The sequence below is a fragment of the Bacteroides sp. 3_1_23 genome (genome assembly GCF_000162555.1).
Classification (GTDB): Bacteria; Bacteroidota; Bacteroidia; order Bacteroidales; family Bacteroidaceae; genus Bacteroides; species Bacteroides ovatus.
Window position 1 is genome coordinate 964,114 of the sequence record NZ_GG774955.1, and the last position, 45,795, is coordinate 1,009,908.

Annotated in this window: 42 protein-coding genes and 1 pseudogene; 25 read left to right on the plus strand and 18 right to left on the minus strand. The window is 40.9% G+C overall.

Annotated elements, in window-relative coordinates:
* Window positions 1-115 precede the first annotated feature (115 nt).
* Both HMPREF9010_RS03115 and HMPREF9010_RS03110 read left to right on the plus strand, forming a co-directional pair.
* Window positions 116-1,384 (plus strand): putative DNA modification/repair radical SAM protein, encoded by a 1,269-nt coding sequence (locus tag HMPREF9010_RS03115; protein WP_004304808.1) that lies wholly within the window; start codon window positions 116-118, stop codon window positions 1,382-1,384.
* Window positions 1,385-1,541: 157 nt separating this feature from the next.
* Window positions 1,542-2,318: a TIGR03915 family putative DNA repair protein gene (locus tag HMPREF9010_RS03110; protein WP_008651214.1), complete on the plus strand. Its 777-nt coding sequence runs from the start codon at window positions 1,542-1,544 to the stop codon at window positions 2,316-2,318.
* A 32-nt stretch (window positions 2,319-2,350) separates the two neighbouring features.
* Here HMPREF9010_RS03110 and HMPREF9010_RS03105 read toward each other — a convergent pair whose 3' ends face one another.
* A complete protein-coding gene (locus HMPREF9010_RS03105) occupies window positions 2,351-3,019 on the minus strand; it encodes an MgtC/SapB family protein (RefSeq protein ID WP_004325092.1) in 669 nt (222 codons plus the stop codon).
* A 174-nt stretch (window positions 3,020-3,193) separates the two neighbouring features.
* On the opposite strand from HMPREF9010_RS03105, the gene HMPREF9010_RS03100 reads away from it, so the two are divergent.
* Window positions 3,194-3,559 carry a DUF2809 domain-containing protein gene (locus HMPREF9010_RS03100; protein ID WP_032852911.1) on the plus strand — a complete coding sequence of 122 codons (366 nt, stop codon included), beginning with the start codon at window positions 3,194-3,196 and terminating at the stop codon, window positions 3,557-3,559.
* Here the strand turns inward: HMPREF9010_RS03100 and HMPREF9010_RS03095 are convergent.
* The 4 genes from HMPREF9010_RS03095 to HMPREF9010_RS03080 all read right to left on the minus strand — a co-directional run bounded on the left by HMPREF9010_RS03095 (window position 3,554) and on the right by HMPREF9010_RS03080 (window position 6,147).
* On the minus strand, window positions 3,554-3,862 hold the full coding sequence (locus tag HMPREF9010_RS03095) for a HigA family addiction module antitoxin (protein ID WP_008651217.1): 309 nt from the start codon (window positions 3,860-3,862) through the stop codon (window positions 3,554-3,556). The genes HMPREF9010_RS03100 and HMPREF9010_RS03095 overlap by 6 nt on opposite strands.
* Window positions 3,863-3,872: 10 nt before the next feature.
* The gene (locus HMPREF9010_RS03090; RefSeq protein ID WP_008651218.1) at window positions 3,873-4,187 is read right to left on the minus strand and encodes a type II toxin-antitoxin system RelE/ParE family toxin; all 315 of its coding nucleotides are present in this window, start codon (window positions 4,185-4,187) and stop codon (window positions 3,873-3,875) included.
* A 92-nt stretch (window positions 4,188-4,279) separates the two neighbouring features.
* The gene (locus tag HMPREF9010_RS03085) at window positions 4,280-5,128 is read right to left on the minus strand and encodes an ion transporter (RefSeq protein WP_008651219.1); all 849 of its coding nucleotides are present in this window, start codon (window positions 5,126-5,128) and stop codon (window positions 4,280-4,282) included.
* Window positions 5,129-5,166: 38 nt separating this feature from the next.
* A complete protein-coding gene (locus HMPREF9010_RS03080) occupies window positions 5,167-6,147 on the minus strand; it encodes a lytic transglycosylase domain-containing protein (protein WP_008651220.1) in 981 nt (326 codons plus the stop codon).
* A 131-nt stretch (window positions 6,148-6,278) separates the two neighbouring features.
* Here HMPREF9010_RS03080 and HMPREF9010_RS03075 point away from each other — a divergent pair, with 131 nt between their 5' ends.
* From HMPREF9010_RS03075 to HMPREF9010_RS03060, 4 genes are all read left to right on the plus strand, one after another.
* Entirely contained in the window at window positions 6,279-7,592 is a 1,314-nt protein-coding gene (locus HMPREF9010_RS03075; RefSeq protein ID WP_008651226.1) for a TIGR01777 family oxidoreductase, read from the plus strand.
* A gap of 112 nt (window positions 7,593-7,704) precedes the next feature.
* Window positions 7,705-7,971 (plus strand): GNAT family N-acetyltransferase, encoded by a 267-nt coding sequence (locus tag HMPREF9010_RS03070; protein WP_004301973.1) that lies wholly within the window; start codon window positions 7,705-7,707, stop codon window positions 7,969-7,971.
* Between the two features lie 58 nt (window positions 7,972-8,029).
* Window positions 8,030-8,248 carry a hypothetical protein gene (locus tag HMPREF9010_RS03065; protein WP_004301974.1) on the plus strand — a complete coding sequence of 73 codons (219 nt, stop codon included), beginning with the start codon at window positions 8,030-8,032 and terminating at the stop codon, window positions 8,246-8,248.
* Window positions 8,236-8,520: a virulence protein gene (locus tag HMPREF9010_RS03060; protein WP_004301975.1), complete on the plus strand. Its 285-nt coding sequence runs from the start codon at window positions 8,236-8,238 to the stop codon at window positions 8,518-8,520. The genes HMPREF9010_RS03065 and HMPREF9010_RS03060 overlap by 13 nt, the downstream gene beginning before the upstream one ends.
* A 56-nt stretch (window positions 8,521-8,576) precedes the next feature.
* On the opposite strand, the gene HMPREF9010_RS03055 is transcribed toward HMPREF9010_RS03060, so the two are convergent.
* The 3 genes and pseudogenes from HMPREF9010_RS03055 to HMPREF9010_RS03045 form a co-directional block, all read right to left on the minus strand.
* A complete protein-coding gene (locus HMPREF9010_RS03055; protein ID WP_004320675.1) occupies window positions 8,577-8,846 on the minus strand; it encodes a zinc ribbon domain-containing protein in 270 nt (89 codons plus the stop codon).
* 118 nt (window positions 8,847-8,964) lie between these two features.
* The gene (locus tag HMPREF9010_RS03050; protein ID WP_008651230.1) at window positions 8,965-9,696 is read right to left on the minus strand and encodes an SDR family NAD(P)-dependent oxidoreductase; all 732 of its coding nucleotides are present in this window, start codon (window positions 9,694-9,696) and stop codon (window positions 8,965-8,967) included.
* 19 nt (window positions 9,697-9,715) lie between these two features.
* Window positions 9,716-10,014, minus strand: a pseudogene (locus HMPREF9010_RS03045) (nitrous oxide-stimulated promoter family protein).
* A gap of 250 nt (window positions 10,015-10,264) precedes the next feature.
* Between HMPREF9010_RS03045 and HMPREF9010_RS03040 the strand changes: the two are divergent.
* The 3 genes from HMPREF9010_RS03040 to HMPREF9010_RS03030 all read left to right on the plus strand — a co-directional run bounded on the left by HMPREF9010_RS03040 (window position 10,265) and on the right by HMPREF9010_RS03030 (window position 13,552).
* Window positions 10,265-11,770 carry a TrkH family potassium uptake protein gene (locus HMPREF9010_RS03040; RefSeq protein ID WP_004301980.1) on the plus strand — a complete coding sequence of 502 codons (1,506 nt, stop codon included), beginning with the start codon at window positions 10,265-10,267 and terminating at the stop codon, window positions 11,768-11,770.
* Window positions 11,771-11,848: 78 nt separating this feature from the next.
* Complete coding sequence (locus HMPREF9010_RS03035) at window positions 11,849-12,055, plus strand: hypothetical protein (RefSeq protein ID WP_007750505.1); 207 nt, start codon at window positions 11,849-11,851, stop codon at window positions 12,053-12,055.
* A gap of 123 nt (window positions 12,056-12,178) precedes the next feature.
* Window positions 12,179-13,552 (plus strand): MATE family efflux transporter, encoded by a 1,374-nt coding sequence (locus HMPREF9010_RS03030; protein WP_004325098.1) that lies wholly within the window; start codon window positions 12,179-12,181, stop codon window positions 13,550-13,552.
* A gap of 96 nt (window positions 13,553-13,648) precedes the next feature.
* On the opposite strand, the gene HMPREF9010_RS03025 is transcribed toward HMPREF9010_RS03030, so the two are convergent.
* Together HMPREF9010_RS03025 and HMPREF9010_RS03020 are read right to left on the minus strand one after the other, a co-directional pair.
* The gene (locus HMPREF9010_RS03025; protein ID WP_004304818.1) at window positions 13,649-14,632 is read right to left on the minus strand and encodes a fimbrillin family protein; all 984 of its coding nucleotides are present in this window, start codon (window positions 14,630-14,632) and stop codon (window positions 13,649-13,651) included.
* Between the two features lie 71 nt (window positions 14,633-14,703).
* On the minus strand, window positions 14,704-16,542 hold the full coding sequence (locus tag HMPREF9010_RS03020; protein WP_008651244.1) for an RluA family pseudouridine synthase: 1,839 nt from the start codon (window positions 16,540-16,542) through the stop codon (window positions 14,704-14,706).
* A 119-nt stretch (window positions 16,543-16,661) separates the two neighbouring features.
* Here HMPREF9010_RS03020 and HMPREF9010_RS03015 point away from each other — a divergent pair, with 119 nt between their 5' ends.
* Both HMPREF9010_RS03015 and HMPREF9010_RS03010 read left to right on the plus strand, forming a co-directional pair.
* Window positions 16,662-17,189 carry an SGNH/GDSL hydrolase family protein gene (locus HMPREF9010_RS03015; RefSeq protein ID WP_008651245.1) on the plus strand — a complete coding sequence of 176 codons (528 nt, stop codon included), beginning with the start codon at window positions 16,662-16,664 and terminating at the stop codon, window positions 17,187-17,189.
* Window positions 17,190-17,309: 120 nt separating this feature from the next.
* Complete coding sequence (locus tag HMPREF9010_RS03010; RefSeq protein WP_004308264.1) at window positions 17,310-17,774, plus strand: MaoC family dehydratase; 465 nt, start codon at window positions 17,310-17,312, stop codon at window positions 17,772-17,774.
* Between the two features lie 115 nt (window positions 17,775-17,889).
* Here HMPREF9010_RS03010 and HMPREF9010_RS03005 read toward each other — a convergent pair whose 3' ends face one another.
* The gene (locus tag HMPREF9010_RS03005) at window positions 17,890-18,870 is read right to left on the minus strand and encodes a linear amide C-N hydrolase (protein WP_004308262.1); all 981 of its coding nucleotides are present in this window, start codon (window positions 18,868-18,870) and stop codon (window positions 17,890-17,892) included.
* Window positions 18,871-19,028: 158 nt separating this feature from the next.
* Between HMPREF9010_RS03005 and HMPREF9010_RS03000 the strand changes: the two genes are divergently transcribed.
* Window positions 19,029-19,703, plus strand: coding sequence for a MarC family protein (locus HMPREF9010_RS03000; RefSeq protein WP_004304823.1), 675 nt, complete (start codon window positions 19,029-19,031; stop codon window positions 19,701-19,703).
* Window positions 19,704-19,774: 71 nt separating this feature from the next.
* Here the strand turns inward: HMPREF9010_RS03000 and HMPREF9010_RS02995 are convergent, their stop codons facing one another.
* From HMPREF9010_RS02995 to bla, 3 genes are all read right to left on the minus strand, one after another.
* Complete coding sequence (locus tag HMPREF9010_RS02995) at window positions 19,775-20,299, minus strand: hypothetical protein (protein WP_004304824.1); 525 nt, start codon at window positions 20,297-20,299, stop codon at window positions 19,775-19,777.
* 21 nt (window positions 20,300-20,320) lie between these two features.
* Entirely contained in the window at window positions 20,321-21,733 is a 1,413-nt protein-coding gene (locus tag HMPREF9010_RS02990; protein WP_008651251.1) for a GNAT family N-acetyltransferase, read from the minus strand.
* A 71-nt stretch (window positions 21,734-21,804) separates the two neighbouring features.
* The gene (gene bla, locus HMPREF9010_RS02985) at window positions 21,805-22,686 is read right to left on the minus strand and encodes a class A beta-lactamase, subclass A2 (protein ID WP_008651252.1); all 882 of its coding nucleotides are present in this window, start codon (window positions 22,684-22,686) and stop codon (window positions 21,805-21,807) included.
* 286 nt (window positions 22,687-22,972) lie between these two features.
* Here bla and HMPREF9010_RS02980 point away from each other — a divergent pair, with 286 nt between their 5' ends.
* The 5 genes from HMPREF9010_RS02980 (at window position 22,973) to HMPREF9010_RS02960 (ending at window position 31,913) form a co-directional block, all read left to right on the plus strand.
* Entirely contained in the window at window positions 22,973-24,169 is a 1,197-nt protein-coding gene (locus tag HMPREF9010_RS02980; RefSeq protein ID WP_004320669.1) for a hypothetical protein, read from the plus strand.
* Between the two features lie 29 nt (window positions 24,170-24,198).
* The gene (locus HMPREF9010_RS02975) at window positions 24,199-24,750 is read left to right on the plus strand and encodes a condensin complex protein MksE (protein ID WP_032852912.1); all 552 of its coding nucleotides are present in this window, start codon (window positions 24,199-24,201) and stop codon (window positions 24,748-24,750) included.
* Entirely contained in the window at window positions 24,734-28,399 is a 3,666-nt protein-coding gene (locus tag HMPREF9010_RS02970; protein WP_008651254.1) for an ATP-binding protein, read from the plus strand. Before HMPREF9010_RS02975 ends, HMPREF9010_RS02970 begins: the two co-directional genes overlap by 17 nt.
* Window positions 28,396-29,256, plus strand: a complete 861-nt coding sequence (locus HMPREF9010_RS02965) for a hypothetical protein (RefSeq protein ID WP_008651255.1) — start codon at window positions 28,396-28,398, stop codon at window positions 29,254-29,256. Before HMPREF9010_RS02970 ends, HMPREF9010_RS02965 begins: the two co-directional genes overlap by 4 nt.
* Window positions 29,257-29,822: 566 nt before the next feature.
* On the plus strand, window positions 29,823-31,913 hold the full coding sequence (locus tag HMPREF9010_RS02960) for a BT4734/BF3469 family protein (protein ID WP_083792397.1): 2,091 nt from the start codon (window positions 29,823-29,825) through the stop codon (window positions 31,911-31,913).
* A gap of 100 nt (window positions 31,914-32,013) precedes the next feature.
* Here the strand turns inward: HMPREF9010_RS02960 and HMPREF9010_RS02955 are convergent, their stop codons facing one another.
* Window positions 32,014-32,448: a DUF6078 family protein gene (locus tag HMPREF9010_RS02955; RefSeq protein WP_008651257.1), complete on the minus strand. Its 435-nt coding sequence runs from the start codon at window positions 32,446-32,448 to the stop codon at window positions 32,014-32,016.
* 261 nt (window positions 32,449-32,709) lie between these two features.
* Here HMPREF9010_RS02955 and HMPREF9010_RS02950 point away from each other — a divergent pair, with 261 nt between their 5' ends.
* The 3 genes from HMPREF9010_RS02950 to HMPREF9010_RS02940 are packed head-to-tail and all read left to right on the plus strand — an operon-like array spanning window position 32,710 to window position 38,259.
* Window positions 32,710-35,427 carry a DEAD/DEAH box helicase family protein gene (locus HMPREF9010_RS02950; protein ID WP_008021148.1) on the plus strand — a complete coding sequence of 906 codons (2,718 nt, stop codon included), beginning with the start codon at window positions 32,710-32,712 and terminating at the stop codon, window positions 35,425-35,427.
* Between the two features lie 7 nt (window positions 35,428-35,434).
* Window positions 35,435-36,865 (plus strand): class I SAM-dependent DNA methyltransferase, encoded by a 1,431-nt coding sequence (locus HMPREF9010_RS02945; RefSeq protein ID WP_008651258.1) that lies wholly within the window; start codon window positions 35,435-35,437, stop codon window positions 36,863-36,865.
* On the plus strand, window positions 36,865-38,259 hold the full coding sequence (locus HMPREF9010_RS02940) for a restriction endonuclease subunit S (protein WP_008651260.1): 1,395 nt from the start codon (window positions 36,865-36,867) through the stop codon (window positions 38,257-38,259). Before HMPREF9010_RS02945 ends, HMPREF9010_RS02940 begins: the two co-directional genes overlap by 1 nt.
* On the opposite strand, the gene HMPREF9010_RS02935 is transcribed toward HMPREF9010_RS02940, so the two are convergent.
* Complete coding sequence (locus HMPREF9010_RS02935) at window positions 38,254-38,811, minus strand: restriction endonuclease subunit S (RefSeq protein ID WP_008651263.1); 558 nt, start codon at window positions 38,809-38,811, stop codon at window positions 38,254-38,256. The genes HMPREF9010_RS02940 and HMPREF9010_RS02935 overlap by 6 nt on opposite strands.
* On the opposite strand from HMPREF9010_RS02935, the gene HMPREF9010_RS02930 reads away from it, so the two are divergent.
* Entirely contained in the window at window positions 38,788-39,591 is an 804-nt protein-coding gene (locus HMPREF9010_RS02930) for a tyrosine-type recombinase/integrase (protein ID WP_008651262.1), read from the plus strand. The genes HMPREF9010_RS02935 and HMPREF9010_RS02930 overlap by 24 nt on opposite strands.
* A 30-nt stretch (window positions 39,592-39,621) precedes the next feature.
* Here HMPREF9010_RS02930 and HMPREF9010_RS02925 read toward each other — a convergent pair whose 3' ends face one another.
* Window positions 39,622-40,878 (minus strand): restriction endonuclease subunit S, encoded by a 1,257-nt coding sequence (locus HMPREF9010_RS02925; RefSeq protein ID WP_008651265.1) that lies wholly within the window; start codon window positions 40,876-40,878, stop codon window positions 39,622-39,624.
* A gap of 282 nt (window positions 40,879-41,160) precedes the next feature.
* Between HMPREF9010_RS02925 and HMPREF9010_RS0124805 the strand changes: the two genes are divergently transcribed.
* The 3 genes from HMPREF9010_RS0124805 to HMPREF9010_RS02915 all read left to right on the plus strand — a co-directional run bounded on the left by HMPREF9010_RS0124805 (window position 41,161) and on the right by HMPREF9010_RS02915 (window position 45,244).
* The gene (locus HMPREF9010_RS0124805; RefSeq protein ID WP_032852915.1) at window positions 41,161-43,497 is read left to right on the plus strand and encodes an AAA family ATPase; all 2,337 of its coding nucleotides are present in this window, start codon (window positions 41,161-41,163) and stop codon (window positions 43,495-43,497) included.
* Window positions 43,494-44,540 (plus strand): 5-methylcytosine-specific restriction endonuclease system specificity protein McrC, encoded by a 1,047-nt coding sequence (gene mcrC, locus HMPREF9010_RS02920; RefSeq protein ID WP_008651268.1) that lies wholly within the window; start codon window positions 43,494-43,496, stop codon window positions 44,538-44,540. The genes HMPREF9010_RS0124805 and mcrC overlap by 4 nt, the downstream gene beginning before the upstream one ends.
* A 161-nt stretch (window positions 44,541-44,701) precedes the next feature.
* Window positions 44,702-45,244 (plus strand): RNA polymerase sigma-70 factor, encoded by a 543-nt coding sequence (locus tag HMPREF9010_RS02915; RefSeq protein WP_008651269.1) that lies wholly within the window; start codon window positions 44,702-44,704, stop codon window positions 45,242-45,244.
* A 116-nt stretch (window positions 45,245-45,360) separates the two neighbouring features.
* Here HMPREF9010_RS02915 and HMPREF9010_RS0124810 read toward each other — a convergent pair.
* The coding region (locus HMPREF9010_RS0124810; protein WP_008651270.1) for a transposase at window positions 45,361-45,795 on the minus strand (435 nt) is incomplete at its 5' end.

Genomic DNA, 45,795 nt, shown 5'->3' on the forward strand with positions numbered 1-45,795 from the left:
TTTTTGTGGTTCTTTTAAATGATTTATTTGCAATTTGTAGGGGGGCAAACTTTTTTCTTCTATACGCATCTCAAATTAAATCGTATATTTGCGAAAAGAATCAAGATCGGGAATGATGAACGAAAACGTCTTAGCTAAACTGAAGATACTTGCAGAATCTGCCAAGTACGATGTTTCCTGTTCTTCCAGTGGTACGGTGCGTTCCAATAAGCCGGGAACGCTGGGAAACACTGTGGGAGGATGGGGGATATGCCACAGTTTTGCCGAGGACGGTCGATGTATCTCGCTATTGAAAATCATGCTTACCAATTATTGCATTTACGATTGTGCCTATTGCGTCAACCGTCGTAGCAACGATCTTCCCCGCGCTACCTTTTCCGTTTCGGAATTGGTGGAGCTGACGATGGAATTCTACCGTCGTAACTATATCGAAGGGCTGTTTCTTAGCTCCGGAGTGGTCCGTAATCCGGACTATACAATGGAGAGACTTGTGCGTGTAGCCAAAGATTTGCGGCAAGTGTACCGTTTTAACGGTTATATCCATCTCAAGAGTATTCCCGGAGCCAGTCGCGAATTAGTGAATGAAGCCGGATTGTATGCCGATCGTCTTAGCGTCAACGTCGAAATTCCCAAAGAAGAAAATTTGAAACTGCTTGCACCGGAAAAAGACCATAAAAGCGTATTTGCTCCGATGAAATACATTCAACAAGGCGTGTTGGAGAGTAAAGAAGAACGGCAGAAGTTTCGCCACGCACCGCGTTTCGCACCTGCGGGACAAAGTACCCAGGTGATTGTGGGAGCTACCTCCGAATCGGATAAAGATATTCTTTTTCTTTCGTCGGCACTTTATGGGCGCCCCACCATGAAACGTGTCTATTACTCGGGCTACGTTTCCGTGAATACGTATGATAAGCGCCTTCCGGCATTGAAACAGCCGCCTCTGGTACGTGAAAACCGGCTCTATCAGGCTGACTGGTTATTGCGTTTTTATCAATTCAAGGTAGATGAAATTGTGGATGATTCCTATCCGGATCTCGATCTCGAGATAGACCCGAAACTCTCGTGGGCTTTGCGCCATCCCGAACAGTTCCCTGTCGACATTAATAAGGCGGACTACGAAATGTTGCTCCGTGTGCCGGGAGTAGGGGTGAAGTCTGCGAAACTAATTGTTGCTTCCCGTCGTTTTTCGCGGCTGGGATTTTATGAACTGAAGAAGATAGGAGTAGTAATGAAGAAAGCGCAATATTTCATCACTTGCAAAGAACTGCCTCTCCAGATGCAGACGGTGAACGAACTTTCTCCGCAACGGGTACGCAGTCTGTTGTTGCCGAAACCGAAAAAGAAAGTGGATGAGCGGCAGTTGTTGCTTGATTTTGGTGAGTAATAATAATTTACTATTAGACGATTTACTATTTACTATTTAAGTTAGCATTGTAAAATATCATGTATGCATCGGACGTTAATGATTTCAAAAGTGATACCAAGCGTAGATCGTCTAATAGTAACTTAAATAGTAAATTGTGAATTGTCCAATAGTAAATATGTTTAGTGTTTATATTTATGATAAAACCTTTGATGGGCTGCTGACGGCCGTATTCGACGCCTATTTCCGCAAGACCTTTCCCGATGCTTTGCTGTCGGAAGGAGATGCTTTGCCTTTATTTTGTGATGAGCTGCATACGGTAGTGACCGATGAAGAAAAGGCCGGGTGTGTGTGGCGGGGATTGCAGAAGAAAGTTTCCTCTTCTGCTTTGGGTTGCCTCACGCAAAGTTGGCTGTCGGAACTTCCGGAAATAGGAATACTTATTTTTCGATATATCCGTAAAGCAATTGATGCACCCCGCTCTATTGAAACCAACTTTGGTGATCCGGATGTTTTGCAATTAGCGCAAATATGGAAAAAAGTGGATGGCGAACGTGTGCACCTGATGCAGTTTGTCCGTTTCCAGAAAGCTGCCGACGGTACATTCTTTGCCGCTTTCGAACCGCAGTATAATGCGCTCCCGTTGACGGTTCACCATTTCAAAGACCGTTTTGCCGATCAGAAGTGGATTATTTACGACATGAAACGCCGTTACGGATTTTATTATGACTTGCAGGAGGTGACGACTATCTCGTTTGATGATGACAGCCGTGAATCCCATTTGATTACGGGGATGCTGGACGAAAGTCTGATGGACAAGGATGAGAAGCTTTTCCAACAACTTTGGAAGACATATTTCAAGGCCATTTGTATCAAAGAACGCATGAATCCGAGGAAGCACAGGCAGGATATGCCTGTACGTTATTGGAAGTATCTGACGGAAAAGCAAAAGTAGATTTCCATTTTGGGAGAGGAGCGAAAGTCTGACTATTCAATTCGCTGCACCGTTACATCCGGAAATTCCTGTATCAGCGAAAGCAGATGCCCTTCATCATTATTCCGTTTCGACTTGATAACCATCGTAACCTGATAATATTCTGTTTCACCCGTGTGTTGCGTTTCCATCTCGTAAGAGACTATCAGGTAGTCTTTAGAGTTGAATCTGTCCGCTATCTGTTTCAGTATGTCTTTGTTGGGAGTTGAGAAAGAAACCATCGAGCTTTTCATTCCGATGCTTTTAAATAGATAGCTAAGTAGTTCCAGTCCGACGAGGGTCAACACCGTGGCGGCAATACCGATGGTGTACATTCCTGCACCTACCGCCAAGCCGATACCTGCTGTTGCCCAGATTCCTGCGGCGGTAGTCAATCCGCGTACAATCTGTTTTTGAAAGATGATGGTTCCTGCACCGATAAATCCGATACCGCTGACAACCTGTGCCGCCACCCGACTGGGATCGAGTGTGACACTACTTTCTTTTATAATTTCCTGAAATCCGTATTGGGAAACAATCATAATCAAAGCACTACCTAGCGACACGAGAAAATGAGTGCGGTATCCGGCTTCTTTGGCACGGTATTCACGATCCAGTCCAATGATGGTTCCCAGTATTCCGGCGACCAATAAACGGATTATAAAATCCATATTCAACATCATGTGTTCAATCTCCTTTCTGTTTTTTATTGTTTGTGGAAAAATGCTTAGGACCATAAATATACAATTATTTCCCCTTTTTGTATCAATCATTTAGTAATATTTGAACGTATCCAATTCATTTTATCGTATATTCGCAGATTCAAATAAATGTTTAATCCCGCGACCGAGCAAATAATGAAGAAAAGAATTTTTTATATAATCAGCTTTCTGGTGATCTTCTGTATTGAGGTGTTGATAGCTTTGTATGTGCGCGACCGTTTCATACGTCCCTATGTCGGAGATATGCTGGTTGTAGTGCTGGTATATAGCTTTGTACGTATCTTTCTACCGACGGGGATTCCGCGGATGCCGTTTTATGTCTTTCTTTTTGCCTGTTTTGTAGAAGTCTTGCAATACTTCCAGCTGGTGGAAACATTGGGTGTCACGAACCGCGTAGCCCGAATTGTGCTGGGTTCTACGTTCGATTGGGGAGATATTGCCTGCTATGCTGTGGGATGCGTTTTCATTGTCTTATTCGAGCGTATTTGCAAACACTCATAACAGTGAGGCGCACATTTTACGTATTTCGTTGAGTCGGTTTGAAAGGGCTTTCTTTTCACGGGCCAAAGCCATGTTATATCGTGATTGCATATTGATAAGTAACTCTGGATTAATGTCTAGAGCTGCTTCCACCATCAATGCAAAATCACTGGTAATAGGTCTTTTTCCATTCAATATTTCATTAAGCATTGTATAAGGAACCCCAAGAATTTCCGAGAATTTCTTTTGAGAGATTTTGCGGCATTCCAATTCTTCTTTTAACACATCACCTGGGTGTGTAGGTAATCTTTTTATTGTATTCATACTTGATTTTTTATTGGTAATGATTGGTTATGTCAGTTACTATACAAATGGTTAATATAGTTTCAGTACCTTCGGTGCGGGTTCTAAACTCCAGCCGGTAGTGATAGTCTATACGGATGGAAAAATAGTCTGCACGGCCTTGAAGAGCTTCGAAGTTTAGAGAATTAAAGACGAATAAATCTTCTATCCGCGTAGCGGCAATTAAAGTATCGATACGTTTCTGGTACTTTTTGATAACAGCTGCGTCAAAACGATATTTTTTGCTTTTACACTTACCATCCTCATACAACTCCTTTAGATACTCTTTTTCGTACTCTATAATCATATTCCATTTGTTTCTGCAAATATAGTGTTTTATTTATAATTCACGAAAATAGTGAATGTCTTTTTCTTTGCAGAAAAGGGAATAGAGCTTATTCAGTCACTATTTAACGGATGGCCGCAATATTTGCAAAACTCTTCATTATCTTCGTGTCCGGAGCGATGGCAGTTGGGACATTCTTTGTCTCTCCTGCGTTTATACTCTTTCATCATGGAGGCAGATACGATACCTGTGGGTACGGCAATAATCGTGTAACCGATCAGCATGACACAGGCGGAAAGGAATTTTCCGAGGCCGGTGGCGGGAGTAATATCTCCATAACCTACGGTAGTCATGGTGACGATAGCCCAATAGATGCTGTTCGGGATATTGTTGAACTGGGAGTTGGGCTGCGTTCCTTCAATCATATACATTAGCGTTCCGATGGAAGTCACCAGAATGACGACAAACAAGAAGAACACTGCAATCTTCTTACTACTTTCACGCAAGGCAGTGAGCAGCCGTTCCCCCTCATTCAGAAAGTTGAAAAGCTTGAAGACGCGGAACACACGTATCAGGCGGAAGGCACGGATGATGAGTAGATAGCGGGCGCCCGGAAAGAGCAGACCGATGTAAAGAGGCAACGTGGCCAGTAAGTCTACGATACCGAAAAAGCTGAATATGTATTTCCGGGGACGGGGTGAACAGTAGATTCTCGTCAGGTATTCGAAAGTAAAGAAGCCGGTGAAAAGGAATTCCATAATGACGAACGGAGTCGTCAGATAGGTGGGAAGTCCTTTCAGGCTTTCGATGATGACGAGCAATACGCTGACCAGAATACAGGCGATAAGAATCACGTCGAACAATTTCCCGGCAGGGGTGTCCGATTCGAAGATGATGACGTATAACTTTCGTTTCAGTTTCTCGTCATGCAAAAAACGATGGATTCTTTCTTTCAGTTTCATATCAATAGTGTTTGGCCGGAATTAAAGAAAAAGCCTTTTTAGTCGATGACCCACTGTTTATTGTAGGCAACGGTCTTTTGCGGGTTGTAATACATTCCCTCTTGTGTAGGAATATAGAGAATGTATGTCTTTCCGGTCTTGTTTTTCAATGAAGTGTCGCGCAGCCAGGGGTTGGCATCACGAAGTTGGGCATAGGTGATTCCCTGTGATTTTGCGTAGTCGTTCAGATCGTCGATAGAAGTGTTGACGGTTACCTCTTTATAAGGAATAGGCGGATACAGATGTTCCCGTTTCAAGAGGAATCCGTAACGTTGCGGGTTATTGAATATCTCTTTGGCTGCCAGCAGGCGGAACATGTAGCGGGAAGTTTCCTCTACCAGCCATAAGTCCATGGCATGACTTGCCAACTGCTTTTCAAGTTGGGAGGAGATACGTCCCTGTCCGGCGTTATAGGCGGCGGAGACAGCCATCCAGTCGCCATATTTGGCATACGCCTGTTTGAAGTATTTGCAGGCGGCAACGGTTGCTTTTTCAATATGATAGCGTTCGTCTACGTTATCGTTCACTTCCAGCCCGAATTCCCGTCCGGTGGCAGGCATAAATTGCCATAGACCTGCTGCTCCTGCCGGAGAGCGTGCGATGTTATTCAGATTGCTCTCGATGACCATCAGGTATTTGAAGTCATCAGGAATACCGTTTGCTTTCAGTATCGGTTCGATGATGGGGAAGTAACGGTTGGCACGCTTGATTAATAACATGGTGGTGGAGTGCATATAGGTGAAGGCCATCATCTCGCGGTCCATCCGTTCGCGGCGGTCATAGCGCCGGAGGTCGATCGTTTCCCCGTCGAAGGTGACCTGTGTGGGAACAGTAGGCGGAGTGACACAATAAGGCACTTCCGATTTGGCGGAATGTTGTTCGTTCACTTGGCTGCTGCCTGTCAATATTGGGATGGAAGCACCGATGCAAAATACTAATATAAGTGTAAGAATATAGTTGATTTTCATTTGTCTTTTCATTTTATAACCTTTTTGGATGCTTCAATGTTTACGTCTATCTTGCAAAGATAACCTCATTTTGCTTTTTTCAAAGAACTTTTCTTGCATTTTATACGTTTTTCTAATAGAGTTAAAATAAACAACGAATCAAGATGAATATAGCAATGACCGGAGCTACCGGATATATAGGTAAACATCTTTCTAATTATCTTACAGAAAAGGGCGGACATCGGATCATTCCTCTGGGAAGGTCGATGTTTCGCGAAGGTATGTCCGGTTATTTGATTCAGACACTGACCCATTGTGATGTTGTCATCAATCTGGCAGGTGCACCTATCAATAAACGTTGGACACCGGAATATAAACAGGAGCTTTTCAACAGTCGTATTGTTGTAACCAATCGTATTATCCGCGCTTTGAACGCAGTCAAAACGAAACCGAAACTGATGATTTCGGCTTCTGCTGTAGGTTATTATCCTTCGGAAGCGGAGGTGGACGAATATACCCGTACCCGTGGAGAAGGTTTTCTGTCCGATCTTTGCTATGCGTGGGAAAAAGAGGCGAAACACTGTCCCGAACCTACAAGGCTCGTTATTACACGCTTCGGCGTAGTGCTTTCTCCGGACGGGGGAGCGATGCAGCAGATGCTTCGCCCTTTGCAAGCTACCAAGATAGCTACCGCCATCGGTCCCGGTACGCAGGCTTTTCCGTGGATATCGATACGGGATCTTTGCCGTGCAATGGAGTTCTTTATCACTCACGAAGAGACACATGGGGTATATAATCTGGTTGCTCCGCAGCAAATCTCGCAATATGCTTTCACCCATGCGATGGGAAAGGCTTATCGGGCATGGACAACGATGGTAGCTCCGCAACGAATTTTCCGTATCTTATATGGTGAAGCGGCATCTTTCCTGACTGCTGGCCAGAGAGTTCGCCCAACGCGTCTGACGGAGGCGGGATTTCATTTCTCCATTCCCAATGTCGAACGTTTTTTCAGAGGTACAAACCATAGTACGGTTACCTCTCTCGATTTGCACCGGTATATGGGACTTTGGTATGAAATAGCCCGCTACGAGAATCGTTTTGAATACGGACTTGTAGACGTCACGGCTACTTACACGCTCCGTCCCGACGGCATGATTCGTGTGGAGAACCGGGGATGCAAACGTAATTCTCCTTACGACATCTGCAAGACTGCCAACGGACATGCCAAAATACCCGATCCCACACAGCCGGGCAAACTGAAAGTGTCTTTCTTCCTTAGTTTCTATTCTGATTATTATGTCTTGGAACTGGATGAAGAGAATTATAATTATGCCCTGGTAGGCAGCAGTACTGATAAATATCTCTGGATACTAAGCCGTACACCCCAACTGCCGGAAGAAATCAAGAAGAAACTTGTCACCGCTGCCGAGCGTCGTGGATACGATACGAGCCAGTTGAAGTGGATTGAGCAACTCTGATCGCAGGCATATACATATATCAGTTTATGCAATCCGCACCTAATAAATAATATAAGATTGTTTAGCGAAAGTATTTAACGGACGATAAACCAACTTTAAAACAATAGAAATTATGGATTACGAAATTATTCATCAGCCCGAACAAAAATTGTTCAAGACAGAAGTAGACGGTCGCACCGCCTTTGTACAATATCGCCTGATAGGTGATTCTCTTGATATTATCCACACAATTGTGCCACAACCCATTGAAGGGCGGGGGATTGCCGCTGCTTTGGTAAAAGCTGCTTACGCCTATGCATTAGCTAACGGGATGAAGCCGAAAGCAACGTGCTCTTATGCAGTGAAGTGGTTGGAAAGACACCCGGAAATAAATGGTTAAATACTCGCTTTTGATTCGTCGGAAAAGGAAATAATATTATCTTTGTAATTGGAAATCAATGAAGAAAAATAGTGTTATGATAAAAGAAGGTGAAAAGGTAAAAGTGGATCCTAGATTAACGGGACTCGATGAATGGATAGAGGGTACAGTAATTGATATTGAACATAATCCGTTCAAAGGCTTAGTTATAGCGATTCGTGATAAATTTAACCGTATTTTCTTTGGTGAGCAGAAATATTTTATTCCTGTAAATGAGGATAATGTATGTATGCAATAGCCTTTGATATGGTCATTACAGACCTACGTGCCAATTATGGAGAGCCTTATAACAATGCCTATTTTGAAATAAATAAAGTGTTGCGTCAGTATGAGTTTTATAATACGCAGGGTAGTGTATATCTAACAGAGAAAACTGATATGGCAAATCTTTTTCGTGCAATTGACGCATTGAAACGTATTCCTTGGTTTCAGGCGTCAGTTCGTGATCTTCGTGCGTTTCGTGTAGAAGACTGGTCGAACTTTACGGATTTTATAAAAGAAAATAAGTAGATAAGCTTTCAGGTCTGAATATGTATTCATGCCTGAAAGCTCCTTTTATTTCTCAATTACTGTTTCCACCTCTTCAACTGTGGAAAGTACTCCTTCATCGTTTTCCGTGCTTCCTCCACTGTGTATTTCACTTCCGAGTCTTTATTGAACTCATCCAGATAATTCAGATTAAGCTCGATCATCTCGTCCATGGTACACTCTTTCGTGAAATGTCCGTCCGCATAGCAATAGTGGCAATAATCTTCGTTCTTGCTACCGTCCGTTTCTTTTCCAAAAGTTGAGTCGTCTATCGGCATACCGCAACTTTGACAAAATTTTTGTTCCATCTTTTTTTGTTAGATTATAAGTTTATGTTACAAGACAAATGTAAGTAGAAATATTGGAAAAGAAGTAATCCGGTCTTGCTATTTATTCATTTATTTCTTTCCTGGTTTGCTTTTGGTGTTAATTGGTTTTCACGGGCAGCCGTTTCCACATCCAACGGGGAATCATTTTCCAGAAAAAGACCAGTATCCGGTAGCGCCAGTCGATCACTACTATCCGTTGTTTCCGCTCCAGTGACCAGGCGATGTGACGTCCCACTTTCGTTGCATCCATCAATAGCGGATAATGTTTCCCGTCGTTGAGCAAGTCGGTGGCAACAAATCCGGGACGGATATCGGTAAAACGGATATTCAGTTTTTGTAAATATGAAAGTTGTTCGAGAGCATCTATGTAAGTGTTCTGGAAGCGTTTGGTGGCAGAGTAGGCAGGAGCCACTCCAAGTCCTTTCGTTCCCGCGATGGAACTGATGACTGCCAGGTGGCCGCCTCCGCTTTTCCTGAAATAGATGAAAGCGGTATCCACCATGCGGATAAATCCCTCTACATTCGTGTATGCTGTGTTCAGCTCCACCTCCATGTTCAGATTCGTGTTCTGGAAACCGATGCCCGAACTAAGAAGAAACAAATCCATGCCGCCCACCTTGTCGATGAGCATATTCAATTTCTCGCCTGCATCTTCCTGGGTTACGTCCAACGTTTGAATTTGAATCTGATCCGGTGCTGCCCGTTGTAGGTTTTCGAGAGCAGATTGCCGTCTGCCGGCTACTCCGATTTGCCATCCATCCAGTAACAGACATTTTGCAACTTCTTGTCCGATGCCGGAGGTAGCGCCAATGATAATGGCTTTTTTCATTACTGATTTTTTTAGTAAGTTATAGGTTCAATAAATGTCGTATGGCCTGCCAGGGTGCATAAAGCAACATCCTCGGTCCGGAGAAACGCATCACCTGTCGCATTCGTTCGCGCATGACGGGTTTGTAACAATGTACGGTGCATTCTTTGCATGCACTCTTCTTCTCTCCAAACGGACAATGGTCGAGACGTGCGTGGGCATAGCGGAGCAACTCTTCACAGTCGGCACAAAGAATTGTATTTTTTCTTTTTTCCGGCAATAGAGGCGGATCATCAACTCTACCGTTTTCTTTTCGTGCGCAATGCGTGATGCTTTCATCTCTTTCTTTTTTACACTTTGGAATGACAAAGATAGCGAAGATTATGCAGAAATGCAGGCGTATTCTGTTAAAATACACCTTCTTCTTTTTTCTATTTTGAAAAGCACCCTTTCATTTTGGTAGGGTGTTTAGAGATTACTTTTTCAAAATGAAAAAAATATTGCATTGATTACAAGCTAATTATCAGAATCCTTTTCATTTTGGCATACTCTTGGCTGTGAGGGGAACATACAAAATAATTCATGAGTTATGGAAGAGTACATTTCAGATAACAGTCTGTATATTCGGAGTAAGAATAATAGCATGATTAACCGGAAGATGATAGGGCGCGTGCTGGGTATGTTGCTATTCATCGAATTGGGGATGTTCTTACTTTGTGCCGGAGTGTCGGCTGGTTACGGGGAAAGTGATTATAAATACTTTCTTTACACCTGTATCATCAATGCTGTGGTAGGCGGATTGTTACTGCTCTACGGACGGGGAGCGGAGAATAAGATGAGCCGGAGAGACGGATATTGTGTGGTCACTCTTTCATGGGTGTTTTTTACCTTTTTCGGCATGCTTCCTTTTTATTTTAGCGGAAGCATTGATACGATAACCAATGCCTTTTTCGAAACCATGTCCGGGTTTACCACTACAGGAGCTACTATTCTCGATGATATTGAATCCCTTTCCCACGGTATGCTTTTCTGGCGAAGCCTGACGCAGTGGATCGGTGGTTTGGGGATTGTGTTTTTCACGATTGCCATTCTTCCTATCTTTACCACGGGAGGAGTGCAACTCTTCTCTGCTGAATCTACGGGAGTGACGCACGACCGTACCCATCCGAAAATCAATGTCATGGCCAAGTGGTTGTGGACAATTTATCTGGTATTGACAGTTTCGGAAACTGTCTTATTGATGTTTGGGGGCATGAGCTTGTTTGATGCCATTTGCCAGTCGTTTGCCACTACTGCTACGGGCGGATATTCTACCAAGCAGAACAGTATATCTTACTGGAATTCTCCGTATATAGAATATGTGGTGGCTATCTTTATGATTGTTTCCAGTATCAACTTCTCTTTGTTTCTGATGTGTTTGAAAGGAAAAGTCGGTCGTTTATTCAAAGATGAAGAGTTACACTGGTTTCTGGCGTCAGTGGGTATCTTGACTTTTCTTATCACGTTGGCGCTCGTCTTTCAAAATCATTATGACTGGGAACTGGCTTTCCGGAAAGCATTGTTCCAGGTGTCTACGGTGCATACTTCCTGCGGTTTTGCTACGGATGATTATAATATGTGGCCTCCTTTCACGTGGTTACTGTTGTTTATTGCGATGCTTTCGGGAGGGTGTACGGGTTCTACCAGTGGAGGTATCAAGAATATGCGGTTGCTGATTGTGGCGCGTGCCATCCGGAATGAGTTCAAACATCTGCTCCACCCGAATGCCGTGCTTCCCGTACGTATCAATAAGCAGACGGTGTCTTCTTCTATCGTAACTACCGTATTGATTTTCTTTGCTTTTTATCTGGTTCTGATCCTGATTGGGTGGACGGCTCTTTTGTTTTTGGGAGTTGGCTTTTCCGAGTCCGTCAGTACGGTTATTTCGAGTATAGGCAATGTCGGTCCGGGATTGGGAACTTGCGGGCCTGCATATTCGTGGAATTCTTTACCTGATCTGGCAAAGTGGATACTTTCTTTTCTGATGCTGGTGGGACGTCTGGAATTGTTTAGTGTACTCCTGTTGTTTTATCCGGGATTCTGGAAGAATAGATAAACTGTAAATCATGAACGGGCTTCTGAAACATCGTTGGAAGAGTTTGTGGTTGACGGAAACAATCTGTATCTTTGCAGCATGAAAAAGTTATTGTGTCCGCAATGCAAGATTGCAGCTATGTATGTGAAGAATGAACAGGGTGACAGGCTGCTGGTTTATGTGCTCGAAGATGGTGAAGTTGTTCCCAAATATCCGGAAGATTCGATGGAGGGGTTCGATTTGACAGAAGTCTTCTGCCTGGGATGCTCGTGGCATGGTTCACCTAAACGGTTGGTGAAACGATAGACCGGGAGACTCATGCTCTCATACTGATTTTTTTGATTTATGTCAACTAAAAGAGGAACGCAAATCAAGAACTAATTCATTGAATTTTCCGTATCTTTGCATCCGATTTTAGAACATAGACGTATGGCAACTTCTAAAGAAATGACGGCAGGGCCGGCATTACCTCTCATTTTAAAGTTTACGCTGCCGCTTTTACTCGGCAATCTGTTGCAACAAACGTATTCGCTTGTTGATGCTGCAATTGTAGGAAAGTTTTTAGGAATTAACGCGTTAGCTTCTGTTGGAGCCAGCACATCGGTGGTGTTTCTTATTCTCGGGTTCTGCAATGGATGTTGCGGAGGTTTCGGAATACCCGTTGCGCAGAAGTTTGGGGCGCGGGATTACAGTACGATGCGCAGTTATGTGGCCGTTAGTCTGAAACTGGCTGCGGGAATGTCTGTGGTGATTGCTCTTCTCACCTGTATTTTATGTGAGGATATTCTTCGGATCATGCGTACGCCGGAGAATATTTTCGAAGGGGCGTATGCTTATTTGCTTGTCACGTTTATTGGTGTGCCGTGTACTTTCTTCTATAATCTTCTTTCGAGCATTATCCGTGCGTTGGGAGACAGTAAGACGCCTTTTTGGTTTCTGCTGTTTGCGGCTGTTCTGAATATCATTCTTGATTTGTTCTGTATTTTGGTACTTGGCTGGGGAGTGGCGGGAGCTGCTATTGCTACTGTCTTTTCGCAAGGATTGTCGGCTGTTCTTTGCTACATTTATATGTACCGGAAGTTTGAAATATTGCAAGGTACTCCGAAAGAACGCCGGTTCCAGTCGAAACTGGCTAAGACACTGCTTTACATTGGTGTGCCTATGGGATTGCAGTTTTCTATCACGGCTATCGGCAGCATCATGCTTCAGAGTGCGAATAATGCATTGGGAACGGCGTGTGTGGCAGCTTTTACGTCTGCTATGCGCATCAAGATGTTCTTTATCTGCACGTTCGAGAGTCTGGGAATTGCGATGGCTACGTATAGCGGACAGAATTATGGGGCAGGAAAACCGGAGCGTGTCTGGTTGGGAATTAAGGCGAGTGCTTTGATGATGATCGTTTATGCGGCATTTACATTCGTTCTTCTGATGGTGGGAGCCAAATATTTTGCATTGATCTTTGTAGATCCGTCGGAAACGGAAATACTGTTGGATACCGAGTTATTCCTGCATATCTCCTGTATGTTCTTCCCGATGCTTGGTTTGTTGTGCATCTTGCGTTATACCATTCAGGGAGTAGGCTTTACCAATCTTGCCATGTTCTCCGGAGTGGCGGAGATGATTGCTCGTATTCTTGTCAGTCTCTATGCCGTACCGGTATTCGGTTTTATTGCTGTCTGCTACGGTGATCCGATGGCTTGGATAGCGGCAGACTTATTCCTCGTGCCGGCCTTTATCTATGTTTATCGCAGGTTGAAGAAGCAGGTATTTACGAATAGTCAGGTTACGCAAACGGTGGCATGATTGCCGGTTGGTGGTTTGCGTAACCCGACTTGCAGTTTGCATAACCCGGTTTGTGGCTTGCGTAACCTGGTTTGCTTTGATTTTATTTCGGATATTTTAATCTTGTACAGGGTATAGCGGGTTTCCGCTTTCGTCTACCTCTGTCCATTCTTTCACACTGACATTGGCGAATGAGATGGAGTTTTCATTGATAACTGCCCGGAAAAGGTATGAATTTCCGGCTGACAGGAGGTTGTTGGGTGGAGTGAGCGGAGTGGTGTAGGTACGTGAAAAGCTTTCTCCGTTTACCATCAGCTCCAGTGTCAAAGTCATGGGAGAGGAGCTCTTTACGGGTAACATGATATATTGTACGGTGAAGTCGTTGATTCCCATATCGGCTGCTTTGTCATAGCTGACTTCCGAAGTGATGATACCTGTTGACAAATCCATGATTGCGCCCGGTTTCGGTGGGGTGATGGTAGCGGAAAGTATCTTGTTTAAAGTGATATTTTCTCCTCCGGCGATCGCTACAACTACTTGCGTGGCTGCGTGTTGGTAGGTTATGGGGATATTTATCTGTGAACTGGCGATGTCCTGATGAACTGCGTGCCACCAAAGATAATCTACTCCGTTGGATAAAGGTTCGGATAGTCCGTTGGTGAAAGTAGGCGCCGGGCTGGTGGAATTGCATGATACGGCATAAAAGCTATAGATAGCATTGCTCAAATACATTTTATATCCTAGATTTCCTGTCAGTACACCGGGGGAGGAGGTGACATAGTTGCCTTGAGCAACGGGAGCGCCTGTGATATTGTTCGATGTGTTGGCTGTATAGGCACACAACCAGCTTTGAAGTCCTTTTCCCATGGGGGACATGGCTCGTGTGATGTTTCGTCCTTCTACGGAAGCACTGAAAGTAATCAGCGCATTCTCTTTGGCCGGATTACCATTGTTGTCATCATTGCCGGAGCCGGATGAGCCTCCGTTGTTTTCTTCGTCAGGATAGTTGATGTAGATATTGTTTTTGGAGCAGGCTCCCAGTAGCAGCATTGCTAAAGCAGATACGGCTAAATACTTTGTAATGCGGAATTTGATGTCCATAGTCAGGTTCTTTTTGAAAATTAGTAATTACCCCTATATACATTTCAAAAAGAATTTGGTTCATGGCTTAATCATATTTTTTTATGGAAATCGGCCTCTTTCTGTATGCAGAGAATGTCTCCGTATATGGGATGGCGGAACTCTATATATTCGGCATGGAGGTATAGTCTGTCTGCTTTCTTTCCGTAGAGTTCGTCTCCAAGTATGGGGCATCCCAAGCCTTCCGGATGGGCGGCGTGTACTCTTAACTGATGTGTGCGTCCGGTCAATGGATAGAAGACAATCCGGGTGTATTTTCTTGACTCATTGATATTCCTTTCTGATTCATCAATCCTGTTTGATTCGTTGAAAGTGTTTTCAGATTCACTGGTAATTCTTTCAGACTCACTGATGATCTGATATTCTGTAATCGCTTCTTTCCCGTGTTCGCTACTAACCATTTGCCGAGGACGGTCGAGAGGATTCAGACAAAGAGGGAGTTCGATTCTTCCTGTATTTCCTGTTCTTTCTGCTTTTGCTGTTTTTTTCGTTAATACAGTTTCCTTTGCTATTAATATAGCTTTCTCTGCTATTGGCTTTATCTCTTTCTCTGTTTTTATTATCACCCCATCCAACACCGCCACATAGCGTTTCTTAATACTTCTGTTTGCAAATTGTGCCTGTAAATCCCGATGTACCTCTTTTGTTTTGGCAACGAGCAATAATCCTGAAGTAGCCATATCGAGCCGGTGTACAATCATGGGGCCGGTAGCTTCGGGATATTTTTTCTTCAAACGATGATAGACTGAATCTCTGTCCTCTGCTTTTCCCGGAACGGACAACATCCCTGCCGGTTTATTGACTACCAGCAACCATTCATCTTCAAACACGATTTCCAGTTCTTCCTCTTCATGAACAGGATTCAGCAGTGGATTTTCGTCTACCTCCAATCCTTGCAACATGTGTTGCAGGATCGGTTCGCACTTTCCTTTGCAGGAAGGATAATAATATCCGTGATGCCGGATTTCGTTTTTAGGAGAGTCGCCCCACCAGAATTCAGCCATAGCCAATGGCTTTAATTGATGAAGATACGCATATTGCAATAACTTAGGCAAAGCACATTCACCCGCACCGGCAGGAGGAACTTTCTGAACCGTTTGCTCAAAAATAGTATATAAGTCTTTCACCTCTCCTTGGGCGTTTAGCATCCGGAACTGCTCGAATAATTTTCTTTGTAAAGCTGCCGAACGTTCTTTTCGTTCGGTTTTCAGTCGTTCTATTTCAATATCGAAGTGCCTGACTTCCGTTTCGAGCTCTTCCAATCGTTTCTTCCATTCCTTTTCCAGTCGTTTGTATTCCGCCTTTTGGTATTGGCTTTCCCGAATCAGGGAGGCTTGTTCTTCTTCGGAAAGCTCCGGAGATGACTGGCGGCGAATCTCTCTCGCCTCCTTTGCCATTTTAAGCTCCGCTTTTGCTTGATTCAAAACAGCTTTAGCCTGTTCCGTTTCTATCTTCCATTTCTCTTTTGAATTGAGATAAGAACTACTGTTTTCCAATTCACGAATACGGATATTAATGGCAGAAATCTGTTCTTCTTCAATTTTGAAGAATCCCTCCGGTTGTAATAGGTCATAAACAGGAGGAACGAAATAAGGATGCAGATTCTTTCCGCCCAGATTGCCGGAGAAAGCTGCAAGATAACCAATCTGATTTTCTTCGTTGTTTGTTATTCTGTTGTCCGTTTGCACAATCAACACTCCAAACATCTTTCCGGAAGCCAATTCCTCTTGCCATTCTTTCCGGCTTGCAATATATGCTTTCACTTCTTCCGCAGCCAACACACACAATGGATGAGGTGTATAATGGAAAGGATAAGTGAATTTCTCCGGCAACGCAAGGTGAGAAACGGGTTTCTTGAAAAAATGTATCATCGGTTTATATATATGAATGAATGTGATTACCTTTGCAAAAGTAACGTAAATCCGCGAATTTTATTCTATATTTGTTTGAGAGTTTGAGTGAGATAACGTGGACGTTTGAATGAAATTGTATGGATAGGATAGAAGAAAAACCAAAATTTGCCTTTCTTGGCAACAGTCACATGGCTTTTTGGGCACTGGATATCTATTTCCCGCAATGGGAATGTCTGAACTATGGTGCTCCCGGTGAAGGGCTGGCCTATGTGGAGTCTTTTGCGGTAGACACTTCCGATTGCCAGGTCGTTGTTCAATTCGGAACCAATGATATTTATCAGTTGAACGATGAAAATATAGATGAATATGTAGAGCGTTATGTAAAAGCGGTTCTTGCCGTTCCTTCACTGAAAACATATCTTTTCTGTATTTTTCCGCGTAATGATTACGATGATTACAGTACGGCTGTGAATAAATTTATCCAGATCCTTAACCGGAAGATACACGAAAAATTGCAGGGAACAGATATTGTCTATCTGGACGTATTCAATCGTTTATTGCAGGATGGCAGGCTGAATCCGGAGTTGACTCTCGACGATTTACATTTGAATGGTAAGGGGTACAGTATTCTGACAGAAGCACTGAAACAGGCTTCCGGTTTGTAAAACATACCTAAATACTTCATTCCTTGCTTTTATTTATAAATTTGGTGGCATATCAGTTTATTTTTCCTATTTTTGTCCCCAATTTAATAGTAAATAACCCCCATAAAAACGATAAGACTTATGGAAAAAGTAATTATCAATTCGTACGAAGAATTCGAAAAACTAGTAGGCCAACAGATAGGTGTTTCCGATTATGTGGAACTCTCGCAGGAACGTATCAATCTTTTTGCTGATGCAACGCTGGATCATCAATGGATTCATGTAGATACGGAACGTGCTAAAGTAGACAGCCCTTATCATAGCACGATTGCTCACGGCTACCTGACATTGTCTATGCTTCCTTATTTGTGGAATCAGATTATCCAGGTGAATAACCTAAAAATGATGATTAACTACGGTATGGACAAAATGAAATTCGGTCAGGCTGTATTGTCAGGGCAGAGCATCCGTCTGGTGACTACTTTGCACTCGCTGACTAATCTGCGTGGTGTGGCAAAAGCGGAAATCAAGTTTGCTATCGAAATAAAAGACCAACCGAAAAAAGCACTTGAAGGAATTGCTGTGTTCCTTTATTATTTCAATTAATGGCAAGCTGTTAAAGAAACAGATTTTATCCCCGGAAATGATCGAAATACGTCTCAAAAGTTAGATACAAAAACTTTTGGGATGTGCTTCAGATGGATCGTTTCCGGGGATAATTTTATCCTTTTACTCCCATAAATCTGAACGGCTGTGCCGGTTTAAACTCTTTCGTTGCATTTCCATGATAAGTTTCACCGTTGGCGATAGATAATTTGAGTACCGGAGCTCCTTCCGACAAGTCTGTTTCCCGTAAGTTTACCCAGAATGTATTAGGTGTCAGACTTGATTCGAAGAAGTAGAGCAAATTCTTACTATCCGATACCGTTCTCCATTGTGTGGTGGAAATTTCCGGAAATTCGGGAGTGGATATGCCATAAGGAACAGAAGTATTACGGATAACGCTGAATACGCTTGCTATGGCTATTCTCACATCATCTGTTTGGGGCAGGGCATTGATATAAAAACTGGCTCTTGCAAAACGGTCGGACGGACGGTTGGTTCCGGGCAGGAAGCTCAATCCTCCTATTGATTTCCAGTATTCGTTTAGTGCCAGTTGCTTGTTGTAGGTAGGGGAGTTGGTCATTACTTTGTACTCCTTGCTGTGGTAAACAGTCAGCTTTCCACCCGTATATTCGAATATCGCACAATCGCCCGTTGCGTCGGAAATAGATAAATGCAAGGTTGCCAGGCGGGAACCATCCGGCATCAGGTCCGATACCACTTGGAAAGTGTTTTCATCAATGAAAGCGACAGCCTCGTCTACGGTGGCGAAGTTATCCAGCATATATTGCACCCATGCAGTAATGGCAAGTCCCGGTTTACTTTGATCTCTGACCGGATACTCCGTTTCGGGCAACCATAACAGATTGGCAACCAACCCTTTTTCATTCATCCCGTCTGTACTGGCAATCTCGAAAGCTGAAGTCACCACGCTGCCATACTTGGACGTCCATTGCAGGGAGTTAGCTCCCGTTTCTCCATTTCTTTCCATACCTTTGGGAAATACCCAAAGATTGCTGTGCATTTCTGTTTTCCAGTCCATAGACCGGCCGGTTACCACCATTCCATTTTTTCCCGAATAAACGACTCTTGTACACATAATTTTAATTTCTAGTTAAAGGTTTATTATAAGCTGCTTTCACAAGGTATTCAACCGATGCGGATTCCTCTCGCAAAAGCATATTCTCAAAACAATAACGTTTCATTTATGTTTTAGATACATATCAGATATTAATAAAGTATCAAAAAACAGGTATTATGTCATTAAGTAATCTTCTCATTATATTTTCGTCATCGTTTATGGCGCTGTTTCCGGTGATAAACCCTTTGGGGAATGGTTTTGTCGTCAATGGATTCTTTACAGACCTCGATCCTCAACAACGGAAAGCAGCCATTCAGAAGCTGACGCTCAATTTTATAATGATCGGTGTAGGGACATTGGTGATAGGACATCTGTTTCTATTGATTTTCGGTTTGGCTATTCCTGTTATTCAGTTAGGAGGTGGAATACTGATTTGTAAGACGGCAATGGAGCTGTTGGGCGATTCAGGTTCGTCTGATAAAGAAGAAGCCAGCAAGAATGTAGACGGCTTCAGATGGAAAAACATCGAGCAGAAGATATTTTATCCTATCACGTTTCCTATCAGTATCGGACCGGGCAGTATATCGGTTATCTTTACTTTGATGGCGTCTGCCAGTGTTAAAGGTAAATTGTTGCAAACTGGGATTAATTATTTAGTCATTGCGCTTGTTATTATTTGTATGGCGGCCATCTTTTATGTATTCCTTTCACAAGGGCAGAGGTTTATTCAGAGGTTGGGACCGGTGGGAAATCAAATTATTAATAAGCTCGTTGCTTTTTTCACTTTCTGCATCGGTATTCAGATTTCAGTGACGGGTATATCCCAAATATTCCATCTGAATATACTCTGATTGATAGGTATATTCTTATTTGACAGCTAAATACGTATTTGTACTTATTGAAATGAAAGTGATAAAAACAATCAATTTTTCTTTGCTTTCATAGCTTTCAGGGTGTTTTTTCGTACGGAACGGATAGCGGGAACCAGTAAGTCGGGCTCCATGATTTCCAGTATTGTGCGTAGTTCCTGTTGCAGTTCCGGGATGGAGCGCGTCAGTTGATAAGCCAGTTTCATGCAGAGAGATTGCACACCGGCTGGTTCTTCACGTGATATCATGTGTTCCATGCAGAAATCGAGGAAATCCACTCGTGGCGGATCGGAGGCAGGTTGCTGGCATATCAGGTTTAGGATCATTCTCCGTTTTCCCGAGTGTGGGCAGGTCATGGCAGCGTCAATCAAATCTTCTTGTTTCCGGCTCAACCATTCTACATCTGCCTTTGAGAAATGAGTACATACCCACAATGCCTGATAGGAGACGATAGCGTCTTCGTCGAATATCAGTTGGTAGATTTCTTCTCTAAGCCGTTCATCATCCTGTATAAAGTGGAGTACCTCTCTGATATCTTCAATGTGTACTCGTTCGGATAATCTTGCACGTAGGTTCATGTAGCTTTCGTTTTTGGGGAATTAATCTCTATTAGCGGAATCAGCTTCCGGCAGTTGCAAATGGAGAATGGGGAAAGGTTTACCCATGCTGTCCGTTTCATCTCTGCCGATGACTTGGAATCCCAAATGGAGATAGAACTGGAGTGCTTTTTCATTCTGTTCGTTTACGTCCACCTTATCCATATGTTTTTTGTCTCTTGCATATTCCATTAATCGTTTGCCATATCCTTTTCCCTGTTCGTCGGGGTGTACGAATAACATTTCGATCAGTTCGTCGCTCAATCCCATGAAGGCGGCAATCTTTCCGTTGGCATTCCGGATGACAAAAAGTTCAACAGCGGGTAGATAATGCTTCCGCACCAGTGGTTTATAAAATTGGATATGCTCTTCCGTCAGGAAATCATGCGTGTGGCGAACGGACATTTCCCATACATGGAGGATTTCATCATAGTCTTCCGGAGTAGGTTGGGAGATGCCGGGCAGGTAGTAGCACTGGTGGTCGTAGATGTTTCCGTTGTAAGTCAGTTCTGCCTGATGAAGTGTACCTTCGTAGATGAAACCGTTCTTTTTCAGTACTTTCTGCGAACGTTTATTGTGCGGATAACAGGTAGATGTGATGAGGCTAAGCCGCAATTCTTCAAAGCCATAGTTGAGGACACCCTGCACTGCTTCGGTCATGTATCCTTTGCCCCAATATGATTCGTTGAGCCAGTAACCCAACATTCTCACTTGTAGATTTTCGCGTTTAGGGTCGGGGATAATTCCTACCGAACCGATTAGCTGTTTTGTATCTTTTAGTATCACTGCCCATATTCCCTCTTGGTTGATAAATGTGGAATGAAGTATCCGGCGGGATTCATCCAATGTACGATGGGGTGGCCATCCGGCATTGTTTCCCAAATTCGGGTTCTGGCAACAAGCAAAGAACGCTTCAGCATCTCTTTCTTCGAAAGGGCGGAGAAATAAACGTTCTGTATGGAGCGTCACGGGGGGAATACTTTCTGTTTCAGTTTCCTGTCTTGCTTTGTTTTTCGATTCGTTTGCAGTTCTCCGATATACGCACTCAATCCGGTTTCCGTCAGGATCGAGGACTACACTTTCAAAGTATCCGTCTCCCGAAGTACGCGGTTCGCCGGCGATGGTATATCCTTCCGAACGCATTTGTTCGGTGAAGCGTAATACTTCTTCCTGGCTGGGAAAGGTGAAAGCAAAGTGTGTCAGTCCAACCCTGTTTTCTTCAATGGGAGTGTTCTGTACATCTGTACGACTCATCAGTTCCAAGTCTGTTCCCTCTCCAAAAGAGATAAAATAGGACTCGAATCCTTTCTTGGGATTGATATATTTTTCGTTGCTTTTTCCTCCGAAGAAGCGGACATAGAACTCTTTTAGTTCTTCCAGACGAAAAGTCCAGATAGCGATATGATGTAGTTTCATATAAATGAATTTTCTAATTTCTATTACTTTGTTTCTATCTTCATTTGTACCGAACGTACTTTGTCTCCATCTTAATGCTGCATTATATATTCGTAAACGATACGGGAAATATTAGCGATAATCTTACTGTTCGCCTGATTATTTTCTTCAGAATCCTTCACGAAGACAGCTATACTATAAGTACGTCCACCGGGCAAAAGAACGAAACCGATGTCATTACAACCGATTTGTTGTCCTTTCGCATTAAGATCTCCAGTTCCGGTTTTATGACCTACGGTTACTTTTTTGTCGAGCAACGGAGCAACCAGACGGTCTTGTCCGGTTTGACATTCTACCATTGTTTGAAATATGAAGTCTTTGTACACTTTGGGAAACAATGGCTTCTTACGGAATATTTCCACTAATTCGGCTGCGGCTAACGGAGTAGTCCAGTTTTCATAACATAGGTTCAAGTCTTGGTGCATGGCAGTTTCCGTACCGGCAATGGCACATTCCCGAATTCCTAGTGAATGGATATACTTGTTTACGGCATTCGGACCTCCCTGATAATCAAAAAGAATATCGCAGGCATTGTTGTCACTCTGTTGGAGTGTATATTTTAGCAGGTCGGCAATACTCATTTCAATTCCGCCCTGCGGATATTTATCTCGTAGCGGACTGTAAGTATCCGGCTTTAAATCCGATTTTTTAATGGGTAACCGGGTTTCCAGCGATTGCTTCTGTTTTCCCATATAATCTGCCAATGCTAATGCCTGATGAAACTTGAATACGCTCATCAGTGGATAGTGAATATCATTATTGACAGTTATCGTATCTTTCCCATCAATGATGACGGCTATTCCTATTTCGGCCTTCTTTCCCTTGATGGCTTCTTTCAACTGTGTCTCAAGTTGAGTTTGTCGGGCAAACAGGAGGGTGGGGACTAAACAAAGAAATACTATGAATGAACGCATAATCAATTTCTCTTTTAACGGGTTACTAATTCTCTATTGAAATCATATTCTCTGTTGAAGTCACAAAGGTATAAATAGTAATTGCCTTTGCAAATTCTTACTTGAAATTTATAGTTGTATAATGAATATGTAGAGTTAGTTTCTTAATTTTTGTAGTAATAAAAATATTGATACAGAAATTAGGTTTACTATTTCATTTATGTTATTTTTGTGATATCTTATTACTGAAATATATACTATGTAAATATTTGGAAGTAGTAACACACCATTAAAAGACAAAACTAATATGAGCACTTTTCGTTCTATAGAAGAACTTGTCAAAAGTCTCGACCGGGAGAAAGAACTCTTGAAAGAAATGTTTGCTAAACGGAAATCTCTTTCGTTCCGTTATGATTATGCGCTTGAAATGACGGAGTACAAAGAAGAGCGTATCCGCTATCTGATAGACTATGGAGTCATCCGGGACACTGGCGACTTCCTTGAAATGGAGGATATTTATCTGAAATTCTTTGAAGATGTACTCGAAGTAAATGAAGAAATCAATGTATCTTTCGTGCAGGATTACCTGACACGACTGAATGAAAACATTGACTATTACTTGAAAGAGAATAACGAACAACGTAAATACAACTACCAGCGTGAAGTGAAACGCTGCCTGAAAAACATCGCTCTGACTACAGTCCGCAATGTGATGGACTTGAAAAGGAACATGGATAATACTTATAAGAACGAACCGAATTATAAGATAAAGAAAACCAAACTCGTCCGGCTTGATGAGAAACGGAATAATATTGCTCTGCTGATCCGTAAAAGTGAGGAATTGATAGACTACGGACAGCCTGTTTTCTTCCGGGTGGCGATGGACGTACAAATGCGGAATGTAGTTAGTGACGTGAAACTTCAGCTAAATGATTCGTACCATAACCTAATTGAAATCCAGAAACAAATCATCCATTATCTGAATCTGATAGATTATCAGAACCGTATCTTTGAGAAAGTAAAGAAGTTGAAGTACTTGAAAGACCAGTTCTTGTTGGAAGAACATACAAGTATCCGTTCTGTTGCCGCACAAAAAAATCCTGTCTGGATGGAGCCGCAGGTCGGTTATCGCATCAAGCTTTCCATTGATAATCTACGGACTTCCGATGAGGCTTTTCAGATTTTGAAGAAACTTGTCGCGCGGCAGAGAAATTCTCCGAAAGGAATGAAACAACTGGCAGATGCCATTCCGGAAGGATATCTGGATGGGCAGTCGCAAATGATAGATACCGTAAACTTGCAGGAGGTGCATAATTCATTTATGGCGTCCAGCACCCATCTGTTCTCTTTTGTGATGAACTATCGCTACCGGAAAGAGGTGACACGTGGAGAGAAATTAATCTTTTTCTGCCAATTGGCGTCACAGTATGCCGACGAACTTCGCTTTACGGATACTTATGAAATCTCCGATGAGGTGGAATACCCTTTAATATATGCCAAATGATGTATGCTGAATGCTAAAAACAGATGACTATGAAATATACTGAAGAGATATTTAATATACTTAGCAAAGGGGGATTCATTTCTTCCAATAGTGTCTCTACCCAAGTGAAACGCTTGTATGATGCCGTTGAGGAAGATTTGCCCGATTATTATGATTACTACAAAGGCATCGGTTTTTATCTGGAAGGTGGTGACGGTTATTACTACTTTACCCGCAAGGAATCGAAAGTCGATTTGGAACGTAAACTGGAAGCAATTCAGAAGTGGATTGATTACTTGAGTTTCCTGAAAACCTATCATTCGGCATTCGGCCCGGGCTTTCTGTTTCGTGCCGCTGATATTGAGATTCAGATAGGATGCGATATCGAACTGAAAGAAAAGGCAACCAAACTGTTTTCGGATAAGAAGAAATATGATGAAGTAGTCGGCAAACTACTGAAAGAACTGGAGAGTATAGGACTGATAGAGAAAGAAAACGAACTTGACGGGACGTATAAAGTATTGTCAGCTTTCCATTATATGGAGGACTTGGTTGATTGTATCACAATTTTAGAGGAGGTGCAAGATGAGATACCTGAATAAAATTATTTTTCTGAACAGTGCCCATATTCCGTATGCGGAAGTGAAGTTGGATGGGAACGTACATTTTATAGGTACGCAAGGTGTCGGTAAGAGTACGCTGCTCCGTGCCATCCTATTCTTTTATAATGCTGACAAACTAAGACTAGGCATTCCGAAGGAGAAGAAAAGCTTCGATGCTTTTTACTTTCCATACGCCAATTCTTACATTATCTATGAAGTGATGCGGGAAAATGGGGCGTATTGTGTGGTAGCTGCCAAATCCCAGGGACGGGTGTTTTTCCGTTTTATTGATGCGCCATTCCAACAGGACTGGTTCATTGACGAACACAATGTGGTACATTCCGAGTGGGGACGCATCCGCGAACATATCGGTTCGAAGATTCAGATTACTGCACAAGTGACTAGCTATGAAATGTATCGGGACATTATTTTCGGTAATAACCGCAAGCATGAAATGATACCTTACCGCAAGTTTGCCATTGTGGAAAGTGCAAAATATCAGAATATTCCCCGTACGATACAGAACGTCTTTTTAAATTCCAAACTGGATGCTGACTTTATAAAAGATACCATTATCCGTTCGATGAGTGATGAGGATATCTCTGTCGATTTGGACTTCTATCGTAGCCAGATAAAGGAATTCGAGCAGGAATACAGGGACGTGATGCTTTGGTTTAAGAACAAGAATGGAGAAGTGCCTGTCCGGAAGATGGCGGAGAAAGTAATGAACGCCTATCGTGACTTGATTTATACCCAAAAGCAGATTGGTGAAGGGCGTGCGGAGCTTAACTTTGCGGAGAAACAGGCTTTGCATGAGATTCCGTTAGTGAAGGAAGAACAGGCTAAAGCGGAGACGGAACGTGAACGGTTGCTGCGGCTTATGGGTGAACTGCAACAAAAGTACACCAATGAGCGTGATGGCTTGATTAGGGATATAGGTATAATAAGCGATTTGCTCAAAAAGATACGTGAGAAACGTCTGCATTACGAGCAGATGCAGATTGAAGAAATCATCAAACGGGTATCTTGCGAAGAACTACTGATTCAGGAACTTGAACAAGTCCGGAATATGAAATCGGAACTGACAAGGGCTTATGAGGATGTATTGAGTAAGTACCGATTGCTGTTTGAGAAACTGGAAGCTGATTTCCGTACTTTTGAGAATAGCCAGCAAGCACGGATAAATGCTCGGAATGCGGAGATTGCCGGCAAGCAGGAGGAATTGATGCAACAGCTTCGTGTGGAAGAAGAAAAAATAAGGGCAACGCAAGAAGAGAAAGTGCAGACTGTGGATAATCGTATCCGGCAGTTGCGCGATGAACAGGCAAAGTGTAACCTGAAACTTCAAAAGGTGAAATACGAACATCCCCATCAAAAGGAAATGTCCGATTGTGAAGACGGGATTAACGAACTGCGCAAAAAGGACAAGGAGTTGGAGCTTAATATTCGTCAGCAACAAGGAGAAATAAAGCAGTTGAGACAGGAGTGTGAATGGAAAGTGAAAGAATTGAAATGGAAATTTCAGGCAAAGATGGAGATCGTTCGCAAAGAGCGGAGTGCGATTGAAGAACAGTTACAAACATTGGACGCCTTGATTGAGAAACGAAAAGGTTCTTTGTGTGAATGGTTGGAGAAGAACAAACCGGATTGGCAGGAGACGATAGGCAAGGTGGCGGATGAGGAACTGGTGTTGTACAACAATGAACTGCAACCTCAATTAGTGAATAAGGAAGCGACTTTGTTCGGCGTTTCACTCAATCTGGCAGCAATCGAGCGTTCTGTCCGCACTCCCGAGGAAATGAAGCAGGAGCGCGGCAGGCAACAAGCAGCCCGGCAACTCTGTACCGACCGTCTCACCCGACTGGCAGAAGAAGAGGGGGAAGTTGTTTCTTCTTTGGAGAAGAAGTATTCGAAGCAAATACATAGTATTTTGGAAGAACAACATCTGATGGAAGCTGAGCGAATGCAGATTCCAGCAAAATTGAAGAATTTGCAGGCCGATTACGCCTCATGGAAGACGAAGGAAGAGGAATGGAAAAGAGGATGTACAGAAGAATTGCAGGCGCAACTGAATGAAATCGGCCATCGTCTTTATGTGGCGGAAGGAGAGAAGGAGAAGCATTTGGCGGAACGGGAAAAACTGTTGAAAGCCTGCCGGAAAGTGTATAATGACGGCAGGACTGAATTCCGGAAGGAACTGGAGGAGTGTGTTGCCGGCATTCAGCAAGAGATAGAGCGGATGAAACAGCAAATTGTAGAGCGGAAAAAGGAATTGAAGCAGGCGCAGGAGAATGAATTGAATGGGAAGGGTGCTGATACGGTCACTATCCGCAAGTATGATGACAGGCTTGCCGAAATAAATAAAGAATTGGATTATATAGGTAGATCCCGCCCGCAAGTTCTTTATTATGAAAGAGACAAGGAGGAACTGTTTGATAAAGAACCTGCTACGCGAAGTCGGAAGAAAGAACAGGATGCGAAGCTAGTTGCATTGGACGAACGTTTCGCTCTGAAAAAGGAGAAGTTGCAGATTCAGAAAAAAGGGGCGGACGAGCATCTTGAGCGGATTAGCAAAGAATTGCACTTATTGGAGGACGGGTTGAATAAAGTGGATATGTTCCGGAAAGATGAAACTTTTTGTCCGCCTTCTGTGACAGAAATAGGAGAGAAGCCTACCCGGAAAAATTGCGATGTTATTGTGGAAGAGTTGAAGTCGCTCATCGTATCCACTATCAGAAAAACAGAAGAATTCAAGAAAGCGGTGACGCAGTTCAATGGAAACTTCTCGTCAAAAAACACGTTTCATTTCCGTACGGAACTGGTTGGAGAACAGGATTACTACGATTTCGCTTCCAATCTGTGCGAGTTTGTGGATAATGATAAGATTTCCGACTATCAGAAACATATCAGTGAACGGTATACGGATATAATCCGCCGGATTTCGCAGGAAGTGGGAGGACTGACCCGTAATGAAAGCGAGATACACAGAACAATAAAGGATATCAACGACGATTTTGTCAAGCGGAATTTTGCCGGAGTAATAAAGGAAATAGCTCTTCGCCCGCTTCAGAGCAGCGATAAACTGATGCAGCTATTGCTGGAGATTAAACGGTTTAGTGATGAGAACCAATATAATATGGGAAAGGTTGACTTGTTCTCGCAGGATTCCCGTGAAGATGTCAATGCGGTGGTTGTCCAGCATTTGTTGTCGTTTATGAAATTCCTGCTTGACGAGCCGGGACGCAGACGGTTGGCGCTTGCCGATACATTCAAACTGGAGTTCCGCGTGAAAGAGAATGATAACGATACGGGATGGGTGGAGAAGATTGCCAATGTAGGTTCTGACGGCACGGACATTTTGGTAAAAGCAATGGTCAATATCATGCTGATTAATGTGTTCAAAGAAAAGGCGTCACGTAAGTTTGGTGACTTTAAAATCCATTGTATGATGGATGAAATAGGCAAGTTACACCCCAACAATGTGAAAGGTATTTTGGACTTTGCCAATTGCCGGAATATTTTGTTGGTAAACAGTTCTCCCACTACTTACAATGTGGAAGACTATCGTTATACCTATTTATTGAGTAAAGACGGGCGGTCAAATACCCAGGTTGTCCCATTGTTAACCTATAATAAGATAGAAAAATGAGTGGCAGTTTATTTACATTGGCGATGGCGAGGCTGGTTCTGAAAATGCTGGGCGGCGAGCTCATACCTTACACAAAGTTTGATGGACTGATAGCAAATAGATTAATGGATGAGGGAATCATCACTATTGTTCCCCGAGGGAGTAAGCGTAGTTTTCGTATGATTGACCCGGAAGGATGCCGTATCTACATCTCCCAGAATTATACTTCCGGCATGGAGCTGGAAGATTGGATTGAGATGAAGAACTATCCGGATGAAGTGTCGCGTTCGGAGCAAGTGGCGAAGGCGGGGGACTCTAAATTGAGATATACCCGTACGTTCAAAGGTTTTCTCCTTAATTGTTATACGCCTATAGAAGCTACGTTTCATGGCGAACCATGTGTGCTTTCTCCCTTGCAAGGCACTTCTATTTTCATGCAGGATTACGAATATTTCCGTATTCCTGAAGATGTTGTAGTAGTGGGTATAGAGAATGGAGAGAATTTCCAGCATATCCGTGCCCAAAAGTACTTGTTTGAAGGAATGAAAGTTCTTTTCGTGTCCCGTTATCCGCAATCAAGGGATTTGTGTAACTGGCTGAAGATGATTCCCAATCGTTATATTCATTTCGGAGACATAGATTTGGCTGGCATTTCTATCTTTTTAAATGAATTCTATGTCAAATTGGGCAACCGTGCGGAATTTTTCATTCCAGCAGATGTGGAGAAACGACTCAAGGACGGAAACCGGCAACTTTATGATAATCAGTATTTGCGTTATAGGGCTATGTTGGTTTCTGACGCACGTTTAAGGCCGTTGGTGGCAATGATTCATAAATATGGGAAAGCGTATGAACAAGAAGGATATATAAAGTATTAAATTAGTCAGCATCTCTATGAAATAAAAAACAAAATATATCTGTCATCTGTCACAGATTATAATCTAACTTGCAGAGTATAAGTACTTAATAGTGTGACAGCACAGTGTGACAGCAGTGTGATGGCAATAATGCTGTCACCTAGAAAACAAAGACAAAATAAAGACGCTGCTCGAAAATAAATAGTATCAGCCATCAATGGATTAGTAGTTCAATTTATTATCCTCGTACTTATGAGTTGTGTCCTGCCTTGAAACCAACAGTTTCAAGGTGCGAAACTTTAGTTTCATACGCTTGAAACTCTAGTTCCAATTACTTGAAACCATTGGTTTCTCACCGATGAAACTATAGTTTCCCTTAGCTGGAACTGTAGTTTCAAGCAGAGAAAACAAATTTGCCCCGTAATTAGGTGGTGACAATCCCGTTTCTTTTAGCTAAAGAGATGCTTGATATATCAATAATTTTCTGTATTAAAAACTTGTTTTCTTTGCTGGTTTCGGATATTATGACTAATTTAGTAGTCTCAACGATCATAAAGACGCTGACAAAACAAATTATTATCAAATTAATGAAAATTACTCAATTTCGTAAGAATGAAGATACGATAGCGCTCAGCGTAATGGATCTTGATATACTGGTAAATAAGATAAAGACAGAAATAAAATCCCGTCCTGTTTCTACATTCAGAGAGCATTTGCGATATACCCTTCCCGATGAACGGTGTATGTTTGCCAATAAACTTCCTCAAATAATTCCTGCTGCCGAATTCCGAAAAGTAAACGGTCAGAAACAGATGAAAAACTACAACGGTATTGTAGAACTGACCATCGGTCCCTTGTCCAATAAGTCGGAAATCGCTTTAGTGAAACAAAAAGCCTGTGAGCAACCACAAACCCGTTGTGTTTTTATGGGTTCAAGTGGTAAAACGGTGAAAATATGGACTACCTTCACCCGACCGGACAACTCGCTTCCCAAAACACGGGAAGAAGCGGAACTATTCCACGCCCATGCTTATCGACTGGCTGTGAAATGTTATCAGCCCCAAATCCCATTCGATATACTTCCCAAAGAACCGACTCTGGAACAATATTCGCGATTATCCCACGATCCGGACATCATATATCGTCCGAATTCAGTCCAATTTTATCTCTCTCAACCATCATCAATGCCCGAAGAAACCACTTTCCGGGAAGCGGTTCAGGCGGAGAAATCTCCATTGACTCGTGCCGTACCGGGATATGATGCGGAAAATGCCTTCCTGATGCTTTTCGAAGCCGCTTTTCGGAAAGCGTATGCCGATCTTCGGGAAGCGGGACTTGAATTGCGTGAAGGCACATGGCATCCTTTAGTCGTCCAACTGGCTAAAAACTGTTTTGCTTCGGGACTTCCGCAAGAAGAAGTCGTGAAACGTACCGTTTTCCACTTCTATATGTATAAACAGGAAGAACTTATCCGACAAATGATTGGTAATATATATACCGAGTGCAAAGGTTTCGGCAAGAATATCAGCCTAAGCAAAGAGCAGCAACTCGCCTTGCAGACAGAAGAATTCATGAAACGCCGCTATGAATTCCGCCATAATACCCAAATTGGCGAGGTAGAATATCGTGAAAGGCTTTCTTTCCGTTTCCGCTTCAATCCTCTCGACAAACGTGCGTTGAACAGCATTGCTTTGGATGCACAAATGGAAGGCATCCCCTTGTGGGACAGGGATATTAGCCGTTATATTTACTCCAACCGCGTCCCTGTATTCAACCCGTTGGAAGATTTTCTCTACCGGCTTCCTGCGTGGGACGGCAAAGACCGTATTCGTGCATTGGCAGCCACCGTCCCTTGTAAGAATCCGTATTGGATGGATTTGTTCCACCGTTGGTTCCTCAATATGGTTTCTCATTGGAAAGGAAGCAATAAAAAGTATGCAAACAGTGTTTCTCCCTTACTCGTCGGACCGCAAGGAACACGTAAATCCACCTTTTGCCGGAGCATAATGCCCCCTTCCGAGCGTTCCTACTATACTGACAGCATTGATTTCTCCCGAAAGAAAGATGCCGAACTTTACCTCAATCGTTTTGCGCTTATCAATATCGATGAATTTGACCAGGTGAGTTCGACACAACAAGGCTTTCTGAAACATATTCTGCAAAAGCCTGTACTGAATGTGAAGAAACCTCATGGCAGTGCCGTGCTTGAAATGCGTCGGTACGCCTCATTCATAGCTACAAGTAACCAGAAAGACTTGTTGACTGACCCTTCCGGCAGCCGTCGTTTTATTTGCATCGAAGTGACCGGAGTGATTGACACCAACCGTCCGATAGACTATGAGCAGCTTTACGCACAAGCTATGTACGAATTGGAACATGGCGAACGTTACTGGTTCGACCAGGAGGAAGAAAAGATCATGGTGGAAAACAACCGTGAATTTGAACAAGTCCCACCGGAAGAGCAACTTTTCTTCCGTTATTTCCGTGCCGCACAGCCTGAAGAAGGGGAGTGGTTGTCTCCAGCGGAGATTATGGAGGATATTCAAAAAGGCAGTTCAATCCCGATGTCTGTCAAGAGGGTTAATTCCTTCGGAAGAATACTGAAAAAGCAAGAAATACCTTCCAAACATACGCGTAGCGGTACTCTTTATCATGTCGTAAGACTAATAACCAGGTGACGGCAAAAATGCCATCACCCTGCTGTCACCTCTTGCTGTCACGGGCTTATCGGTTCATTACTAAACTATTAACTCCTAAACTGTGACAGATGACAGCAACTTACCAAATATATTCTTCTGTGTAACGTTGGTAAGTTGGTTCTTCTTTTATCCCTTTATTACGGAACAGTTGTTTTATATAGGCTTGGTCTTTAGGCATAAGCCCCCGTTCTCCACGATAGAACCGATAATATCCCGTTTTCCCGTAGTGTCCCACTAATTGTATTCTGATACTGACTGCATCCTCATAAGGGATTCTGTCGAGCAACCGTTTTAGTCCCCACGCCACATGAACTTTGACAGCAGTCTTGAAACATTCGCATTGGTTTCCATCCGCAGGATAACGTGCCGGATTAACGATGGAGATATAAAGATAGTCGGCTATTTTATCTTGCGTAACTACGTGGCGCAAGCATTTCGAGGCTTGTGGACATTGGTCGTTGAAACACCGGGAGAAATTGTAGGGGACAGACGGGCTGTCGGATTCTTCTTTCATCTTGTAGGGTTTATTTTATTTGTGAGATACTGTTGTTTATATGTTAATATACGGGAAAATATTCTTCGCAAAAGTAGGGCTTTATTTTGGGAATGGGAAGTGTTTGGGCAAATATTACTAATATGCAAAGAATCTTTTATAGAGAAATTGTGTTGTGATGTATCAAAAAATCTCTATTTCTTTCTCATATTCTATATTTTTACCTATTTTTGTAACTTCCGATAATATAGCCTTATCGGAAGTTACAAAAAAGACACACACATGAAACCGGAAGAAAAGGCTCGAATAATAATTGACCGTATGCTTAATGATGCGGGTTGGGAAGTAGTTGATAGAAATCATTATTCTCCTGAAGTATCTGCTATAGCAGTCGAAGAAGGCTTGCTGAAAGGTAATCGTGAAGCTGACTATTTACTTTTTTTAAATGGTAAAGCTGTTGGCGTATTGGAAGCAAAGAAAGAATCTGTGTCAATTTATTCTGAAATTGTGGCAGACCAGGCTGAAAAATATACTAGAGGTGTACCTCATTGGTGTCAGGCTTGGATGAATCCTTTACCTTTAGTTTATTTGTCAAATGGAAGGGAACTGTTATTCAGAGATACCCGTGAAGTTGATTCTGAATATATTTCTTTGAATAAAATTCATTCTCCTAAAGAAATAGTAAAACTATTAGGACTTAAAGATGATTTTGCAGGACTTCCAACTTTAAAAAGGAAAGGATTAAGGGATTGCCAGTATGAAGCAATAACAAAATTAGAAAATAGTTTTCGTAGCGGGCATGATCGTGCATTGATGGTTTTGGCTACGGGAGCGGGAAAGACTTATACCGCATGTTTGGCTGCCTATCGTTTGTTGGCTTTCACTTCAATGAAGAGGGTTTTGTTTCTTGTTGACCGTAATAATCTTGGAAAACAGGCAGAAGGAGAATTTGGAACATTCCGTTTGACAGAAAATGGTGATCCGTTTAATACCATATTTGGGGTAGAAAGATTGAAAACCGCGAAAATCCCAAATGATGCCAATGTTGTTATCGCTACTATACAGCGTTTATTTTCTTTATTGTCCGGAGACGATTTTATAGATGATGATAATGAAGCGGATTATGTTGTCGACGGCACTAGAAATATGAATTTGCCAGTTCATCCTAACTTGCCCCCGGATTACTTTGATTTGATAATTATTGATGAGTGCCATCGCTCTATTTATGGTAGTTGGCGAAGTGTGCTTGAATATTTTAGTTCTGCAAAAATGATTGGGTTAACAGCTACTCCTGCTGTTGAAACATTAGCCTTCTTTAATAACAACTTAATAGTGAACTACACTCTTGAAAAGTCAATAGTTGATGGTGTCAATGTTGATTATAGGGTGTTCCGTATTAAAACACAAGTAACCGAAGATGGCGGTGCAATTCGCGAGGGGGATAAAGTACGTAAAATAACCCGCTATACAGGTAAAACTGAAAATATCGAAACACAGGAAACGACTACTTATACAAGACAAGAACTGAATAGGAGTATTATTAATCCTGCTCAAATAAAGTTGATTTTAGAGACATATAGAGATGCGGTTTATACAGAAATGTTTAATGATCCCCAAAGAGAACCTAATTTTGACTATTTACCTAAGACATTAATATTTGCTTTGAATGATGCTCATGCAAGTAATATTGTTAAAATAGCGAAGGAAGTCTTTGGACGTGAAGATGATACGTTTGTGCAGAAAATCACTTATTCGGCTGGAGATAGTAATGAATTGATACGTCATTTTCGTAATGATAAGGAGTTCCGCATTGCTGTAACTGTGACTTTGGTTGCTACTGGAACAGACGTGAAGCCTTTGGAAGTGGTGATGTTTATGCGTGATGTCGAGTCTGACTCTCTTTATACTCAGATGAAAGGTAGGGGAGTACGTACAATTGGTGATGAGCAACTGCGTAATGTTACTCCAAATGCTCATAGTAAAGATTTGTTTTTCTTAGTCGATGCGGTGGGAGTAACAGAACATGAGCATTATGTAACAACTTCTGGAGCGGGAAGCAATGCTGAAACATTATTGTCTTTAAGGCAACTTTTAGAGCGTATCTCTCATGGTGAACTGCCGGATGAACATCTGCGATTGTTGGCTAGCCGTCTGTCAAGAATACATAATAAGGCAAATGAAGAACAGAGGAATGAGTTTATAAGATTGGCTGGTACAGATATGCGGGATATGGCATCTCGTATATATGAAGCTTTGGATAATAATCTGTTGCCGGAATATGTGAATATAAACGAACCGAATAACGAACGGAAAGGCTTGGTGCGTCCTCTCGCTATTCATCCCGATGCCCGTGAATATCTGTGTATTCTGAACGCCGGATTTGTCACAATTTTAATGCCCGGTGAAGATACATTGATTGAGAAAGGATTTTCCATAGAGGAAGCTCACGACACGACTCAGGCGTTTGAACAATATGTAAATGAACATAGAGATGAGATAGAGGCTTTACGCATTATTTATAACAATAACGGAGAATCTATCACTTATGCAATGCTTAAGGATTTGGAGAATCGGATGAAAATGGAGAATTACAAGTTTACTCCTTCTCAATTATGGAATACATACTCTATTGTTAACCCTTCCAATGTAGTACATTTTGGGACGAAAGAAGAAAAAGAAGCTTTGACTAATATTATTCAGTTAGTCAGATATGCTTATCATCAGGTGACAGAACTTCGTAGCCTGTCATCAATGGCTGCCCAACGTTTTGAATTGTGGTGTGGGCAGATACAGCGTACAATGACTGAGGCTCAAAAGAATACTATCCGTCAGATTGTGAACTATATTGTAGCGAATGGTTCTTGTACAATAAAAGAAATAAAGGAAGATGATAAAACAATAGCGCTTCAGATGATACGTAAGTTTGGTACTATAGCAGCGGTGAATGAGGCTATTGTTTCATTATCTCAGTTTTTAATTTATAATAGAAAAGTAGCATAAAATTAATATGGCAAAATCAAATTCGAATGAGCAAGGTCTGACTAAAAAGGTCTGGACACTTGCCACTACGTTAGCGGGTCAAGGTATTGGATTTACCGATTATATAACCCAACTGACTTATTTGTTATTTCTGAAAATGGATGATGAAAACGTTAAATTGCTTGACGAAGAATCAGCCATACCTGAAGGATATCGTTGGGAAAACTTGATAGAATTAGATGGTCTTGATTTGATAGGTCAGTATGAAAATACATTGAAAATACTGAGTGAGCAGGATAATCTAATTGGTACTATCTATACGAAAGCTCAAAATAAAATAGATAAGCCTGTATATTTGAAGAAGGTCATAACTATGATTAATGAGGAGCAATGGCTTATAATGGATGGTGATGTTAAGGGGGCTATTTATGAAAGTATTTTAGAGAAGAATGGGCAAGATAAAAAGAGTGGTGCAGGTCAGTATTTTACTCCTCGTTCTCTTATATCGGCAATGGTTGATGTAACGCGTCCTCAGATTGGGGAAACGGTTTGTGACCCGGCTTGTGGAACTGGTGGCTTTCTTTTGGCAGCTTATGACTACATGAAAAAACAATCACAAGACAAAGGCAAACGGGATTTTTTGCGGAATAAAGCTCTGCATGGTTCGGATAATACTCCTTTGGTTGTTACATTAGCTTCGATGAACTTGTATCTTCATGGTGTTGGTACTGACCGAAGTCCTATTATATGTCAGGATTCATTAGAAAAGGAACCTGATATACTAGTGAATGTCATTCTTGCTAATCCGCCTTTTGGAACCCGCCCTTCTGGCTCTGTCGACATTAATCGAAGTGATTTTTATGTTGAGACGAAAAATAACCAATTGAATTTCTTACAACATATAATGCTTTCGCTCAAAACAGGCGGACGTGCAGCGGTTGTTTTGCCTGATAACGTACTGTTTGAAGGGGGCGCTGGAGAAGTGATTCGTAAGAAACTACTTTCAGAATTTAATTTACATACTATTTTGCGTTTGCCGACTGGTATATTTTATGCTCAAGGTGTAAAAGCTAATGTGTTATTCTTTACAAAAGGTAGTAGAACGAAGGATATTTGGTTTTATGATTATCGTACAGATGTAAAGCATACATTGGCTACTAATCCAATGCAAAGGCATCATCTTGATGATTTCGTTTCGTGTTATCATGCGGAGGATATAAATGCTCGTGTAGAAACATATAATGCTGAGGATAATCCGAATGGGCGTTGGCGTAAATATACTTGTGATGAAATAATAACTCGTGACAAGACTAGTCTTGATGTATCTTGGATAAAACAGGGCGGAGATGAAGTAGACTATTCATTATCAGAATTAATTGATATTCTCAAAGAGAAAAGTGATAACATAAGTAAAGCGGTGGCTGAACTTCAAAAATTAATGGCAAATATCGAGGACTAATGGACACAAAGAAACTACGACAGAAAATATTAGACCTCGCTATTAGAGGAAAACTTGTCCCACAAGATCCAAATGATGAACCTGCATCTGTTTTACTTGAACGTATTAAGGAAGAGAAAGAACGTTTGATAAAGGAGGGGAAGATAAGGAAAAGTAAGAGAATGGCTTCTTCTGATATGCCACATTATGAGAATGTGCCGTTTGAGGTGCCGAAAGGATGGGTGTGGACGACATTTGGTAATGTCTGCAAAAAACTCACAGATGGTTCACACAATCCTCCTCCAAAATGCTCTAATGGGTATACCGTCATAAGTGCTCAGAATATAAAAAATGGTAAGATTGTTTTTACGGACAAAGATAGATATACTGATGAACTTGGATTCCAAAAGGAAAACCCGAGAACTCAAATAACTAATGGGGATATAATATTAGGTATTATAGGAGGGTCTATTGGTAATGTTGCCATTTATGATTTATCTGTTCCTGTAATAGCTCAAAGAAGTATATCTATAATAGATACATACGTATCAAATATATATTGTTTCTATTTACTGCAATCTACAATTTTTCAATCTCTCTTTTTAGAAAAAAGTATTGGTAATGCACAAGCAGGTGTTTATCTTGGAGAACTTGATAAATTGTATATACCACTTCCACCCCTTTCCGAACAACAACGTATTGTGACAGAAATCAAGAGATGGTTTGCGTTAATTGAGCAAATAGAATTTGACAAAGCAGATTTACAAACAACCATCAAACAAACCAAGAGTAAAATACTTGATCTTGCCATTCACGGTAAACTCGTTCCGCAAGACCCGAATGACGAGCCAGCCATTGAACTCTTGAAACGCATAAATCCCGACTTCACACCTTGTGATAACGGACATTATACGCAGTTGCCTAAAGGATGGACAACAATCAAAGTTGGTGATGTTGCTATTTATACAAATGGCCGAGCTTTCAAACCTGAAGATTGGATGCATGAGGGGTTGCCCATTATTCGTATTCAGAACTTGAACGATAATAGTGCAAGTTATAACCGAACTCCAAAAACTTACGAATCTAAATATTTAATTCATAATGGTGACTTGCTGTTCGCATGGGCTGCTTCATTAGGAACATATATCTGGAACGGTGGTAAAGCTTGGCTTAATCAACATATATTTAAAGTAGATCCATATCCTTTTATTGAAAAACAATATCTTTACCATGTGTTCAAAGCAATGATTACAGAGTTTTATACTCAAAGTCATGGCTCTGGCATGGTACATATAACCAAAAAACAATTTGAAAATATTAAATTACTACTGCCTCCTTTAGAGGAGCAGAAACGAATAGTTCAAACCTTAGAGCAAATCTCAACTAAATTAGATGTGATAATGGGGAGTTTATAAACTCCCCATTATCACATCTAAAGACATAAATACTTTATTTGCAGCTTCTACAATTCTCTGTTGCTCCTTATAAGGTGGAATTGGTACTTCAATCGCTTTGAATAGTTTCTTGTTCAAGTGAGGAATGGCAGAACCTACCTTATTCTCTCGCAATATTGTCCTATGCAAGTTGATGACTTGTAATACATATTCGGTATTCATATCATAATTGATAGACAACAGCTTAAAAGTGCTACCTTGATAGCCATCAATTGGAGTTCTGAATACTTCACCGGAATTCTCCCCATCTACTAAAATCAAAAGAGAGTTTGCAGCTACATATTTGCCGGAAGTCAAAGTCTTGGCATCACGCTCACCACGCAAATATTTGACATCAAGATTTATTCTTTCTATACCATTTTGCTTTTCACCATCAATCAACGAACATAGCATTTGCATAGGCGCAACAGCCCATCCATCAGGCAACTGCGTATAATGTCCGATACGTTTTGCTATATTGTTACTGTATTCATTATAAATCAATGCAATATGGTAACAAAATTCAAAAATCATTTGGTAAAGACGAATCTTGCCAAGAACACCGTCACATCATATGTGTGGACGGTACAGTATTTCCTTAATCATTATGGAGAGGTGAACAAGAAGAACCTTTTGGCGTACAAAGGGTATTTGGTAGAGAATTTCAAACCTCAGACAGTCAATCTACGGTTACAGGGTATCAACAAGTATCTGGAGTTTACAAAACAAGAAAAGCTCAAAGTAAAGTTCGTAAAAGTACAGCAAAAGAACTTCTTGGAAAATGTTATTAGCGATGCAGATTACAAATTTCTCAAAGCCCAGCTTAAAGCTGATGGTTACGAGGAGTGGTATTTTATCGTGTGGTTTATGACCGCTACGGGAGCACGTGTCAGCGAATTACTCCACATCAAAGCAGAACATATCAATGTGGGCTATCTTGACCTGTACAGCAAAGGTGGAAAGGTTCGACGGCTATACATTCCCAAGAATCTACGAACAGAAGCAGAAAAATGGTTGAAGAATCAAGGCTTAACATCCGGCTATATCTTCCTGAACCGTTTCGGACAGCGCATTACCACTCGTGGAATTGCATCTCAACTCAAACATTTTGCCGAAAAATACGGAATGAACAAGGAGGTAGTTTATCCCCATTCATTCCGTCACCGTTTTGCCAAGAACTTCCTTGACCGCTTTAACGACCTTGCTCTACTTGCCGACCTTATGGGGCATGAAAGCATAGAGACCACTCGTATCTATCTTCGTCGCACTGCCAGCGAACAGCAGAAGATTGTGGATAAAGTGGTGAACTGGTAAAGTCACATCAGCCTTTAGAAGTGTATTCGTTTACACTTCTAAGGCATTTTGAATATTATCAAGAACTGAGAATAGTTCTTCTATCTTTTGAACAATGCGTTGTTGTTCGGTAAGTGGAGGTAACGGCATTTCAATTTTATGCAAAGCATTAGAAGATAGTCCAAGTAATCCTATACCTTTCCCTCCTATCAAATTGTTCTCTTTCAAATACGCCAATGTATAGTAATAAAATGGTACACATAAATCAATCTTTGGACGAAGTCTATGAATATGATTTTGAATACAAATATCGTAATCATAGTTCCAAATTGCAGAGCGTCCAATATCTCCACCTTCACACACAAGTAAATCTCCCTTTGTTACAGTACATTTATCCAATTCAATTTCTTTGAATGGCATTTGCTTTATTACTGTAAAATCAAACTTATTCCAATACACATTTGAAGTAGTCAAATAATCTTTCATTACACCTTCCTTGTTGGACGAATTAAGAGCTTTACCTGTATTATGATTAAAAAGTTCCCCTAAAATAGTTTCTAGCCATCCAATGGGATAATGTCCGTTATCACAAGGTGTGAAGTCGGGATTTATGCGTTTTAACAACTCGAATGCTGGCTCGTCATTTGGATCTTGCGGTACAAGCTTACCGTGAATAGCAAGGTCAAGGATTTTGCTCTTGGTTTGCATAACGATTGTCTGTAAGCCTGTTTTGCCTTGTTCTATTTGGTCTATCAGAGCAAACCATTTCTCTATTTCTGCTACTATACGATATTGTTCAGCCAAAGGAGGTAATGGAATTTGTAAATCGGTAAAAATTCCTTTATGAACTCTTTGCTGCCCAACAACTCCTTTGAAATATTTTGTGCCCTCACTTATATACCATTGTGACTTAAAGAGATATAGATAGAATTTCGCATGAATGTTTAATGGACGCAGGATAACTAACTCAGTAGTTCCTGCGCCATAATTATTAGGGAGATTTTGAAATATCGTTGATTTGAGATTTTCAAAGCAAGGAGATATTTTTGCAATACCGATGTCTCCATTTTGAAAGTGGCAATATCCTTTTTTTACTTCCTTCCAAATGCGTTCCTCAAATTGATGATTCCCAGAAAATCCATCATTGACACAAGCCATAGGAATAAATCCGACACTTGTAGCATCTGTTATTTCAGATTTTGGATTAAGACAGAATAATTCTGAAACAGGTACAGACTGCCATCCCTCCGGCACCTCAAACGGCACATTCTCATAATGTGGCGTATGTGGTTTTAAAGTAATAAACAAAAGTGGTTTATTGCATGAGTATTATTAATAGCGACAATATTATTCTGTGTAATATAGATAGTAGGTATATTTCAATAAAAAAACAGAGGTGTTTACTATATTAAAATAACTATTCTGTATCTTTGTGACTTAAAAAGTAATTCACGGGCAGGTGATTTTGTTTTTATAAAGGTGTTTGTTCTGTTGTAGGGTGATTTTGATATATTGTTGAAAGAATTGGACATGATAAAATAAGATATTGGAAGGTGAATTAATGAAGAAAAGTTCTAATACTATTTGAGTATGATTGACAGAAGACAGATATATCAAGATTTTCAAGCTGCTTTTCCGAAAGAGCGTCTTGTAAAAATGACACTTACACAATATACAAATCTCGAAAGACAGAATTCGTTTTGCTATTGGGTTGAATCTAAAACATATGATTTAGGTTCTATTTGGGGTGGCTCTTCTTATAAGTTTGGTATTTATGAATATAGAAACAAACCCAATAAGAATGATTCTCGTATTGTTAGCAATGATAAATATGCTTGGTATAACAAATATGATAAACAGACTGCTGATGAAGCTTTTGCTATTGTCAGAAGCACTATATTTAAAACAGCAGAACATGCAGGCAAAGGTGAATTGGAAGCAATAGAGAAAATAGATGAGTTAGGCGATGCTTACAAATGGAAAATAGCATTTTTATATTCAGATGAGACTTTAATACCAGTATATAAGCGTGATATGTTGGTTAAGTTGGCTAGTTATTTTGGTATGTCTGTCACAAATAAAACTAAAATTTCTGATTTGCAAAGGTTCCTGATAGAACAGAAAGGCGAAAAAGACCTTTTCGAATTTTATGAGGAGTTACTAAATATTGTAAATGAATTAGATAGTTCAAATATGGAACATAAGATTTGGTTATACGCTCCGGGAGAAAATGCATCTAAGTGGGATGTGTGTTTATCTCAAAACATAATGTGTATTGGTTGGGATGATATGGGTAACCTTTTGGAATACTCTTCTAAGAAAGAAATGGCAACTAAATTGCAGGATATATATGGCAAGCCGGGATCCTCGTTTAAAAATGATAGTTTGGCATTATGGGAGTTTGCTTATGAGATGCAAGTGGGTGATATTGTTATAGTCAAAAAGGGACAGAATCAAATAATAGGGCGTGGTATTGTGAAAAGTGACTATACTTTTGATGATTCTTTCTCTGATTTTAAGCATGTTCGTAAAATGCAATGGACGAATGTCGGAGAATGGGAGACAGTAGGTAAGAATGTCCAAAAGACTTTGACCGATATAACCAAGCAGCCGGATTCTGTGAAATCTTTGGAGAAGCTATTTGAAAATAAATCTCAAAAACAATATTGGTGGCTTGTGGCAAGTCCTAAAATATGGAGCTTTTCGAAAACTCCGGTTGGCGAAATACAAGACTATACTCTTTATAATGATAGTGGAAATCAACGAAGGGTATTCCAAAATTTTATTGATGCAAAAGAAGGAGATGTTGTTATTGGCTATGAAGCTACTCCTGTTAAACAGGTGGTAGCTATTGCAGAAATAGCCAAATCTGCCGATGGACAAAAAATATATTTCAAAAAGATTGAGAGCTTATTGAATCCTGTTGATTATTCAGTTATAAAGGATATACCGGGATTAAGTGGCATGGAATTCCTGAAGAATAAGAACGGCTCGTTTTTCAAACTGACAAAAGACGAGTATAACATATTGATGAAATTAATACGTGGCGGAAATCCTATGCATAATCCTCAATATTCCGAAACAAATTTTTTGGATAATGTATTTATAAAATCAGACGAGTATAACAAATTGAGAAACCTGTTGTTGGCAAAGAAAAATGTCATATTACAAGGCGCTCCGGGTGTTGGTAAAACGTATTCGGCTAGGCGTCTGGCTTATTCTATTATAGGGGAAGAAGATAGAACTAAAATAGAGTTCATTCAATTTCATCAGAATTATTCCTACGAGGATTTTGTGATGGGATATAAGCCAAAAGAAGATGGTGGTTTTGAACTTAGACGAGGGGTATTCTATAATTTCTGCCGGAAAGCCCAAAGTGATCCGGATAAGAAGTATTTCTTTATTATTGATGAAATTAATAGAGGAAATATGAGTAAGATTTTTGGTGAGTTACTGATGCTTATTGAAAAAGATTATCGGGGCGAAAAACATCAAATCCGTCTTGCATACAATGATGAGTATTTTTTTGTACCGGAGAATCTTTACATCATAGGTATGATGAATACGGCAGACCGTAGCCTGGCTATGATTGATTACGCTTTACGTCGTCGGTTCAGTTTCTTTGATATGGTGCCGGGATTTGATTCGGATGGTTTCAAAAAGTATCAGGAGAATCTTGATTGTGACGCCTTTAATAGGGTGATTGATGCCATCAAAGCTCTGAATGTTGAGATTGCTAAAGATGATTCACTCGGAAAAGGCTTTTGTATCGGTCATAGTTACTTCTGTAATCAGGAATCTATTGATGATATGTGGCTTGGAAATGTGATTGAATATGATATTGCTCCTATGTTACGCGAATATTGGTTTGACAATGATAAGAAATTCAAAGAAGAAACAGACAAATTATTGAGCCTGATAAAATGACAATAGACAAAGGTATATTCATTCGCAATATCTATTATATGTTGACTTATGCTTTTCAAGAGCTTAAGCAGAATAACTATGAAGAAATAGCAGGTGAAGAATTTGACGAGATTCATGATTTATTTGCCGAAATTCTAGTTCGTGGCATTTCGTATCAACTTAAGCAAGGGTTACATAAAGAATATATTTCCTGTCATGGTTCATTATCTACGTTAAAGGGCAAGCTTGATATAAATGGTACTATCAATAATTTGATGCGAAAACAACAGAAAATAGATTGTGAGTATGATGAATTATCAGAGAATAACAAATTTAATCAGATATTAAAGACGACTGTTCAATTCTTGCTGAAACATCCGAATGTCAAATCGGACAGGAAAGCTTCGTTGAAGCGTCTTATGCTTTTCTTTAGCAATGTAGAAGTTATTGATATTCCGACGATAAACTGGACTACTATGCGCTTTGATAGAAATTGTAAGACTTATCAGATGCTTCTATATATTTGTTATTTCATTCTCGACGGGATGTTAATGACTACGGAAAAGGGTACGTATAAAATGAGGGATTTCTCCGATGAACATATGTGCAGGCTTTACGAGAAGTTTGTTTTGGAATATTACCGAAAGCATTATCCGGAATTAAAAGCAAAGGCTACTCAAATAGACTGGAATATTGATAAAGAACAGTCTACTTCCAGCATTCTTCCTATAATGCGGACGGATATAACGTTGACATTTAAAGAGAGAACATTGATTATTGATACCAAATATTATAGTAAATCAATGCAATGTCAATTTGACAAGAGAACTATTCATTCTAATAACCTGTATCAAATTCATTCTTATGTAATGAATTATGATGTTAATCATGCTGGGAACGTGGATGGAATGTTGCTGTATGCCAAGACAGAAGAAGATATAACACCTGATGGACAGACGACATTTAGGGATGGGAATATCATATATTACCGGACACTTGATCTGAATCAGGATTTTGAGAATATCAAGAAACAATTGGATGGATTTCTAGTACATGGTCTATAACTATTATTGGTGTAATACTTCGCTTACCATGATATAACAGAGAAATCATCCCCTATCTAATTTATAGTAATATTTTATTAAAAATAAAACCATTATTACTTTCGATTCTAGATAAGTTACTCTATCTTTGTAAGGTAACACAAACAAAAGTGTAACCTTATATGAATCAAGACCATTGTTTAGTAGAACAGTTTGAAATGATATTTAGAGCTCATTTCTCTTCAGTGAAGTTTTTTATCAATATGTTTCTTAAATCGGAAGCAGATGCGGAAGATTTGGCTCAAGATGTATTTACCAAATTATGGACTAATTTTGAGACGTGGCAAAATAATGATGGAAAAGAAGGGTATATATACGCTATGGCAAAAAATGTTGCATTTGATTTTATCAAGCACAAAAGACTGGAAAATGATTATCGGGAGGAACAAATAAAGAAAAGTACAATTAAGGATTTGTTAGGCTTCTCAGATCCGTTAAATTCGCTTTATTATAAAGAAATGCAACTAATAATAAGAATGGCTCTTGAAAACTTTCCTGAACGTCGCAGAAGGATTTTTGAGATGAGCCGTTTCAATAATATGAGCAATCAGGAGATTGCATTATCCTTACATCTTTCTGTTCGTACAATAGAGCATCAGATATATTTGTCGCTTCAAGTTTTAAAGAGAATCATTTTAATTTTATTTTTCCTGTATTTTCTTTAAGTAGCTGGAATGTTTCAATCGTTATATATGAAATTTCAAAATCTAATATAACGATAACATGAAGAATTATTTTCAGAAAATATTCTGGTTCTTCGTCAAATTTGGTGGTACTTCTTCTATTGTGAATAAATAATCTTCGCTCTCAGTAGTTTAATTCCTGCCCTATTGTACATCTGTCTTTTTACCGCTTTAATTTTATTCACTGTCCCCTCCAGTAATCCGTTACTGAAGGGGATATCAATAGCTGCCTGTACTGCCTCCCAGTCTTTTTCAATACCATATGCAAAGTTCGTCAGTGCCATATTCCGTGTTGCCTTCGCTTTTTCAATCCACTTTCTAATATCCTTATCATAAGTGTTCCCATTAATCATATCTCTGAAATTCTGACACACGCTTAAAAGTTCTTTAATCTGCGGTGAGGACTTATACAGTTCCGCTAGTTTAGGATTATCCGATTCTCCCTTTAGAATGTATTTGCGTATCTGATTCTGTGAAACTCTCTGTATTTTACTTCTGTTTTCAATGCTCTCATTATGCTCCTTGACTTCCTT

Coding starts and splice junctions, on each gene's coding strand:
- bla (WP_008651252.1), bottom strand. CDS start 22,686: ATGCGTTCATTCATAGTATTTCTTTGTTTAGTCCCCACCCTCCTGTTT.
- HMPREF9010_RS03040 (WP_004301980.1), top strand. CDS start 10,265: ATGGAAGAGTACATTTCAGATAACAGTCTGTATATTCGGAGTAAGAAT.
- HMPREF9010_RS02950 (WP_008021148.1), top strand. CDS start 32,710: ATGAAACCGGAAGAAAAGGCTCGAATAATAATTGACCGTATGCTTAAT.
- HMPREF9010_RS0124805 (WP_032852915.1), top strand. CDS start 41,161: ATGATTGACAGAAGACAGATATATCAAGATTTTCAAGCTGCTTTTCCG.
- HMPREF9010_RS02980 (WP_004320669.1), top strand. CDS start 22,973: ATGAGCACTTTTCGTTCTATAGAAGAACTTGTCAAAAGTCTCGACCGG.
- HMPREF9010_RS03070 (WP_004301973.1), top strand. CDS start 7,705: ATGGATTACGAAATTATTCATCAGCCCGAACAAAAATTGTTCAAGACA.
- HMPREF9010_RS03095 (WP_008651217.1), bottom strand. CDS start 3,862: ATGAATACAATAAAAAGATTACCTACACACCCAGGTGATGTGTTAAAA.
- HMPREF9010_RS03075 (WP_008651226.1), top strand. CDS start 6,279: ATGAATATAGCAATGACCGGAGCTACCGGATATATAGGTAAACATCTT.
- HMPREF9010_RS02940 (WP_008651260.1), top strand. CDS start 36,865: ATGGACACAAAGAAACTACGACAGAAAATATTAGACCTCGCTATTAGA.
- HMPREF9010_RS03080 (WP_008651220.1), bottom strand. CDS start 6,147: ATGAAAAGACAAATGAAAATCAACTATATTCTTACACTTATATTAGTA.
- HMPREF9010_RS02955 (WP_008651257.1), bottom strand. CDS start 32,448: ATGAAAGAAGAATCCGACAGCCCGTCTGTCCCCTACAATTTCTCCCGG.
- mcrC (WP_008651268.1), top strand. CDS start 43,494: ATGACAATAGACAAAGGTATATTCATTCGCAATATCTATTATATGTTG.
- HMPREF9010_RS03060 (WP_004301975.1), top strand. CDS start 8,236: ATGTATGCAATAGCCTTTGATATGGTCATTACAGACCTACGTGCCAAT.
- HMPREF9010_RS02970 (WP_008651254.1), top strand. CDS start 24,734: ATGAGATACCTGAATAAAATTATTTTTCTGAACAGTGCCCATATTCCG.
- HMPREF9010_RS02960 (WP_083792397.1), top strand. CDS start 29,823: ATGAAAATTACTCAATTTCGTAAGAATGAAGATACGATAGCGCTCAGC.
- HMPREF9010_RS03025 (WP_004304818.1), bottom strand. CDS start 14,632: ATGGACATCAAATTCCGCATTACAAAGTATTTAGCCGTATCTGCTTTA.
- HMPREF9010_RS03035 (WP_007750505.1), top strand. CDS start 11,849: ATGAAAAAGTTATTGTGTCCGCAATGCAAGATTGCAGCTATGTATGTG.
- HMPREF9010_RS03065 (WP_004301974.1), top strand. CDS start 8,030: ATGAAGAAAAATAGTGTTATGATAAAAGAAGGTGAAAAGGTAAAAGTG.
- HMPREF9010_RS03055 (WP_004320675.1), bottom strand. CDS start 8,846: ATGGAACAAAAATTTTGTCAAAGTTGCGGTATGCCGATAGACGACTCA.
- HMPREF9010_RS03030 (WP_004325098.1), top strand. CDS start 12,179: ATGGCAACTTCTAAAGAAATGACGGCAGGGCCGGCATTACCTCTCATT.
- HMPREF9010_RS03000 (WP_004304823.1), top strand. CDS start 19,029: ATGTCATTAAGTAATCTTCTCATTATATTTTCGTCATCGTTTATGGCG.
- HMPREF9010_RS03090 (WP_008651218.1), bottom strand. CDS start 4,187: ATGATTATAGAGTACGAAAAAGAGTATCTAAAGGAGTTGTATGAGGAT.
- HMPREF9010_RS02995 (WP_004304824.1), bottom strand. CDS start 20,299: ATGAACCTACGTGCAAGATTATCCGAACGAGTACACATTGAAGATATC.
- HMPREF9010_RS03110 (WP_008651214.1), top strand. CDS start 1,542: ATGTTTAGTGTTTATATTTATGATAAAACCTTTGATGGGCTGCTGACG.
- HMPREF9010_RS02930 (WP_008651262.1), top strand. CDS start 38,788: ATGGTAACAAAATTCAAAAATCATTTGGTAAAGACGAATCTTGCCAAG.
- HMPREF9010_RS03005 (WP_004308262.1), bottom strand. CDS start 18,870: ATGTGTACAAGAGTCGTTTATTCGGGAAAAAATGGAATGGTGGTAACC.
- HMPREF9010_RS03015 (WP_008651245.1), top strand. CDS start 16,662: ATGGATAGGATAGAAGAAAAACCAAAATTTGCCTTTCTTGGCAACAGT.
- HMPREF9010_RS02975 (WP_032852912.1), top strand. CDS start 24,199: ATGAAATATACTGAAGAGATATTTAATATACTTAGCAAAGGGGGATTC.
- HMPREF9010_RS03050 (WP_008651230.1), bottom strand. CDS start 9,696: ATGAAAAAAGCCATTATCATTGGCGCTACCTCCGGCATCGGACAAGAA.
- HMPREF9010_RS02945 (WP_008651258.1), top strand. CDS start 35,435: ATGGCAAAATCAAATTCGAATGAGCAAGGTCTGACTAAAAAGGTCTGG.
- HMPREF9010_RS02915 (WP_008651269.1), top strand. CDS start 44,702: ATGAATCAAGACCATTGTTTAGTAGAACAGTTTGAAATGATATTTAGA.
- HMPREF9010_RS03115 (WP_004304808.1), top strand. CDS start 116: ATGAACGAAAACGTCTTAGCTAAACTGAAGATACTTGCAGAATCTGCC.
- HMPREF9010_RS03010 (WP_004308264.1), top strand. CDS start 17,310: ATGGAAAAAGTAATTATCAATTCGTACGAAGAATTCGAAAAACTAGTA.
- HMPREF9010_RS03020 (WP_008651244.1), bottom strand. CDS start 16,542: ATGATACATTTTTTCAAGAAACCCGTTTCTCACCTTGCGTTGCCGGAG.
- HMPREF9010_RS02935 (WP_008651263.1), bottom strand. CDS start 38,811: ATGATTTTTGAATTTTGTTACCATATTGCATTGATTTATAATGAATAC.
- HMPREF9010_RS03085 (WP_008651219.1), bottom strand. CDS start 5,128: ATGAAACTGAAAGAAAGAATCCATCGTTTTTTGCATGACGAGAAACTG.
- HMPREF9010_RS02965 (WP_008651255.1), top strand. CDS start 28,396: ATGAGTGGCAGTTTATTTACATTGGCGATGGCGAGGCTGGTTCTGAAA.
- HMPREF9010_RS03100 (WP_032852911.1), top strand. CDS start 3,194: ATGAAGAAAAGAATTTTTTATATAATCAGCTTTCTGGTGATCTTCTGT.
- HMPREF9010_RS02990 (WP_008651251.1), bottom strand. CDS start 21,733: ATGAAACTACATCATATCGCTATCTGGACTTTTCGTCTGGAAGAACTA.
- HMPREF9010_RS03105 (WP_004325092.1), bottom strand. CDS start 3,019: ATGATGTTGAATATGGATTTTATAATCCGTTTATTGGTCGCCGGAATA.